At 72.0% G+C, this 55686-nt stretch carries 55 protein-coding genes and 1 tRNA gene (1 of these 56 cut by a window edge); 28 read left to right on the plus strand and 28 right to left on the minus strand.

The features are described from left to right. Positions 1-381, plus strand: the 3' portion of a protein-coding gene (locus LZ604_RS24010; RefSeq protein WP_234517516.1) for a TetR/AcrR family transcriptional regulator C-terminal domain-containing protein. Its footprint begins 339 nt before the window's first position; only the last 381 of its 720 coding nucleotides appear in the window; the start codon falls outside the window, past its left edge; the stop codon is at positions 379-381. On the opposite strand, the gene LZ604_RS24015 is transcribed toward LZ604_RS24010, so the two are convergent. Genes LZ604_RS24015 through hmgA form a run of 3 tightly spaced genes read right to left on the minus strand, consistent with a single transcriptional unit; the run spans position 378 to position 3676 of the window. Next, a complete protein-coding gene (locus tag LZ604_RS24015) occupies positions 378-1547 on the minus strand; it encodes a type ISP restriction/modification enzyme (RefSeq protein WP_234517517.1) in 1170 nt (389 codons plus the stop codon). The genes LZ604_RS24010 and LZ604_RS24015 overlap by 4 nt on opposite strands. Positions 1548-1559: 12 nt before the next feature. Next, entirely contained in the window at positions 1560-2309 is a 750-nt protein-coding gene (locus LZ604_RS24020; protein ID WP_234517518.1) for a GntR family transcriptional regulator, read from the minus strand. Positions 2310-2335: 26 nt separating this feature from the next. After that, positions 2336-3676: a homogentisate 1,2-dioxygenase gene (gene hmgA, locus LZ604_RS24025; RefSeq protein ID WP_234517519.1), complete on the minus strand. Its 1341-nt coding sequence runs from the start codon at positions 3674-3676 to the stop codon at positions 2336-2338. 340 nt (positions 3677-4016) lie between these two features. On the opposite strand from hmgA, the gene LZ604_RS24030 reads away from it, so the two are divergent. From LZ604_RS24030 to LZ604_RS24045, 4 genes are all read left to right on the plus strand, one after another. Beyond that, a complete protein-coding gene (locus LZ604_RS24030) occupies positions 4017-4637 on the plus strand; it encodes a TetR/AcrR family transcriptional regulator (RefSeq protein WP_234517520.1) in 621 nt (206 codons plus the stop codon). Between the two features lie 94 nt (positions 4638-4731). Then, positions 4732-6972, plus strand: coding sequence for a molybdopterin oxidoreductase family protein (locus tag LZ604_RS24035; protein WP_234517521.1), 2241 nt, complete (start codon positions 4732-4734; stop codon positions 6970-6972). 172 nt (positions 6973-7144) lie between these two features. Next, entirely contained in the window at positions 7145-8542 is a 1398-nt protein-coding gene (locus tag LZ604_RS24040) for an aldehyde dehydrogenase family protein (protein WP_234517522.1), read from the plus strand. A gap of 5 nt (positions 8543-8547) precedes the next feature. Then, on the plus strand, positions 8548-9630 hold the full coding sequence (locus tag LZ604_RS24045) for a Zn-dependent alcohol dehydrogenase (protein ID WP_234517523.1): 1083 nt from the start codon (positions 8548-8550) through the stop codon (positions 9628-9630). A 49-nt stretch (positions 9631-9679) separates the two neighbouring features. On the opposite strand, the gene LZ604_RS24050 is transcribed toward LZ604_RS24045, so the two are convergent. Then, on the minus strand, positions 9680-10330 hold the full coding sequence (locus tag LZ604_RS24050) for a TetR/AcrR family transcriptional regulator (protein ID WP_234517524.1): 651 nt from the start codon (positions 10328-10330) through the stop codon (positions 9680-9682). A 109-nt stretch (positions 10331-10439) separates the two neighbouring features. Between LZ604_RS24050 and LZ604_RS24055 the strand changes: the two genes are divergently transcribed. Both LZ604_RS24055 and LZ604_RS24060 read left to right on the plus strand, forming a co-directional pair. Further along, the gene (locus LZ604_RS24055) at positions 10440-11591 is read left to right on the plus strand and encodes an acyl-CoA dehydrogenase family protein (RefSeq protein ID WP_234517525.1); all 1152 of its coding nucleotides are present in this window, start codon (positions 10440-10442) and stop codon (positions 11589-11591) included. 88 nt (positions 11592-11679) lie between these two features. Further along, positions 11680-12303: a TetR/AcrR family transcriptional regulator gene (locus LZ604_RS24060; RefSeq protein ID WP_234517526.1), complete on the plus strand. Its 624-nt coding sequence runs from the start codon at positions 11680-11682 to the stop codon at positions 12301-12303. A gap of 40 nt (positions 12304-12343) precedes the next feature. On the opposite strand, the gene LZ604_RS24065 is transcribed toward LZ604_RS24060, so the two are convergent. After that, on the minus strand, positions 12344-12805 hold the full coding sequence (locus tag LZ604_RS24065) for a MaoC family dehydratase (protein WP_234517527.1): 462 nt from the start codon (positions 12803-12805) through the stop codon (positions 12344-12346). Positions 12806-12970: 165 nt separating this feature from the next. Continuing rightward, positions 12971-14038 carry an RNA ligase (ATP) gene (locus tag LZ604_RS24070; RefSeq protein WP_234517528.1) on the minus strand — a complete coding sequence of 356 codons (1068 nt, stop codon included), beginning with the start codon at positions 14036-14038 and terminating at the stop codon, positions 12971-12973. 318 nt (positions 14039-14356) lie between these two features. Between LZ604_RS24070 and LZ604_RS24075 the strand changes: the two genes are divergently transcribed. Next, entirely contained in the window at positions 14357-14707 is a 351-nt protein-coding gene (locus LZ604_RS24075; protein ID WP_234517529.1) for a hypothetical protein, read from the plus strand. Positions 14708-14845: 138 nt separating this feature from the next. Here LZ604_RS24075 and LZ604_RS24080 read toward each other — a convergent pair whose 3' ends face one another. Beyond that, on the minus strand, positions 14846-15448 hold the full coding sequence (locus LZ604_RS24080; protein WP_234517530.1) for a hypothetical protein: 603 nt from the start codon (positions 15446-15448) through the stop codon (positions 14846-14848). A gap of 256 nt (positions 15449-15704) precedes the next feature. On the opposite strand from LZ604_RS24080, the gene LZ604_RS24085 reads away from it, so the two are divergent. After that, a complete protein-coding gene (locus tag LZ604_RS24085) occupies positions 15705-18503 on the plus strand; it encodes a penicillin acylase family protein (protein WP_234517531.1) in 2799 nt (932 codons plus the stop codon). An 18-nt stretch (positions 18504-18521) separates the two neighbouring features. Here the strand turns inward: LZ604_RS24085 and LZ604_RS24090 are convergent, their stop codons facing one another. Continuing rightward, positions 18522-19868: a serine-threonine protein kinase gene (locus LZ604_RS24090; protein WP_234517532.1), complete on the minus strand. Its 1347-nt coding sequence runs from the start codon at positions 19866-19868 to the stop codon at positions 18522-18524. Between the two features lie 81 nt (positions 19869-19949). Then, entirely contained in the window at positions 19950-21239 is a 1290-nt protein-coding gene (locus LZ604_RS24095) for an exo-beta-N-acetylmuramidase NamZ family protein (RefSeq protein WP_234517533.1), read from the minus strand. A 151-nt stretch (positions 21240-21390) separates the two neighbouring features. Between LZ604_RS24095 and LZ604_RS24100 the strand changes: the two genes are divergently transcribed. Genes LZ604_RS24100 through LZ604_RS24110 form a run of 3 tightly spaced genes read left to right on the plus strand, consistent with a single transcriptional unit; the run spans position 21391 to position 24431 of the window. Continuing rightward, positions 21391-22155 carry an SDR family oxidoreductase gene (locus tag LZ604_RS24100; protein ID WP_234517534.1) on the plus strand — a complete coding sequence of 255 codons (765 nt, stop codon included), beginning with the start codon at positions 21391-21393 and terminating at the stop codon, positions 22153-22155. Then, positions 22152-23810, plus strand: coding sequence for a class I adenylate-forming enzyme family protein (locus LZ604_RS24105; RefSeq protein WP_234517535.1), 1659 nt, complete (start codon positions 22152-22154; stop codon positions 23808-23810). Before LZ604_RS24100 ends, LZ604_RS24105 begins: the two co-directional genes overlap by 4 nt. A 27-nt stretch (positions 23811-23837) precedes the next feature. Continuing rightward, a complete protein-coding gene (locus LZ604_RS24110) occupies positions 23838-24431 on the plus strand; it encodes a TetR/AcrR family transcriptional regulator (RefSeq protein ID WP_234517536.1) in 594 nt (197 codons plus the stop codon). A gap of 53 nt (positions 24432-24484) precedes the next feature. Here LZ604_RS24110 and LZ604_RS24115 read toward each other — a convergent pair whose 3' ends face one another. The 8 genes from LZ604_RS24115 to LZ604_RS24150 all read right to left on the minus strand — a co-directional run bounded on the left by LZ604_RS24115 (position 24485) and on the right by LZ604_RS24150 (position 30711). Continuing rightward, positions 24485-25699, minus strand: a complete 1215-nt coding sequence (locus tag LZ604_RS24115) for an acyl-CoA dehydrogenase family protein (RefSeq protein ID WP_234517537.1) — start codon at positions 25697-25699, stop codon at positions 24485-24487. A gap of 6 nt (positions 25700-25705) precedes the next feature. Continuing rightward, positions 25706-26728, minus strand: coding sequence for a phosphotransferase family protein (locus LZ604_RS24120; RefSeq protein ID WP_234517572.1), 1023 nt, complete (start codon positions 26726-26728; stop codon positions 25706-25708). A gap of 158 nt (positions 26729-26886) precedes the next feature. Then, complete coding sequence (locus tag LZ604_RS24125; RefSeq protein ID WP_234517538.1) at positions 26887-27798, minus strand: MBL fold metallo-hydrolase; 912 nt, start codon at positions 27796-27798, stop codon at positions 26887-26889. A 94-nt stretch (positions 27799-27892) separates the two neighbouring features. Further along, a complete protein-coding gene (locus LZ604_RS24130; protein WP_234517539.1) occupies positions 27893-28189 on the minus strand; it encodes a hypothetical protein in 297 nt (98 codons plus the stop codon). Positions 28190-28398: 209 nt separating this feature from the next. After that, a complete protein-coding gene (locus tag LZ604_RS24135) occupies positions 28399-28722 on the minus strand; it encodes a DUF202 domain-containing protein (RefSeq protein ID WP_234517540.1) in 324 nt (107 codons plus the stop codon). Then, complete coding sequence (locus tag LZ604_RS24140) at positions 28719-29111, minus strand: YidH family protein (RefSeq protein WP_234517541.1); 393 nt, start codon at positions 29109-29111, stop codon at positions 28719-28721. Before LZ604_RS24140 ends, LZ604_RS24135 begins: the two co-directional genes overlap by 4 nt. 69 nt (positions 29112-29180) lie before the next feature. After that, positions 29181-29699, minus strand: a complete 519-nt coding sequence (locus LZ604_RS24145) for an NUDIX hydrolase (protein ID WP_234517542.1) — start codon at positions 29697-29699, stop codon at positions 29181-29183. Between the two features lie 118 nt (positions 29700-29817). Next, on the minus strand, positions 29818-30711 hold the full coding sequence (locus LZ604_RS24150) for a DMT family transporter (RefSeq protein ID WP_234517543.1): 894 nt from the start codon (positions 30709-30711) through the stop codon (positions 29818-29820). Between the two features lie 247 nt (positions 30712-30958). Here LZ604_RS24150 and LZ604_RS24155 point away from each other — a divergent pair, with 247 nt between their 5' ends. The 3 genes from LZ604_RS24155 to LZ604_RS24165 all read left to right on the plus strand — a co-directional run bounded on the left by LZ604_RS24155 (position 30959) and on the right by LZ604_RS24165 (position 34108). Continuing rightward, complete coding sequence (locus LZ604_RS24155) at positions 30959-32614, plus strand: FAD-binding dehydrogenase (protein ID WP_234517544.1); 1656 nt, start codon at positions 30959-30961, stop codon at positions 32612-32614. Between the two features lie 104 nt (positions 32615-32718). Further along, positions 32719-33492, plus strand: a complete 774-nt coding sequence (locus tag LZ604_RS24160) for a molybdopterin-dependent oxidoreductase (RefSeq protein ID WP_234517545.1) — start codon at positions 32719-32721, stop codon at positions 33490-33492. Further along, a complete protein-coding gene (locus LZ604_RS24165) occupies positions 33476-34108 on the plus strand; it encodes a cytochrome b/b6 domain-containing protein (protein WP_234517546.1) in 633 nt (210 codons plus the stop codon). The genes LZ604_RS24160 and LZ604_RS24165 overlap by 17 nt, the downstream gene beginning before the upstream one ends. Positions 34109-34120: 12 nt before the next feature. On the opposite strand, the gene LZ604_RS24170 is transcribed toward LZ604_RS24165, so the two are convergent. Beyond that, positions 34121-34711 (minus strand): NAD(P)-binding domain-containing protein, encoded by a 591-nt coding sequence (locus LZ604_RS24170; protein WP_308283628.1) that lies wholly within the window; start codon positions 34709-34711, stop codon positions 34121-34123. On the opposite strand from LZ604_RS24170, the gene LZ604_RS24175 reads away from it, so the two are divergent. Together LZ604_RS24175 and LZ604_RS24180 are read left to right on the plus strand one after the other, a co-directional pair. Further along, positions 34710-34925 carry a MerR family DNA-binding transcriptional regulator gene (locus tag LZ604_RS24175; protein ID WP_234517547.1) on the plus strand — a complete coding sequence of 72 codons (216 nt, stop codon included), beginning with the start codon at positions 34710-34712 and terminating at the stop codon, positions 34923-34925. The genes LZ604_RS24170 and LZ604_RS24175 overlap by 2 nt on opposite strands. Further along, entirely contained in the window at positions 34834-35067 is a 234-nt protein-coding gene (locus LZ604_RS24180) for a hypothetical protein (RefSeq protein WP_234517548.1), read from the plus strand. Before LZ604_RS24175 ends, LZ604_RS24180 begins: the two co-directional genes overlap by 92 nt. A gap of 25 nt (positions 35068-35092) precedes the next feature. On the opposite strand, the gene LZ604_RS24185 is transcribed toward LZ604_RS24180, so the two are convergent. Further along, positions 35093-36490, minus strand: a complete 1398-nt coding sequence (locus tag LZ604_RS24185) for a GntP family permease (RefSeq protein WP_234517549.1) — start codon at positions 36488-36490, stop codon at positions 35093-35095. A 99-nt stretch (positions 36491-36589) separates the two neighbouring features. Beyond that, positions 36590-37129 carry a gluconokinase gene (locus tag LZ604_RS24190; RefSeq protein ID WP_234517550.1) on the minus strand — a complete coding sequence of 180 codons (540 nt, stop codon included), beginning with the start codon at positions 37127-37129 and terminating at the stop codon, positions 36590-36592. Between the two features lie 130 nt (positions 37130-37259). Here LZ604_RS24190 and LZ604_RS24195 point away from each other — a divergent pair, with 130 nt between their 5' ends. Further along, positions 37260-37961, plus strand: a complete 702-nt coding sequence (locus LZ604_RS24195; RefSeq protein ID WP_234517551.1) for a FadR/GntR family transcriptional regulator — start codon at positions 37260-37262, stop codon at positions 37959-37961. Between the two features lie 94 nt (positions 37962-38055). On the opposite strand, the gene LZ604_RS24200 is transcribed toward LZ604_RS24195, so the two are convergent. Next, positions 38056-38430: a YchJ family protein gene (locus LZ604_RS24200; protein ID WP_234517552.1), complete on the minus strand. Its 375-nt coding sequence runs from the start codon at positions 38428-38430 to the stop codon at positions 38056-38058. A 193-nt stretch (positions 38431-38623) separates the two neighbouring features. On the opposite strand from LZ604_RS24200, the gene LZ604_RS24205 reads away from it, so the two are divergent. The 3 genes from LZ604_RS24205 to LZ604_RS24215 all read left to right on the plus strand — a co-directional run bounded on the left by LZ604_RS24205 (position 38624) and on the right by LZ604_RS24215 (position 41464). Further along, entirely contained in the window at positions 38624-38935 is a 312-nt protein-coding gene (locus tag LZ604_RS24205; RefSeq protein ID WP_234517574.1) for a dsRBD fold-containing protein, read from the plus strand. 12 nt (positions 38936-38947) lie between these two features. After that, complete coding sequence (locus tag LZ604_RS24210; protein WP_234517553.1) at positions 38948-40255, plus strand: phosphoribosyltransferase family protein; 1308 nt, start codon at positions 38948-38950, stop codon at positions 40253-40255. A gap of 129 nt (positions 40256-40384) precedes the next feature. After that, entirely contained in the window at positions 40385-41464 is a 1080-nt protein-coding gene (locus LZ604_RS24215; RefSeq protein WP_372482192.1) for a CapA family protein, read from the plus strand. A 131-nt stretch (positions 41465-41595) separates the two neighbouring features. Here LZ604_RS24215 and LZ604_RS24220 read toward each other — a convergent pair whose 3' ends face one another. The 3 genes from LZ604_RS24220 to LZ604_RS24230 form a co-directional block, all read right to left on the minus strand. After that, positions 41596-42069: a DUF5709 domain-containing protein gene (locus LZ604_RS24220; protein ID WP_234517555.1), complete on the minus strand. Its 474-nt coding sequence runs from the start codon at positions 42067-42069 to the stop codon at positions 41596-41598. 86 nt (positions 42070-42155) lie between these two features. Then, complete coding sequence (gene polX, locus LZ604_RS24225; RefSeq protein WP_234517556.1) at positions 42156-43883, minus strand: DNA polymerase/3'-5' exonuclease PolX; 1728 nt, start codon at positions 43881-43883, stop codon at positions 42156-42158. A gap of 58 nt (positions 43884-43941) precedes the next feature. Further along, a tRNA-Leu gene (locus tag LZ604_RS24230) sits at positions 43942-44026 on the minus strand. Positions 44027-44213: 187 nt separating this feature from the next. On the opposite strand from LZ604_RS24230, the gene LZ604_RS24235 reads away from it, so the two are divergent. The 3 genes from LZ604_RS24235 to LZ604_RS24245 all read left to right on the plus strand — a co-directional run bounded on the left by LZ604_RS24235 (position 44214) and on the right by LZ604_RS24245 (position 46899). Further along, on the plus strand, positions 44214-45539 hold the full coding sequence (locus tag LZ604_RS24235) for a M20/M25/M40 family metallo-hydrolase (protein WP_234517557.1): 1326 nt from the start codon (positions 44214-44216) through the stop codon (positions 45537-45539). 189 nt (positions 45540-45728) lie between these two features. Beyond that, a complete protein-coding gene (chpH, locus tag LZ604_RS24240) occupies positions 45729-45962 on the plus strand; it encodes a chaplin ChpH (RefSeq protein WP_234517558.1) in 234 nt (77 codons plus the stop codon). A 166-nt stretch (positions 45963-46128) separates the two neighbouring features. Beyond that, the gene (locus tag LZ604_RS24245; RefSeq protein ID WP_234517559.1) at positions 46129-46899 is read left to right on the plus strand and encodes a chaplin; all 771 of its coding nucleotides are present in this window, start codon (positions 46129-46131) and stop codon (positions 46897-46899) included. Between the two features lie 184 nt (positions 46900-47083). On the opposite strand, the gene LZ604_RS24250 is transcribed toward LZ604_RS24245, so the two are convergent. Beyond that, positions 47084-47272 (minus strand): DUF5703 family protein, encoded by a 189-nt coding sequence (locus tag LZ604_RS24250; RefSeq protein ID WP_005485166.1) that lies wholly within the window; start codon positions 47270-47272, stop codon positions 47084-47086. 47 nt (positions 47273-47319) lie between these two features. Between LZ604_RS24250 and LZ604_RS24255 the strand changes: the two genes are divergently transcribed. Further along, positions 47320-48024, plus strand: a complete 705-nt coding sequence (locus LZ604_RS24255; RefSeq protein WP_234517560.1) for a hypothetical protein — start codon at positions 47320-47322, stop codon at positions 48022-48024. A 69-nt stretch (positions 48025-48093) separates the two neighbouring features. On the opposite strand, the gene LZ604_RS24260 is transcribed toward LZ604_RS24255, so the two are convergent. After that, positions 48094-50475, minus strand: coding sequence for a helix-hairpin-helix domain-containing protein (locus tag LZ604_RS24260; protein ID WP_234517561.1), 2382 nt, complete (start codon positions 50473-50475; stop codon positions 48094-48096). After that, on the minus strand, positions 50472-51455 hold the full coding sequence (locus LZ604_RS24265) for an aldo/keto reductase (protein ID WP_234517562.1): 984 nt from the start codon (positions 51453-51455) through the stop codon (positions 50472-50474). Before LZ604_RS24265 ends, LZ604_RS24260 begins: the two co-directional genes overlap by 4 nt. 263 nt (positions 51456-51718) lie before the next feature. Between LZ604_RS24265 and LZ604_RS24270 the strand changes: the two genes are divergently transcribed. Both LZ604_RS24270 and LZ604_RS24275 read left to right on the plus strand, forming a co-directional pair. After that, positions 51719-52774 (plus strand): LLM class F420-dependent oxidoreductase, encoded by a 1056-nt coding sequence (locus LZ604_RS24270; RefSeq protein ID WP_234517563.1) that lies wholly within the window; start codon positions 51719-51721, stop codon positions 52772-52774. 242 nt (positions 52775-53016) lie between these two features. Next, positions 53017-53808 carry a ferritin-like domain-containing protein gene (locus tag LZ604_RS24275; protein WP_234517564.1) on the plus strand — a complete coding sequence of 264 codons (792 nt, stop codon included), beginning with the start codon at positions 53017-53019 and terminating at the stop codon, positions 53806-53808. Here LZ604_RS24275 and corA read toward each other — a convergent pair. After that, entirely contained in the window at positions 53786-54784 is a 999-nt protein-coding gene (gene corA, locus LZ604_RS24280; RefSeq protein WP_234517565.1) for a magnesium/cobalt transporter CorA, read from the minus strand. The two genes, LZ604_RS24275 and corA, sit on opposite strands and share 23 nt — an antisense overlap. Positions 54785-54912: 128 nt before the next feature. On the opposite strand from corA, the gene LZ604_RS24285 reads away from it, so the two are divergent. Beyond that, complete coding sequence (locus LZ604_RS24285; RefSeq protein ID WP_234517566.1) at positions 54913-55599, plus strand: histidine phosphatase family protein; 687 nt, start codon at positions 54913-54915, stop codon at positions 55597-55599. Positions 55600-55686 lie beyond the last annotated feature (87 nt).

Below are 55686 nucleotides of genomic sequence, written 5' to 3' on the forward strand. Positions count from 1 at the left end.
TGGCTGCCGCGCATGATCTCCGGCCACTACGGCTTCAGCCCCCAGGCGCTGCGCTACCTCGAGCACTGCCTGGCCTGCCTGGACCCGCTGCCGGCGCCCGCCGCCGCCAAGCTGGAGCTCATCGCGATGGTGAACGGCGTGGTGACGACGGCCGTCTCCAATGAGCTGGCCACCGCCGAGCGGGCCCGCTCCCTGCCGTGGTCGGCGGAGCAGGAGCAGGCGGTCCGCATGGCCTACCTCGGCGGACAGCTCGCGAGCGGTGCCTACCCGCGCCTGGCCGCCGCCCTGACGGAGGGCGCCGGACCGGTCGATCTGGACGAGGTGTTCCAGCGGATCGTGGAACGCGTGCTCGACGCCTTCGAGCCCGGGGACCGGAACTAGAGCAACGCGAACTGCCCCTCGGGGCCCTCCTCGTGGTGATCGAGCACGGAGGCGGGACGGCGGGCCGTGCCCGGGACCGGCAGGACGCCCGCCGCGCGCAGGTCCTCGGCCGTGACGGGTGCACCCGGCGTCAACGCCTCACGCGACGGCCCTACCTCGGTGAGCAGGGCCAGGACCGTGATCAGTTCCAGCAGCTCCGACGTCCAGGCCTGCGGCCAGGTCGCGGGGCGGATCGCCGTGAGTGTGCCCGGCTGCCCCTGAGCGGTACGGGCCGCGAACCACTGCTCCAGGACCCGGGCCCCGCCCGCCTCGAACTCCCAGGCCTCAGGTGGCACCGGGGAGATGCGCCCCTCGTCGATGTGGAGGGTTTCCTCGTCGGGGTCGTAGAGCAGGGTGAGGGGCCGGGCGGGCAGCGGGGCGCGGACGTACGGGCGGCGGCCGCCCGGCAGTTTGGGGCGTTCGCCGTCGCGGCGCATCAGCCACAGCATGCGGCGGCCCAGTTCCACGCCGCGCGACCAGGCTTCGGGGCTCTCGGTGAGGGGGACGGCGAGTCCGCCGGGGCCGGGACATGCGACCGCCATGGTCCAGGCGAGCATGTCCGCCGGGGTCGGCTTCAGGCCCAGGCGAACGCTCAGGTGCTCCAGCAGACCGGGCGCCAGGTTGGGCTCGGCGCCGCCGGGCCGGCGGTACAACGGGCGGATGAGACCGGGACGGACGAGCGGCAGCAGGGACGTCGCGAGCAGGACGGGGCCGCCCGAGTCCGCGGCGCTCTCCACGACGAAGATCTGGTGGTCGTCGGCGACCCGCCACAGCTCGGGCCGGGCCGTGTCGATGAGGCGGTGGTCGGGGATCAGCCACTGCTCGTCGAAGGGCGCCACCAGGGCGCGTACCGGCTCCGGGCAGGGGCCGGCGGCCCGCGCCAGCTTCTCCGTGCCGCTGGACTGACCCGGCAGCTGTCCGACCGCCGAGTGCAGGGTGCGGGAGCGCGTCGGTTCGAACAGCGCCTCGCGAACGGGGCCTTCGGCCTTCACCAGGGCGTCCCAGCGCGCCTTCAGACAGGCCGCGTCGGGCGCCGACGGCCAGGCGCGGCCCGGCCGCAAAGGTGCGACGGACCACGGCATGAGGTCCGCGAGCAGCGGAGCGTCGTCGTGCGTCACGCCGGGCATCGTACGACGTGCTCAGGTGGCCTCGAGGGTGACCGTGAAGGAGAAGCGGTCCCCCCGGTAGTGGATCACCGCCACGTCGAGGGGCCGCCCGGAGGTGTCGTAGGTGACACCCGTGTAGTGCAGGATCGGGCTGAGCAGCGGGACGTTCAGCAACTGGGCCGTCTCCGGGTCCGCGAGCCGTGCCTGGACCGTGTCCGTGATGCGGCTGATGTCCGCGCCGACCACGTCCCGCAGCACCTTGGTCATCGGCCAGCGGACCAGGTCCTCGGCCTCGATGCGTTCCGCAAGCTCGGGACGGACGTAGTTGCGCGCGTGGTTGGTCGGCTCGCCCGTCTTCTCGTCGCTGCGCAGCCGGTGATAGGTCGCCACCTCGGTCAGATCCGGGAAGTGCTCGGCGACTTCGGCCGGGACCGGCGCCGTGCCCCGGTCCAGCAGTTCGGTCGTCATGCCGGACTGCTGGGCCACGATCGCGTCCACCGAGCCCAGCAGGCGCACGGGGGCGCCCCTCCTCGCGCTGGGCTCGATGAACGTGCCGCGCCGGCGGTGGCGGCTGATCAGCCCCTCGTCCTCCAGCTCCTTCAGCGCCTGGCGCATGGTCAGCACGCTCACCCCGTAGTGCCCCGCCAGCTGCTCCTCGGTGGGCAGGCGCAGCGGATCCCGGGGCGAGCGGCCGAGTATCGAGGCGCGCAGCGACTGCGACACCTGGTACCAGAGCGGCAGCTTGCGGTTCAGAACGATCGAGTCGGGGGCAAAGGAGGTCACGGGCTATCCGTACCGGTCGGCGGCGCTCAGTGCAACGGGCGGTAGTGGCGTTCGAGGCCCTGCCACACGTCGTCGTAGCCGTGCTGCAGGTGCTCGGCGCGGGCCGCGTGCGGGGTCAGGGTCACCGGCCAGCGGGTCTCGAACATGAACGCCAGCCCGTCGTCGACCTTGTGCGGCCGCAACTCGGCCGCGCTCGCCTTCTCGAACGTCTCCCGGTCGGGGCCGTGCGCCGACATCATGTTGTGCAGCGATCCCCCGCCCGGCACGAAGCCCTCCGCCTTCGCGTCGTAGGCGCCCTCGACGAGCCCCATGTACTCGCTCATCACGTTCCGGTGGAAGTACGGCGGCCGGAAGGTGTTCTCGCCCACCAGCCAGCGCGGCGCGAAGACCACGAAGTCGACGCCCGCCAGTCCGGGGGTGTCGCTCGGCGAGGTCAGCACCGTGAAGATCGAGGGGTCGGGGTGGTCGTAGCTGATGGAGCCGATCACATTGAACCGGCGGAGGTCATAGACGTAGGGCACATGGTTTCCGTGCCAGGCGACGACATCCAGCGGTGAGTGGTCGTAGACGGCCGTCCAGAGGTTGCCGCAGAACTTGTTCACCACCTCGACGGGCCCCTCGACGTCCTCGTACGCGGCGACCGGTGCCCGGAAGTCGCGAACGTTCGCCAGGCCGTTGGCGCCGATCGGGCCGAGGTCGGGCAGCCGGAAGGGGGCGCCGTAGTTCTCGCAGACGTAGCCGCGGGCGGCCGGGCTCTGCCCGTTGCCGGAGTCGGTGTCGAGCAGCTCCACGCGGAAGCGGACGCCGCGCGGGATCAGCGCCACCTCGGCGGGCTCCACGCGCAGCATTCCGAACTCGGTGCGCAGCAGCAGCCCGCCGCGCTCCGGCACGATCAGCAGTTCACCGTCGGCGTTGCTGAAGACACGGTCCATGGAGGCGTTGGCGTGATACAGGTGCACGGCCATACCGCTTCGCTGGGTGGCGTCGCCGTTGCCGCCGAGGGTCCACAGTCCCGCGAGGAAGTCCGTGCCCGCGGCCGGCTCGGGCAGCGGGCTCCAGCGCAGCCGGTTGGGGTCCGGCACCGTCTCCGTGAAGGGGGCCGAGCGGAGTGTGCCGTTGTCGGCTCGGGTGAACGCCGGGTGGGCCGCCGAGGGGCGGATGCGGTACAGCCACGAACGGCGGTTGTGCGCCCTGGGCTCGGTGAACGCCGTACCGCTCAGCTGCTCCGCATACAGCCCGAGCGGGGCGCGCTGCGGGGAGTTGCGGCCCTCGGGCAGCGCGCCCGGGACCGCCTCCGAGCTGTGCTCGTTGCCGAAACCGGAGAGATACGACAGCCCCTCCGCGATCTTCCTGATGTCCCCGTTCATCCACGCTCCCTTGCAACGGATTCCTATGTATCACCGTAGGATTCGAGGGTCGGGTGCGCAAGGGGGAAGGGGCGTGTGAGCGGAAGCGGGGCGCGTGAACGTAGCGGGGCCTGTGAGCGGAAGCGCGGCCGGTGAACGCAGTGGGGCCTGTGAGCGGAAGCGGGCCTGCGAGAGGGAGCGGGGCGCGTGAGGGCGGTCGGTTGCGCCGCGCCCCCCGGCCCGGCGTCCGGGCGTGGACCGCTCGCCGCGCTCGCGGTGGTGCCCCGGCGCGGATGAGCGCCGGGGCCACCGATGTCCGTACAGACGGGCGAGGTTCACCCGCTCCCGGCGGAGAGGCATCATGAAGCCCGTGCCCCACGCGACATCGCTGCGCCGCGCGCCCGTCCAGCGCCGTAGCGCGGAACGACTGACCAGGATCCTCGACGCCTGCGCCGACCTGCTCGACGAGGTCGGCTACGACGCCCTGAGCACCCGGGCCGTGGCCCTGCGCGCGGGTGTGCCGATCGGGTCCGTGTACCGCTTCTTCGGCAACAAGCGGGCGATGGCCGACGCCCTCGCCGAACGCAACCTGGAGCGCTACACCGAGCGCGTCACCCGCAGACTCGCCGACGCGGGCGGCGAGGGTGGCTGGCGCGCGGCCATGGACGCGGTGCTCGACGAGTACCTCGACATGAAGCGCACGGCACCCGGTTTCTCCCTCGTCGACTTCGGCAACCAGATCCCGGTCGGCGCCCGGTACGCCGAACCCAACCACCGCGTCGCGGACCGGCTCTCGGACCTCCTGTCGGCGTATCTCGACCGTGCGCCGGACGAGGATCTGCGGCGGGTGTTCCTGGTCGCGGTGGAGACGGCCGACACCCTGGTCCATCTGGCCTTCCGTGTGGACCCCGAGGGTGACGAGAGCATCATCACGGAGGCGCGCGCGCTCCTGCGGGCCTACCTGGAGCGGGTGCTGGACTGAGGCCGGCCCGTGTCCCGCCACCCCTCCCCACCGTCCATACCGGTCGGTATGCTCGGGCCGTTCGTGCGCCACCGCCGCCACCTCGGGAGGACCCGTGTCCCGCACCGCTCTGCGCATATGCCCCCTCTGCGAGGCCACCTGCGGGCTGACGCTCACCGTCGACGGCACCCGGGTCACCGGCGCCCGCGGCGACCGGGACGATGTGTTCAGCAAGGGCTTCATCTGCCCCAAGGGCGCCTCCTTCGGAGCCGCCGACGCCGACCCCGACCGGCTGCGCGCACCGCTCGTGCGCCGGGACGGTGAACTGCGCGAGGCCACCTGGGAGGAGGCGTTCGACGCCGTCGCCGCCGGGCTGCGGCCGATCGTCGAGCGGTACGGACCGCACGCCGTCGGCGTCGTCCTCGGCAACCCCAACGTGCACACCGTGGCCGGCGGCCTCTACCCGCCCGTCCTGCTGGCCGGCCTCGGCACCCACAGCCTGTTCACGGCGTCCACCCTCGACCAGATGCCCAAGCACGTCTCCAGCGGACTGCTGTACGGGGACGCGGGCGCCATCCCCGTGCCCGATCTCGACCGCACCGACCACCTGCTGCTCATCGGCGCCAACCCCCTGGAGTCCAACGGCAGTCTGTGCACCGCCCCCGACTTCCCCGGCAGGCTCAAGGCGCTCAAGGCCCGCGGCGGCACCCTCACCGTGATCGACCCGCGCCGCACCCGCACCGCCCGGCTCGCCGACCGCCACGTCGCCGTCCGGCCCGGCACCGACGCCCTGCTGCTCGCGGCGATGACATACGTCCTCTTCGAGGAGGGCCTCGTCGACCTGGGGCATCTCGCCCCGCATGTGCAGGGAGTCCAGGACGTGGCCGCCGCCGTCCGGGACTTCGCGCCCGAGGCCGTCGCCGCGGCCTGCGACGTCGACGCGGACACCGTCCGCGCCCTGGCCCGGGAGCTGGCCGCCGCGCCCACCGCCGCCGTCTACGGCCGCATCGGCAGCTGCACCGTGCCGCACGGCACCCTCGCCAGCTGGCTGGTCGACGTGCTCAACATCCTCACCGGCAACCTCGACCGGCCCGGCGGCGCGCTCTTCCCGCTGTCGGCCACCGACAAGACCCCCCGGCCCGCCGGGCCCGGCCACGGATTCCGGCTCGGCCGCTGGCACTCACGGGTACGGCGGCACCCCGAGGCCAAGGGCGAACTGCCGATGTCCGCGCTCGCGGAGGAGATCGACACCGCCACCGACGAGGGCAGCCCGGTACGCGCCGTCATCGCGATCGCCGCCAACCCCGTGCTCTCCGCGCCTGACGGCGACCGCCTCGACAAGGCGCTCGGCTCGCTCGACTTCATGGTCAGCGTCGACCCGTACCTCAACGAGACCTCGCGCCATGCGCATGTCGTGCTGCCGCCACCCCCGCCGTCCCAGGCACCGCACTTCGACTTCGCCTTCAACTCCCTCGCCGTGCGCAACCAGGTGCGCTACACCCGGGCCGTCGTTCCCCTGGAGCCCGGCCGCATGGCGGAGACCGAGATTCTCGCCCGGCTGGTCCTCGCCGCGACAGGCATGCACGGCGCCGAGCCGGCCGCTGTGGACGCCCTGGTCATCGACCAGACCCTGGGCAAGGCCGTCACCGAGGCCCACTCGCCCGTCCACGGACGCGACCCGCGTGAACTGGCCATGCAGCTCTCCGGGGACGGCGGAGCCGAGCGGCGGCTGGACATGATGCTGCGCCTCGGCCCGTACGGCGACGGATTCGGGGCCCGGCCCGACGGGCTCAGCCTCCGGAAGCTGCTCGCCCATCCGCACGGCATCGACCTCGGCCCGCTCCAGCCCCGTCTGCCGCAGCCGCTGAAGACCGTGAGCGGCAAGGTCGAGCTGCTGCCGGACCCGATCGCGGGCGATCTGCCGCGCCTCAGGCAGGCGCTGGGCGAGCGCGCCGCCGGGCTCGTGCTCGTCGGACGGCGCCATCTGCGGTCCAACAACAGCTGGCTGCACAACGTGCCCGCGCTCACCGGCGGTTCCAACCGCTGCACCCTGCACGTCCACCCCGAGGACGCGGAGCGGCTCGGGCTCGTCGAGGGCGCGCCCATACGGGTCAAGGGCGCCGGGGGAGCGGTGACCGCACCCGTCGAGATCACCGACAGCGTACGGCGCGGGGTCGTGAGCCTGCCGCACGGCTGGGGCCACGACCGGCCCGGCACCCGGATGAGCCACGCCGCCCTCGACCCCGGTGTCAACGTCAACCAGCTCCTCGACGGCAGCCTGCTCGACCCGCTGTCGGGCAACGCGGTGCTCAACGGGGTGCCCGTCGAGCTTCTGCCGCTCGGCGCACCACGCTGATGTCGGCGACATCCGGCCTTCCCGCGACGGCGCGTCACCCGGGGCCGCGCCTTGCGAGCGGCCGGAGATCCCGGCGCCGGCCCCGTCGGCGCCCCGGGGAGCCGCTGGCGCGGCAAAACTAACGACGCTAGTTTGGGGCTCGGACGACACGGCCCCGCCCGGGAGGACGACGATGAAGGCACATGACGGCATGTACATCGACGGCGCCTGGCGCCCCGCTTCGGGCCCGGACGCCATCGACGTCGTGAACCCGGCGGACGAGCAGGTCATCGCCCGGGTCCCGGCGGGCACCGCCGAGGACGTCGACGCCGCCGTCCGTGCCGCCCGAGCCGCCCTCCCCGCGTGGGCCGCCACCCCGCCCGCCGAGCGGGCCGCGCGCCTGACCGCCCTGAGGGACGTGCTCCTCGCCCGCCAGGAGGAGATCGCCGAGACCGTCACGGCGGAGCTGGGGTCGCCGCCGTCGTTCTCCCGGACCGTGCAGGTGGGCCTGCCGATCGCGGTGGCGGGCTCGTACGCCGAACTGGCCGCCACCCACGCCTTCGAGGAGAAGGTCGGCAACTCCATCGTGCACCACGAGCCGGTCGGAGTCGTGGGCGCCATCACCCCCTGGAACTACCCCCTCCATCAGATCGTCGCCAAGGTCGCCCCCGCGCTCGCGGCGGGCTGCACCGTCGTCCTCAAGCCCGCCGAGGACACCCCGCTGACGGCCCGGCTGTTCGCGGAGGCGGTGCACGAGGCGGGCGTACCGGCCGGGGTGTTCCAGCTCGTCACCGGCCTCGGACCGGTCGCGGGCCAGGCGCTCGCCGGGCACGAGGGCGTCGACCTGGTCTCGTTCACCGGATCCACGGCGGTGGGCCGGCTGATCGGAGCGACGGCCGGAGCGGCCGTGAAGAAGGTCGCCCTGGAACTGGGCGGCAAGTCGGCGAACGTCATCCTGCCGAGTGCCGACCTCGCCAGGGCGGTGAACGTCGGCGTCGCGAACGTGATGGCCAACTCCGGCCAGACATGCAGCGCCTGGACGCGGATGCTGGTGCACCGGGACCGGTACGAGGAGGCGGTCGGGCTGGCGGCCGCGGCCGCGGACAAGTACGGCGACCGCATCGGCCCGCTGGTGAGCGCCAAGCAGCAGGCTCGGGTGCGCGGTTACATCGACCAGGGCATGGCGGAGGGCGCACGCCTGGTCGCGGGCGGCGCGGACGCCCCGCGCGAACGCGGCTTCTATGTGAGGCCCACCGTCTTCGCCGACGTCACCCCGGAGATGACGATCGCGCAGGAGGAGATCTTCGGCCCGGTGCTGTCGATCCTGCGCTACGAGGACGAGGAGGACGCCCTGCGGATCGCCAACGGTACGGTCTACGGACTCGCCGGCGCCGTCTGGGCGGGCGACGACGCGGAGGCCGCCGCATTCGCGCGGAGGATGGAGACCGGTCAGGTCGACATCAACGGCGGACGCTTCAACCCCCTGGCCCCCTTCGGCGGCTACAAGCAGTCGGGGGTGGGCCGCGAGCTGGGTGCGCACGGGCTCGCCGAATACCTCCAGACCAAATCCCTGCAGTTCCAGGAAGGCTGAGCGAGATGGTCCGTGCCGCTGTGCTGCCCGCCGTCGGTGCCCCGCTGGAGATCACCGGCATCGAGCTGCCGCAACCGGGCCCCGGCCGGGTCCGCGTCCGGCTGGCCGCCGCCGGGGTGTGCCACTCCGACCTGTCGCTGACCAACGGAACCATGCGGGTGCCGGTGCCCGCGGTCCTCGGACATGAGGGCGCGGGGACGGTGGTGTCCGTAGGCGAGGGCGTCACCCATGTCGCGCCGGGCGACGGTGTCGTCCTCAACTGGGCGCCTTCCTGCGGCAGTTGCCCCGCCTGTGAGCGGGGTGAGGTGTGGCTGTGTGCGAACGCGCTGACCGGCTCCGGGGACGTCCACGCCCGTCGCACGGACGACGGGACCGATCTCCACCCCGGTCTCAACGTGGCCGCCTTCGCCGAGGAGACGGTGGTGGCGGCCTCCTGTGTGCTGCCGGCCCCGGAGGGAGTGCCGCTGACCGACGCGGCCCTGCTGGGCTGTGCCGTTCTCACCGGGTACGGGGCCGTGCACCATGCGGCCCGGGTGCGGCCGGGGGAGACGGTGGCGGTGTTCGGCGTCGGCGGGGTAGGCCTCGCGGCCCTTCAGGCGGCCCGGATCGCGGGCGCGGAGCGGATCGTCGCGGTGGACCTGTCCCCCGCCAAGGAGGAGCTGGCCCGGCGGGCGGGCGCCACCGACTACCTGCTCGCCTCCGACACCACCCCGCGCGAGATCCGCGCTCTCACGGACAAGCAGGGTGTCGACGTGGCGGTGGAGTGCGTGGGCCGCGCGGTCACCATCCGGGCGGCCTGGGACGCCACGCGCCGCGGCGGCCGTACGACGGTCGTCGGCATCGGCGGCAAGGACCAGCAGGTCACCTTCAACGCCCTGGAGATCTTCCACTGGGGCCGCACCCTGTCGGGCTGTGTCTACGGCAACACGAACCCGGCCGAGGACCTGCCGGTCCTGGCCGAGCACGTGCGCTCCGGCCGGCTGGACCTCGGGACGCTGGTGACGGAACGCATCGCCCTGGAGGGCATCCCGGCGGCGTTCGACACCATGCTCGCGGGCAGGGGAGGTCGGGCGCTGGTGGTGTTCTAGGAACTCCGCGGCGGGGCGGGGAGGGGTGCCGGGCCGGGGGGGCTCTGGGCTACGCGGTCGGCGCGATCTGCCGGTACTGGTGCTCCAGCCCGTCCAGCAGTGCGGTGAGCCCGGTCTCGAAGGCCCGTTCGTCGATCTTCTCCTGCCGCTCGGCGAGCCGGTGGGCCTGGCCGAGGTGCGGGTAGTCGGCGGGATCGTACGCCGCGGCGTCGTCCACGAAACCGCCCGCGAACGAGCCGAGCGCGGAGCCCATGACGAAGTAGCGCATCAGCGCGCCGATGGAGGTGGCCTGCGCGGGCGGCCAGCCCGCGTCGACCATCGCGCCGTAGACGGCGTCCGCAAGACGCAGCGCGGCCGGGCGGCGGCCGGGCCCGCGCGCCAGGACCGGCACGATGTTCGGATGGGCGCGCAGGGCGGTCCGGTAGGAGACCGCCCAGTCGTGCAGCGCCCTCCGCCAGGGCCGGCCGTCCTCGAACATCGACAGGTCGACCTGTGCGCTCACCGAGTCTGCCACCGCCTCCAGGATCTCGTCCTTGGTGCGGAAGTGGTTGTAGAGGGAGGGCCCGCTCACCCCGAGTTCGGCGGCGAGACGGCGCGTGGAGACGGCCGCGAGGCCCTCCGCGTCCACCAGTGCCCGCGCCGTGACGACGATGCGGTCGGTGCTCAGGAGGGGCTTGCGCGGTCGGGCCATGGCGCACATAGTAGGGCTGCACCTTGAAACTAGCAGTGCTAATTTAAGGGTGCGGACTTCGAAGACCCTCCGGGAGCCCCTCCCGCGCCTCCCGGACCTTCCCTTGGGGTGACGCGTCGTGAATCTGGAGCTCAGTGAGGAGCAGGCCGCCGTGCGGCGGCTGGCCGAGGACTTCGTGGCCCGTGAGGTCGCCCCGCACGTCGTCGCCTGGGACCGGGCCGAGGAGGTCGACCGGGCGATCGTCGAGAAGCTGGGCCGGCTCGGCTTTCTCGGACTCACCATCGACGAGGAGTACGGCGGTTCGGGCGGCGACCACCTCGCGTACTGCCTGGTGACCGAGGAACTGGGCCGCGGCGACTCGTCCGTGCGCGGCATCGTCTCGGTCTCCCTCGGTCTCGTCGCCAAGACCGTCGCCGCCTGGGGCAGCGAGGAGCAGAAGCGGCAGTGGCTGCCGGGGCTCACCTCGGGCGCGTACGTCGGCTGCTTCGGCCTCACCGAACCGGGCACCGGATCCGACGCCGGCAATCTCACCACAAGGGCGGTCCGGGACGGCGACGACTATGTCGTCAACGGCACCAAGATGTTCATCACCAACGGCACCTGGGCCGATGTCGTGCTCCTGTTCGCGCGCTCCACGGACGCCCCGGGCCATCGGGGCGTCTCCGCCTTCCTCGTGCCGGCCGACACTCCCGGCCTCACCCGCCGCCCGATCCACGGCAAGCTCGGTCTGCGCGGCCAGGCCACCGCCGAGCTGGTCCTCGAGGACGTGAGGGTGCCGGCCTCCGCGATGCTGGGTCCCGAGGGCAAGGGCTTCTCGATCGCCATGTCCGCGCTCGCGAAGGGACGGATGTCGGTCGCGGCGGGCTGTGTCGGCATCGCGAGGGCCGCCCTGGAGGCGGCCGTTCGCTACGCCGGCGAGCGCGAGCAGTTCGGCCGCTCCATCGCCCACCACCAGCTGGTCCAGGAACTCCTCAGCGACATCGCCGTCGACGTGGACGCGGCGCGGCTGCTGACCTGGCGGGTCGCCGATCTGATCGACCGCGGGCTGCCCTTCGCCGTCGAGTCCTCCAAGGCCAAGCTCTTCGCCTCCGAGGCGGCCGTCCGGGCCGCCAACAACGCCCTCCAGGTCTTCGGCGGCTACGGCTATATCGACGAGTACCCGGCGGGCAAGCTCCTGCGCGACGCCCGGGTGATGACCCTCTACGAAGGCACGAGCCAGATCCAGAAGCTCGTCATCGGGCGCGACCTGACGGGTGTTTCGGCCTTCTGACCGTGTCTTCATTCCGAGGGCGTGCTAAGCGCTCGCTCACCTTCGGCGGTATGGTGTTACTCCGGCCGGTGAGAGGGGCGAGAGAGCGATGACTACGGCGGAGGAGACGGGCGGCGGCGAGGCGCCGTGGGCCGAGGTCACCCCGGACGCGGCCAGGCGGCTGCTCCTGGCTGCCGTGGAGGCCTTCGCCGAGCGTGGCTACCACGCGACCACCACCCGCGACATCGCGGGCCGCGCGGGCATGAGCCCGGCCGCCCTCTACATCCACTACAAGACCAAGGAAGAGCTGCTCCACCGCATCAGCCGGATCGGGCACGAGAAGGCCCTGGAGATCCTGCGGACGGCGGCCCGGCGGGAGGGTTCCGCGACCGAGCGGCTCGCCGACGCCGTGAGCTCCTTCGTCCGCTGGCACGCCGGGGGGCGCACCACCGCCCGGGTCGTGCAGTACGAACTGGACTCGCTCGGCCCGGAGGCCCGCGCCGAGATCCTGGCCCTGCGGCACGAGGTCGACGCCGAGGTGCGGGGGATCATCGAGGACGGACTGGCGACCGGCGAGTTCGACGTGCTGGACGTGCGCGGCACGACGCTGGCCGTGCTCTCCCTGTGCATCGACGTGGCCCGCTGGTTCAATCTGGACGGCCCCCGCACCCCCGAGGAGGTCGGCACGCTCTACGCCGACCTCGTGCTGCGGATGGTCGGGGCGGGCAAGTAGCCGCCCGGCCCGCTCGGGGGGCGGTGACCGGCCGGCCCGCTCAGAGGTAGTAGCGCGCGACCGACTCGGCCACGCACACCGGCTTGTCGCCGCCCTCGCGCTCCAGGGTGAAGGCCATCACCAGCTGCACCCCGCCCGGCACATCCTCCACGGCGCTGATCGTCGCGGTGGCGCGCACCCGGGAGCCGACCGGTACGGGCGCGGGGAATCGGACCTTGTTGGTCCCGTAGTTGACACCCATCTTCACGCCCTCGACCGTGATCAGCTGCGGTCCGAAGAGCGGGATCAGCGACAGGGTGAGATAGCCGTGCGCGATGGTCGTGCCGAAGGGGCCCGAGGCCGCCTTCTCGGGGTCGACGTGGATCCACTGGTGGTCACCCGTGGCGTCCGCGAACAGGTCGATCCGCTTCTGGTCGATCTCCAGCCAGTCGGTGTACCCCAGCTGCTCGCCCACCGCCGCCTTCAGTTCGTCGGCGGACGTGAAGATCCTCGGCTCTGCCATGTTCCCGGCCTCTCGCGTGATGAAGTCAGCATGCCTAAGCAACTGCTTAGCATGGTCGCCCGCGGGATCCGTGTCAACGGACCGGGCCCGGACATGGCCGGGGAAAAGGGTCCCGGACCCGCGGAGGCCGCCGGGGCCCGCCGCTCGACGGCCCCCGGCCCGCGCTCACTCGTACTCCGTGCCGCCCTTCCGGGTCAGATACGCCGGACTGACCGCCTTGGCGATCGCCCTGCCCTCGGTCACCGGGCTGTACCGCTCGGTGACCGGCCGGATCACCACACCCTCACGCAGATGTATCCCCCGCCCCGACACCGTCTCCCGCCCCGTGGCGCACTCCAGCACCCGCGCGAGGTCATACGGCCCCTCGTACAGCCTCGGCACCAGCGGCAGTTCCCCGGCGAGCAAGGCCACGGCATCCAGCCAGCGGGGCGTGCCGTCGATCTCCGCGGACACGTCGAAGACGGCGTACCCCAGGGTGTCGCGCCGCCCGTCGGCGCCGTATGTCAGATCCTGGACGCCCGCGCCGTAGACCTCGCCGAAGATCCCCACCCGGCGCGCGCCGAGCCGCTCGGCGAGCCGGGCCGCGGCCTCGGGGACGCCGTGACCGCACACCGCCCGCCAGTACAGATTGCGCGGATCCTCCCTCAGCGCCAGGGACTTGGCGGCGAAGCCCTTCGAGGAGACGTACACCCGGTCCTCGTCCGCGACATACGTCAGCAGGCACGCCGAACCGTGCAGCTTCTCCGTCAGGACTACGGGCTCCCCCGGCGCGAAGATGTCCGGATAGCGCTGGAGATTACCGATGTCCACCCAGGGCATCAGACCGGGCGCGGACTCCACCTCGCCGCTCATGGTGGGCGGGATCGGCGGCACCCACTTGGTGATGCCGAGCACCTCCGCGAAGTCGGTGCCCTCCGCCGCGGCCCGCGCGAGGTCGACGTCCGCCAGCGCCCTGGGGCGGCAGACGATGCCCTGCGAGAGCTCGCCGCGCAGCCGGACCGCCTTGACCCGGTCGGACGTGCTGCCCGCGAGCCGTCCGGTCAGCCCCAGCTCCTCGATCAGGGCCGCCGGGAGCACGGACTGCTCGGGGATGTAGACGGCGGTGTCACCGGTGCGGTACTGGCCCTTGGCGATGACGGACCGGTACAGGCCCACCTGGGCCAGTTCGAGTGCGTCGGCGTTGGGATGCTCATGGACGGTCAGCACTTCGGCGGTGACGCGCAGCGTCGACATCGGGGCTCCTCAAGGTTCCTCGGCTGTGTTTCATCGCCCCCCACTGTCCCCAGGGGCAAAGGGATGGAGCCAGCGGATTTGCGGCTGGTAGCGTCTGCCTCTCCGTCCGGCGGCGACGCCGGGTATGTCCGTCTTCGAGGCTCCCGGACACTTCGACGACCACGCCGCCGCGATGCACCGATTGCTGCCGCGCGGCGCGCGCGATGGCGGACGGCAGTCTCGAGGGTGTCGGTTGGGGAGCGCACGGGCTGAGCCGGGTGGACTGGCGTTCCTGCCCGCCCAGCAGGCAGCCGCCATCGAGGCGTTCCTGTACGCCTGGTGGGAGGACGTCCTGCCACGCCGCGGCCGTCGTATCCGGTGGACGAGGTCTTCGAGACCTGTGCCGCCATCGCGGGGTCTGTGACGCCCTTCCCCGAGCGCCGGCTGCGGCTCCCCGTCGCCGAGGCGCACCTCGTGGGCTGCGCGGACAGCCGGCTCGACGATCTCCTCGCCGACGACTCGCCCTTCTCCTGGCTGCAGGCAGCGGAGAACACGGCGGTGGCGGAACTCCAGTCGTGGTTCGCCCCGCGGGCTTGCGATCGCCTGTGCGCCCCGGGCGAGGCCGACCTGACCGACCGGGCCGCGCTTCTCGCCCTGCCGCAGGAGCGGCGCTGGGACCGTTCGTCCTGAACCGGCCCCTCCGTCACCGGACGGGCGCTCGGCAGAGCCCCGGTGTCCGCACGGCACGCCGGCGTGCCGACGGCCGGCCCGGGTCTCGATTGGGGGTGCGGCATCCCCGGCGCACCCCCGCGCCCTCGGGCGCTTTGGTCAGGCCGACACCAGCAGCCGTGCGCGCCGGGCCTCCGCCAGCGCCCCGGGCGTCAGCACGGGCACCGGCACCACGATGCCGCAGTCCGTGCAGACCGGGCCCGAGGACGGCTCATGGGCCAGGTCGTACCTCCATACGAGGCGTTCGCCGGCGCACACCGGGCAGGCCGCGCCCGGTTCGCGCTCCAGTGCGGCGATGAGCCGGCGCAACACCTCGGCCAGCGGTTCACCGGGGTGCACCCGCGGGTCGTCGCACCAGGCGACACCGAAACCGCCCCAGGTCAGCCGGTGCCAGTCGTCGACACTGCCCGGCCTGCGCAGCCCGTCGTGCTTCTCCTTCCTGCGACGCTGCGTGAACTCGGCCTCATAGGCGAGCCACACGGACCGGGCCTCCTCCAACTCCTCCAGCGCGGCCACGAGCCGCGCCGGATCGGGGGAGCGGTCCTCGGGACCGAACCCGGCCCGGGAGCACAGATGGTCCCAGGTCGCCCGATGCCCGTAAGGGGCGAACTTCTCCAGGCACTTGCGCAGTGAGTAACGCCGTAGCGCCAGATCGCACCTGGGGTCTCGTACCTGTCTCGCCAGACTCCGGAAACCGGCCATCGCCCTGCACCTCCGTCACACCTGCACCTGTACTTCGGTTACCTCGGCGTCGTCGTTCGGACGTCGCCGAATAGACGTATCGACAACCGATTCGGCTCCATCCTTTTTCGATGACCTCCCCAAGTCGACTGCCGAACTATTGAAAGTTGACGCTTGTTCATCTTCAATCGCGGGGGATACCGGCGGTAACGGCCGCCCGCCCCCCAGCTCTCGTCTCCGCTCGAGCAGGGGGACCCCATCGTCGGGAGGAGCTGTCATGCCACAGCGCGCCCCACGCAACGTCCTCGACAGACTGAGAACTCCCCGCAGTTTTCCGAAGTTCCTCGGGGCCGCCGCGATATGCGTCCTCGTGGGCGGTCTTTTGTCGCCAATCTCCGCGGCGGCCGACGACGGCACGGCGGCCTTAGGTGCCGCGGCCGCCGGCGACTACTGCGGCGGCCGGTGTTCGGACATCCTTCCGCCCGGCGAGAACGGCAACGCCACCCTCGCCCAGATCCTGCTCAACCAGGCCTTCGGTACCCAGCCCGGCCACGCCGAGGACCAACTGGGTCCGTACGCCGACCTGGCCAAGGGCTACTCCGCGCTCACCGACGCCCAGATCAACACCTTCTTCAACGACGCGTCGTTCGGGGTTCCGTCCGGTCAGGTCGCGTCCACCGAGAAGCCCGCGGGCCGCAGCGACGTGACGATCGTCCGCGACAGGAAGACGGGCGTCCCGCACATCACCGGCATCACCCGCTACGGCACGGAGTTCGGTGCCGGGTATGCGGCGGCCGAGGACCGGCTGTGGCTGATGGACGTCTTCCGGCACGTCGGACGCGGCCGGCTGACCTCCTTCGCCGGCGGCGCGGCCGCCAACCAGGGGCTTGAACAGCAGTTCTGGCGCAACGCGCCCTACACCGAGGCCGATCTCCAGGCCCAGATCGACCACGCGGTGGCCGCCGCCGGCGACCGCGGCAGGCAGGCCCTCGACGACGTCAACGCCTATCTCGCAGGTGTCAACGCCTACATCGACGCCTCCGACAGCGGCCGCTACTTCCCCGGCGAGTACGTCCTGACCGGCCACAAGGACGCCATCACCAACGCCGGCACCATCGAGCACTTCAAGGTCACCGACATGGTCGCGCTCGCCTCCGTGATCGGCGCCCTGTTCGGCTCGGGCGGTGGCGGCGAGGTCGGCAACGCCATCTCCCTGCTCGCGGCCCAGTCCAGGTACGGCGTGGAGCAGGGCACCAAGGTCTGGGAGTCCTTCCGCGAGCGCAACGATCCCGAGGCCGTGCTCACCGTCCACAACGGGGAGAGCTTCCCTTACGCGTCGAAGCCCGGCAGCCCGCAGGGCGCGGCACTGCCCGACGCCGGTTCCGTGACCCAGGAGCCGCTCGTCTACGACCGCACCGGCAGCGGGGCCACCGCCGGCGCCGAGAGAGCCTCGAAGAGCGCGGCCACCACGGCCCTGTCCTCCGCCCGGCGCGGTATGTCCAACGCCCTCGTGGTCAGCGGCAAGTACACCCCGAGCGGCCACCCGATCGCCGTCTTCGGCCCGCAGACCGGCTACTTCGCGCCCCAGCTGCTGATGCTCCAGGAGATCCAGGGGCCGGGCATCAGCGCCCGCGGCGCCTCCTTCGCGGGCCTGAGCATGTACGTCGAACTGGGCCGCGGCCAGGACTACTCGTGGAGCGCCACGACCTCCGGCCAGGACATCATCGACACCTACGCCGTCGAGCTGTGCCAGGACGACTACCACTACCTGTACCACGGCACCTGCACCGCCATGGACAAGGTCGAGCAGAAGAACGCCTGGTCCCCGACCGTCGCCGACGGAACCGCGGCCGGCTCGTACACCATGCGGGTCTGGCGGACGAAGTACGGCCCCGTCGAGTACCGCGCGACCGCCGGCGGCAGGAAGGTCGCCTACACCACCCTGCGCTCCTCCTACCTGCACGAGGCCGACTCGATCATCGGCTTCCAGATGCTGAACGACCCCGGCTACGTCAAGGGCCCGCAGGACTTCCAGAGCGCGGTGCAGCACATCAACTACACATTCAACTGGTTCTACGCGGACTCCCAGCACACCGCGTACTACAACAGCGGCGACAACCCGGTGCGCGCGAACGGCGTCGACGCCGACTTCCCGGTGTGGGCGCAGGCACCGTACGAATGGCGCAACTGGGACCCGGCGACGAACACGGCGGACTACACCCCACCGTCCCAGCACCCGAACTCCGTCGACCAGGACTACTACATCTCCTGGAACAACAAGCAGGCCAGGGACTACGCGGCCGCTCCCTGGGGCGAGGGGCCGGTCCACCGCGGCAATCTGCTGGAGGACCGGGTGAAGAGGCTGGTGGCGGCGGGCGGGGTGACCCGCTCCGCGCTGGTCGAGGCGATGGCGGACGCGGCGCTCGCCGATCTGCGGGCCGAGGACGTGCTGCCCGGACTGCTGAGGGTCGTGAACAGCTCGGCGGTCACGGACCCCACGGCCGCGGCGGCGGTGGGCAAGCTGTCCGCGTGGGTGTCGGCGGGCGCGCGGCGCACCGAGACCTCGTCCGGCTCGAAGACCTACGCCGACGCCGACGCGATCCGCATTCTCGACGCCTGGTGGCCGCTGCTGGTCAAGGCCGAATTCGAACCGGGCCTCGGCAGCGACCTGTACACGGCCTTCGCCGGCAACCTGCCGGTCGACGAGTCCCCGTCGGCCGCGCACGGCCCGACCGGCTCACACGCCGGAAGCTCCTTCCAGTACGGCTGGTGGAGCTATGTCGACAAGGACATCCGGGCGGTGCTGGGGGAGCCGGTACAGGGCCCGTTGGCGCAGAAGTACTGCGGCGGCGGCAGCCTGAGCGCCTGCCGGGACATCCTGATCGGCACTCTCAAGCAGGCCGCCGGACTGACGGCGTCCCAGGTGTACCCCGGCGACGACCAGTGCTCGGCCGGTGATCAGTGGTGCGCCGACTCGATCGTCCAGCGCGCTCTCGGCGGCATCAAGCACGGCAGGATCAGCTGGCAGAACCGGCCGACGTTCCAGCAGGTGGTGGAGTACACCTCGCACCGCTAGGCCGAAAGCGGCGGCGGGTCAGACCACACGGCCCGCCGCCAGCACCAGCTGCGCCAGTTCCCGGTGCAGGATGTCGCTGTGCGCGCCGGAGGGCGGTCCGCCCCGGCAGACCACGGCGGACGCGTCGACGTTCACACAGCCCGTCGCCGGCAGCCCACGCAGCGCCTCGGTGAGCGCGAGACCCCGGGTACCGTCCACCGCCTGCACACCGTCGTGCCCCATGGCGCCCCACCTGGGCCCGAGGAACCGGCCGATGTCGAAGCCCTCCGTGGGACCGTCGGCCAGCGAGCGATCGTCCCCGGCCATCCGCGACGCCAGCGGATACAGGGTGCCGAGCGCCGAGTCGAAGTGGGAGTAGCAGCACACCAGGGGCCCGTCGACACGGTCGCGGTATTCGTGCAGGACGCCACCGGAGCGCGGGTCGTCGGGAAGGCGGGCCGCGAACGCGTAGTGGGAGAAGGCTCCTTGGAGCAGCGTCACGGACTTCACCGTGCGCGCGCCGTCCGGCAGCCCCCGCAGCGCGAACGACACCAGCCGCCCGCCGAAACTGTGGCCGACGAGATGGACGCGCACGCCCGGTGCCGTCTGTGCCAGCCGCCCGATCACCGGCCCGAGCCCGCGCTCCCCGACCGTGCCCGCGCGCCTCTTCATCGCGTAGTACGTGGCCTGCCGCAACACCTCACGGGCCCCGTCCCACAGATCCTTCGGCGTCCACGAGAACCCCTCCGCGCTCGCAGCCGCCGCCGACTCCACCTGCTCCAGCGCCCGTGCGAAGTACCGGCACACCCGCGTCATGTCCTCCGACAGCATCGCGGGACCGTTCCCGGACGGCCCGTCCCACCCCGTGTCCGCGGCACACCCGGCCTGCGGTCCCTGCGGATCCACCTCCACCAGCCGCCGTACGAGCCGGCCGAACTCCTGCAGCGAGGGGCCGTCGTCCGGGCGAAGGTCCAGCAGCCGGGCCAGCCCTTCCACCTCGTCGGTGCGGCCGGGGAAGGCCTTCACCAGCGCCTGCCGGCTGCTCTCGTCCAGCCCCGGCCGGGCGCCCGCGGGAACGCCCGCCACGGCCGAGTGCGGGAAATCGGGGACCGGTTCGTCGGCGAACATCATCGACGGCCAGATCACGCCGGCATAGCCCAGGCGGGCCTTCGGCGCGAGTGAGGGCATGGGCGCGAAGAAGCGGCCGTAGAGGCGGGTCGCGCCGGAGCGCTCGTTGTTCCAGCCGTGCGCGAAGACCAGCAGGTCCCGCACTCCGCGCCGGGTCACGTCCGCGAGCAGACGGTCCCGCTCGGGGCCGTCCACGTCTCCGTCCGCGTCGAAGGTCAGCTCCCAGTAGGGATTCACGCCGATCGCCGGTACCGCCATGAGGGACCCCCTTGCGCCGAGGCCGAGTGCGCTGTGTCCGCATAGTCCCGCTGCTGGGGGAACTTGGCCATACGTCACGACTCATGCGTACACAAGGTACCTCTCACGGACCCGCCGGAAAGCGTGCAGCTCGCCCTGCCAGGCGGCCACCACCTCGTCGGCGGTCGCGCCCGCGTCGATCATGGTGCGTACCCGGGCGGACCCCGTCAGTCTGTCGATCCAGGCGTCGGGGCGCCAGGCGAAGCCGCTCCACACCTTCCTGGCGGTCACGAGCAGCGCGATCCCGGTGCGGACGGGGTCGTACGCGTCCCGGTCGTGCACATGGATCTGCACGCCGCCGACGGTCTTCCCCTGGAACTTGGAGAAGGTGGGCGTGAAGTACGCCTCCCTGAAGTGCACCCCGGGCAGGCCAAGGCGCTCGGCCTCGGCCGCCCACCGCCCGTCGATCCCCTCCGCGCCCAGCAGTTCGAAGGGCCGGGTGGTGCCCCGCCCCTCCGAGAGACCGGTGCCCTCGAACAGACAGGTTCCGGAGTAGACCAGCGCGGTGTCGGGGGTCGGCATGTTGGGGCTCGGCGGCACCCAGGGCAGACCGGAGACATCGTAGAAGTCCGACCGCCTCCAGCCCGTCATCAGGACGGTGTCGAGCGGGACGGGCGCGCTCAGGAACTCCCCGTTGAACAGCAGCGCCAGCTCCGCCACCGTCATCCCGTGCGCCTGGGAGACCGGCTGCCGTCCCACGAAACTGGCGAACTCCCTGTGCAGGACCGGTCCCTGGGCGGACCGCCCGGTCACGGGATTGGGCCGGTCCAGGACCATGAACCGTTTACCCGCCAGCCGGGCGGCCTCCATGCAGTCGTAGAGGGTCCAGATGTAGGTGTAGAAGCGGGCGCCGACGTCCTGGACGTCGAAGACGACGCTGTCGACGCCGGACGCCGTGAAGACGTCCGCGAGCGCCTGCCCGCTCTTGCCGTAGGTGTCGTACACGGGAAGTCCGGTCGCCGGATCGTCGTAGCGCCCCTCGGAGCCGCCGGCCTGCGCGGTGCCCCGGAAGCCGTGCTCGGGGCCGAAGACCGCGACCAGGTTCACCCGCGGGTCGGCGTGCATCACGTCGACGATGTGGCGCAGGTCCCGGGTCACACCGGTCGGATTGGTGACCACCCCGACCCGTCGGCCGTCCAGGAGCGCATAGCCGTCCGCCGCCAGCCGCTCGAAACCGGTGCGCAGACGCCTGCCGCGCTCGTCGCCGGAGGCTGACGTGACCGATGAGACAGACGTGACCTGGGTGACTGAGGTGGCGGACGCTGTGGGCGCCGACAGCGAGACGGCCGTCGCCGTGGTCGCGGTGAGCAGCCCTCGTCGGGACAGCCTCATGCGGTGACCTCCGTGATCGACGGATCTGTCATGCGCACGCTCCATCGGAGAGGGCTCTTCCCTCGTTACATACCGACTGGTTAGTCTGGCGCTCGCAGCAGAGCCGACCGCGGCAGAGCCGAGTCGCGTGGCGTCGCGTCGAAGGAGACCGATGGTGGAAGCCGTGCAGGATGCGGGAGTGGTGGTCACCGGGGCGGGAGGCGGCATCGGGGCCGCGCTGGCCCGCCGCTTCGCCGCCGAGGGGGCGAGGGTCGTCGTCAACGACCTGGACGCCGAACGGGCCAAGGCCGTGGCCGACGAGATCGGCGGCATCGCGGTCCCCGGGGACGCCTCCGCGATCGTGACCGAGGCGCGGGACGCCCTCGGCGGCACGGTCGACGTCTACTGCGCCAACGCGGGCCTCGGCTCGGGCGGCACCGAGGCGGCCGACGAGGAGGTGTGGGAGCGGGCCTGGGACGTGAACGTCATGGCGCACGTCCGCGCCGCCCGCGCCCTGCTGCCCGCCTGGCTGGAGCGCGGCGAGGGCCGCTTCGTCTCCACGGTCTCGGCCGCCGGACTGCTCACCATGATCGGTGCCGCCCCGTACAGCGTCACCAAGCACGGGGCGTACGCCTTCGCCGAGTGGCTCTCGCTGACCTACCGCCACCGCGGCCTCAAGGTGCACGCGATCTGCCCCCAGGGCGTCCGCACCGACATGCTGACCGCGTCCGGAAGCGCCGGTGAACTGGTGCTCGCACCGACCGCGATCGACCCCTCCGACGTCGCCGACGCGCTCATCAAGGGCATCGAGGAGAACCGCTTCCTGATCCTGCCGCACCCGGACGTCGCCGCGTACTATCAGGCGCGCGCCACCGAGCCGGATCGCTGGCTGACGAACATGAACCATCTCCAGCAGAAGTGGGAGTCCGCCCGGTGAGCCCGTCCCGATACGCCGCGAAGCCCTGGCTCTCCCTGCTCAGCGAAGCCCAGCGCATGCCCGTCCACCCCGCCGACTCCCTGGTGCACGCCCTGCGCACGGTCCCGGGGGACCGTACGGCCCTCGCCTACTTCGACGGGCGCCTCGGCTACGCCGAACTGGACGACCTCACCGACTCGGTCGCCGGGCACCTGGCCGCCCGGGGCCTCGAGCGCGGGGACCGGGTCGCGATCCTGCTGCAGAACTCCCCGCACTTCGTGATCGCCCTGCTGGGGGCCTGGAAGGCGGGCGCGACCGTCGTGCCCGTCAACCCGATGTACAAGTCGGGCGAGGTCGCCCACATCCTCAAGGACGCCGAGGTGAGCGCCCTGGTGTGCGCCGACCGCGCGTGGGAGGCGTATCTGCGGGACACGGCAGCCGGCTCGCCGGTCCGTATCGTGCTCACCGCCTGCGAGCTGGATCTGCAGACCCGGGGCGACGCGCGGGTGATGAACTTCGAGCGTGCGGAACCGGCCGCCGATGCGGACGACCTCGTGGCCGTCGCCCGGCAGGGCCACCCGGCGCCGGAGGGCCGCGACCCGGCGCCCTCGGACATCGCACTGATCAGCTACACCTCGGGCACCAGCGGCACCCCCAAGGGCGCCGTCAACACCCACGGCAACGTCATGTACAACGCCGAGCGGCAGCGGACCGGACTGGGCCTGCCCGACTCACCGGTCTACTTCGCCCTGGCGCCCCTGTTCCACATCACCGGCATGGTGTGCGAACTGGTGGCCTGTCTCACCAGCGGAGGGACGCTCGTCCTCGCCTACCGCTTCGAGGCGGGCGTCGTCCTCGACGCCTTCGCCGAGCACCGGCCCCACTACACCGTCGGCCCGTCGACGGCCTTCATGGCACTGGCCGCGCACCCGTCCGTCACCCCGGGCCACTTCTCCTCCTTCAAGGTGATCTCCTCCGGTGGAGCCCCGCTGCCACCCGCCCTGGTGGAGAAGTTCCGGGACGGCTTCGGGCCGTACATCCGCAACGGCTACGGCCTCACCGAGTGCACCGCGCCCTGCGCCTCCGTGCCGCCCGGCCGGGAGGCGCCCGTGGACCCCGTCTCCGGGACGCTCGCCGTCGGCGTGCCGGGCCCCGACACGGTCGTCCGCATCGTCGACGACGAGGGGCAGGAGGTACCGTTCGGTGAGCAGGGCGAGATCGTCGTCCGGGGCCCGCAGGTGGTGCCCGGCTACTGGGGACGGCCCGACGCCACCGCCGAGACCTTCCCGGACGGCGAACTGCGCACCGGGGACATCGGATTCATGGACGCGCGCGGCTGGCTGTACGTCGTCGACCGGAAGAAGGACATGATCAACGCGTCCGGCTTCAAGGTGTGGCCGCGCGAGGTGGAGGACGTCCTCTACACCCATCCGGCGGTGCGCGAGGCGGCCGTCGTCGGGGTGCCCGACGGCTACCGCGGGGAGACCGTCAAGGCGTACATCAGCCTCCGCACGGGCACCGAGACGGACCCGGACGCGCTGGCCGCGTACTGCAAGGAGAGACTTGCAGCCTACAAGTACCCGCGCCAGGTGGAGATCCTCCCCGATCTGCCGAAAACGGCGAGTGGGAAGATTCTTCGTCGGGAACTGCGTTCCCGATCGCAGATCAGCCAGTAGAGCATCCAGGAAAGGCAGGTGGCGGCAGTGCCCAGAACGACGGACGGTGACGGTACACCCGTCCCGCAGCGGCTCCTGGCCGCCGCCACCCGGCTCTTCGCCGACCAGGGGTACGACCGCACGTCCGTGCAGGAGATCGTCGAGGCGGCCGGCGTCACCAAGGGTGCGCTCTACCACTACTTCGGTTCCAAGGACGATCTGCTGCACGAGGTGTACGCACGGGTGCTGCGCATCCAGCAGGAGCGCCTCGACGCCTTCGCGGACGCCGACGAGCCGGTCGAAAAGCGGCTGCGGGGTGCGGCCGCGGACGTCGTCGTCACCACGATCGAGAACCTCGACGACGCGATGATCTTCTTCCGGTCCATGCACCACCTGAGCCCGGAGAAGAACAAGCAGGTGCGCGCGGAGCGGCGCCGGTACCACGAACGCTTCCGTGCGCTGATCGAGGAGGGCCAGAGGGAGGGCGTGTTCTCCACCGCCACCCCCGCCGACCTGGTGGTCGACTACCACTTCGGCTCGGTGCACCACCTGTCGACGTGGTACCGCCCGGACGGGCCGCTCACCCCCCAGCAGGTCGCCGACCATCTCGCCGACCTGCTGCTGCGGGCGCTGCGGCCCTGAGCCCGAACGCATGCGGGGGCGGCCGTCTCGATGGCCGCCCCCGCACCCGCGTCTCAGAGGTACTTCTTCAGCTCCCGGCGGGCCAGGGACCGCTGGTGCACCTCGTCCGGCCCGTCCGCGAGCCGCAGGGTCCGGGCCGCCGCCCACAGTTCGGCCAGCGGGAAGTCCTGGCTCACCCCGCCCGCGCCGTGCAGCTGGACCGCCTTGTCGATGATGTCGACGACCGTGCGCGGGGTGGCGATCTTGATGGCCTGGATCTCGGTGTGGGCGCCCCTGTTGCCGACCGTGTCCATCATCCACGCCGTCTTCAGGACCAGCAGCCGCAGTTGCTCCACGGCCACACGCGCATCGGCGATCCACCCCTGCACCACGCCCTGCTGGGCCAGCGCCTTGCCGAAGGCGTTTCGGGAGACGGCCCTGACGCACATCAGCTCGATCGCCCGCTCGGCCATGCCGATCAGCCGCATGCAGTGGTGGATGCGGCCCGGACCGAGGCGGGCCTGGGCGATGGCGAAGCCTCCGCCCTCCTCACCGATCAGGTTCGACACCGGCACGCGCGCGTGGTCGAAGACGACCTCGGCGTGACCGCCGTGGTAGTGGTCCTCGTAGCCGTACACCTTCATCGCCCGCTTGACGTGCACGCCGGGCGTGTCGCGCGGCACGAGCACCATCGACTGCTGACGGCGGATGTCGGCCCCGTCCGGGTCCGTCTTGCCCATCACGATGAAGATCTTGCAGTCCGGGTTCATCGCCCCGGAGATGTACCACTTGCGGCCGGTGATGACGTACTCGTCGCCGTCGCGCTCGATGTGCGTGGTGATGTTGGTGGCGTCCGAGGAGGCCACCTCGGGCTCGGTCATCGCGAACGCCGACCGGATCTCCCCGGCGAGCAGCGGCTCCAGCCACTGCTTCTTCTGCCGCTCGTCACCGAACTGGGCGAGCACCTCCATATTGCCGGTGTCGGGCGCCGCGCAGTTCAGCGCGGTGGGCGCGAGCTGCGGGGAGCGGCCGGTGATCTCGGCGAGCGGCGCGTACTGGAGGTTGGTGAGCCCGGCGCCGTGCTCGGTGTCGGGCAGGAACAGGTTCCACAGGCCCTGGCGGCGGGCCTCGGCCTTCAGCTCCTCGACGATCGCGGGGGTGTCCCATGGGGAGGCCAGCCCCGCCCGCTGCTCCTCGGCGACGGCCTCCGCCGGATAGACGTGCTCGTCCATGAAGGCGAGCAGCTTGGCGCGCAGCTCCTCGGTGCGCGCGTCGAACGCGAAGTCCATGACGGTTCAGCCTTCCTGGAGGGTGGTCAGGCCGTGCTCGATGAACACGGGCACCAGTTCGCCGATGCGGTCGAAGCCCCGCCCGACCGTCTGGCCGAGGGTGTAGCGGTAGTGGATGCCCTCGAGGATCACGGCCAGCTTGAACCAGGCGAACGCCGTGTACCAGGAGACGGCGGTGAGGTCGCGTCCCGAGCGGGCGGCGTACCGCTCGATCAGCTCGGCCGGGTCCGGGTGTCCCTCGGCGATGGCGGTGGTGGAGATGGGGGAGTCCGGCAGCCGCAGGGGCACGCTGTACATCACCAGCAGGCCGACGTCGGTGAGCGGGTCGCCGAGCGTGGACATCTCCCAGTCCAGGATGGCGGCGATCCGGTCGTCCTCGCCGAGCAGCACGTTGTCCAGGCGGTAGTCGCCGTGGATCACGGTGGCCCGGGGCGAGACGGGCAGCGCGCGGCCGAGCGCGGCGTGCAGCTCGTCGATGCCGGGCAGCTCACGGTTGCGGGAGGCGTCCAGCTGCTTGCCCCAGCGGCGCAGCTGCCGGTCCAGGAAGCCCTCGGGCCGGCCGAAGTCGGCGAGCCCCACCTCGACGGGGTCCACCGCGTGCAGCTCGACCAGGGTGTCCACCAGCCCGAGGATCGCGTCCCGGGTCCGCTGCGGGCCGAGCGGGGCGAGTTGCTCGGCGGTGCGGTAGGGGGTGCCCTCGACGAAGTCCATCACGTAGAAGGGGGCGCCCAGGACGGAGTCGTCCTCGCACAGCAGCACCGGGCGCGGTACCGGCACGGCCGTCGGGTGCAGCGCACTGATCACCCGGTGCTCGCGCTTCATGTCGTGCGCGGTGGCCAGGACGTGCCCGAGCGGCGGACGTCGTACGACCCACCGGGCCGTGCCGTCCGAGACGGCGTAGGTGAGGTTGGACCGCCCGCCCTCGATCAGCCGGCCGGTCAGGGGACCGTTCACCAGGCCGGGCCGCTCGGTGTCGAGCAGGCCGTGCAGCCGGTCGAGATCGAGACCCGGCGGGTGGTCTGGGCTCATCATTGCTCCTACAAGCGCGGAAACGGGACCAGCATCATGATGCCGACCGGTCGGTATGTCGTCCAGTGGGTGGCGCCAACGTGATCGGCGCCACGGGCTCTCCGTGGCGCCGACGGGGCGGGGTGGGTGGCGTCATGGCGGCGACGCGCCGCCTGTCCTCATGCGTGACTGGCCACCATCTCCCCACCGTTCATGACCGCCATGTCATGGAAGGCGGGCAGCAGGTCCAGGGGTGCACCCTCCGGGCGGCCGTCCAGCTCGGCGTAGGCGCGGTGCAGATTGGCCACCAGCCGCTCGCTCTCGCGCCACTGTGCGAACTCCCCGAGGTCGGTCGCCTGTGCGGCCTGAAGCGGTGTACGCCCCGCCGCGTGGTTCTCCTGCGCCACCTCCGCGACGAACCGCAGATAGCGCTCGGTGCGGTCGAACTCCGACGGGTCGGTGATCGCGCCGTGGCCCGGCACCACCGTCTCGGCACCCAGGTCGCGCAGCACGTCGAGGGCGCGCAGTGAGCCGCTGAGCGAACCCATCAGAAGGAACGGCGTACCGCCCTGGAAGACCAGGTCACCGGCGAACAGCACCCGGCGGTGCGGCAGCCACACCACGGAGTCCCCGACGGTGTGTGCGACGCCGGGGTGGATGATCTCCGCGTCGATCCCGCCGACATGCATCGTCGTCCGGCCGGTGTACGTCAGGTCGGCGCCCTGGATGCGGATGTCCCCGTAGTCGATCCCGGGCCACACCAGCGGCAGGTTGTGCCCGCTGGCGAGCGCCTCCCGTCGGCAGTCGGTGTGCGAGACGATCGTCGCGGACGGTGCGAAGTGGCCGTTGCCGTAGGTGTGGTCGCCGTGGTGGTGGGTGTTGACGACGAACCGCGGCGCGGCCGCCCCCGTGGCCGCGACCGCGGCGGCCAGGGCGCGTGTGCGGCGCTCGGTCGCCGCGGTGTCGACGAGCAGGGTCGTGGTCCCGTCCACCACGAACCCGGCGTTGTTCAGACACCATCCGCCGTCCGGCTGTACATAGGCGTGTACGTCGTCGGCAAGTGCGACCGTGTACGGTTCCGCCGCGGCCATGGGACCCCCTGAGTCGTCGTCAACCGGTGACCAAGCCTGCCAGCCGGCGACGAGCCCGCGGAAGCAGGGGGTTCCCCGTGCGGCCTCGGAGTCCTCAGTGGTCGTCCCAGTGTCCCTCGTGCCCGGCGTGCCGGTGGCCGTCGTGCAGATAGTCGACGTGGTCGCCGTGCGGGACCGCCCGGTGACCGCAGCCGTTGCCGTGCTGGTGCTCGTGTCCCTCGTGGGTGACATGCACCCCGGCCTCGCACTCGTCCCAATGGCCGCCGTGCTCACGGTGCAGATGGCCGTCGTGGGCGTAGTCGACGTGATCCCCGTGCGGTACGGCGTCGTGTCCGCAGGCCGGGCCGTGGCTGTGAGGGTGTCCTGTGTGTTCCGCGTGCTGGATGCTCATGGCGCTCACCTTCGAAGGTGTCGTGCGAAGGGCGGTTCGGGCTGACGGGAGGGGCAATCGGCGGGGAGGAGATACCGGCCGGACGAACAGTACCAAAAGGGGCAATCTCGACTCGCTCGACAGGCATGCCGTGTAAGCGCCCCGAGCGGGCCCGGAACCCCGGCGCGCGCTCGGAGCCCGTCGTGCGCTCGAAATGCCCGTCCGTACCCTCAGAACACCAGTGCGACCGCGCACACGGCGAGGGCGGCCGTGCAGAGGGTCGCGGCGGCGGCGTGACGGGTCCGCAGCCGTGGGGCGAGGCCGGTCTGCGTGGTGGCCAGGGCACGGATGCGGAGGTGGGCGAGGGCCAGGAAGCCGAGCCAGAACAGGCCGCACAGGGTGACCGCGGTGAAGCCGGCCGCCGTCCTGTCGTGCAGCGCGGTCTTCGCGGCCAGAACGGCGGCCACGGTGATCGACAGGGTGGTGCGGCGCCAGGCGAGCCGGGTGCGCTCCGGCTGGAGGCCCGGGTCGCGCTCCGGGGCCGGGACCTTCATCCTTCCCAGCCGACGACGACGATCACGACCATCGCGACCGCCACCACGGCGACGGCGATGCTCAGCAGCGCCGGGAAACGCGACGCGGGAAGGTCGTCGCCGCGCCGCATGGCCCGCTCGCAGCGCACCCAGTGGTTGATGGCGCGCAACGAGCACAGGACCCCGGCGCCCAGCAGCCCCAGGGCGAGACCGGCCCGCCAGGCCCAGCGCAGGTCCGGCAGGAACTGGTCCACTGCGAAACCCCCGCCGATCAGCGCCAGCGCGGTGCGCAGCCAGGCCAGAAAGGTGCGCTCGTTGGCGAGCGAGAAGCGGTAGTCGGGCGTACGGCCCTCCTGCCGGATCTCCTGGGGCGCGAACCACAGCCGGAGGTTCCGTACGAATTCGCTCACGACAGGACCTTACCGGTCCGTCATCAGGGGGTTCGGCGGTGCGCCCGCGGTACGGCCCGGGCGGGGGTTTCAGGCCGTGGCCCGGCGGTACTCCTTGAGGCGCCGGTACGCGGCCAGACCGTCCGGGACCCATTCCCAGTCGGACAGCCGGCGGTCCACCTCCTCCTCCGGCAGGAAGGCGTACCAGGCGACCTCCTCGGCCTGCGGGCTGACGGGCAGGTCGCAGCGGACCTGGTAGACCGAGGACCACCAGCTCCGGCCGGCGTCGTCGTCGTACAGGAACGTGAACAGCGGTTCGGGCCGGGGCAGACCGCTGACGCCGAGTTCCTCCTCCGCCTCCCGCAGGGCGGCGTCGTCGTAGGACTCGCCCGCGCCGACGACCCCGCCGACGAACATGTCGTACAGGGACGGGAAGACCAGCTTGGTGGCAGTGCGGCGGTGCACGAACAGCCGGCCCTCGCCGTCCCGTGCCTGGATGAACACACACCGGTGGCGCAGCCCGCGCGCGTATGCCTCGCCGCGCGGCGACTGCCCGATGACCCTGTCGTTCTCGTCCACGATGTCGAGGAGCTCGTCGGCGGCACTCATGCACCCATCCAACCAGCCCCGCCCGGCACCGTGCGCCCCGCCCGCAGGCTTACGGGCCCGTCGCCCGCACGCTACGGCCCGTCGCCGCACGCCCCCTCCGCGCACGGGGCCGCGTGCCTCACCCCGCCTGGAGGTCCCGTTCCCGTTCCGGCTCCGCCGCCCCCCTGGGCATGGCCGGGTGCAGGCCCAGCAGAACGATGCCGAAGACGATTCCCGCCAGTCCCGCCGTCTCCCAGGCCAGCGCGCCGGTGTCGGTGCGCAGCCGGTCCCCGAGGAAGCCCACCCCGCACACGATCCCGGCCAGCGGCTGGGCGGCGGTCAGCGCCGGCAGGGACATCCGCAGCGGCGCCGTCTCGAACGCGCTCTGCACCAGGATCAGCCCCGTCACCCCGAGCACCAGCACACCGTAGGGCTGCCAGCCCGTGATGAACTCCGTCCAGCCGCCCGCCGTGAGCCGCTGCCCGCTCACCCGGGTGAGCGCGTCCTGCACCCCGTACAGCAGCCCCGCCGCCAGCCCCAGCAGCACCGGCCCGATGATCAGCCGCGACTTCTTCGCATATGTCGTCAGCAGCAGCGCCAGACCGACCATCACGCCGATGATCACCCAGTGCCGTACCGGATCCGTGACCGCGACGCCCGCCCTCGGCCGCCCCGCCACGATGAACGCCGTGACGCCGCCGGCGAGCAGCGCGAGCCCGGCCCATCCCTGACGGCCCAGCGGCTGTCTGGTCTGCCGGCGGGACTCGGCCAGCGCGAACAGCAGGTTCGTGGCGACCAGCGGCTCGACCAGGGAGATCTCCCCGTGGGCCAGCGCGACGGCGCTGAGTCCCATGCCGACCACCATCAGGCCGATGCCGCCGAGCCAGCGAGGCATCTTCACCAGGTCCAGCAGCAGCCGGGGGGAGAGGAAGTCGCTGAGCGGCGCGTGCTGTGCGGCGTTCTGCTGCAGCACGAATCCGGTGCCCAGGCAGAAGGCCGCGCTCACGGCGAGGGCCAGAACCAGTACCGACACGCTGTACCTCGATGATTCAACGGGGTCACGGGAGGCGTATCACGCCGACTGTAACGCCCCGGACTGTGCCCCGCCCGTGGTTGACCGGTTCCCGACAGGCCCCGCCCGCCCACGACGTCCGACGCTCGAACACAGGCACGGCGAGTACCCGGGAACAGGCGGTTGACGCCGTTACTCCTCCTGCCGAAGGATCTGACCCGTCGGTCACGGCATACCGACCGGTAGCCACGGCGAGAGGAACAGGCCCATGGCCTACGACGCTGATGTCATCGTGATCGGGGCAGGCCTCGCCGGGCTCACCGCGACCGCGGAACTGGTGGACGCCGGCCGGAAGGTGATCCTGCTGGACCAGGAGCCCGAACAGTCGATGGGCGGCCAGGCGTTCTGGTCCTTCGGCGGCCTCTTCTTCGTCGACTCGCCGGAGCAGCGCCGGCTGCGGATCAAGGACAGCCACGCCCTGGCCCTCCAGGACTGGATGGGCACCGCCGCCTTCGACCGCCCCGAGGACCACTGGCCGCGCAGATGGGCGGAGGCGTACGTCGACTTCGCGGCCGGCGAGAAGCGGGCCTGGCTGCACCGGCAGGGCGTCCGCTTCTTCCCGGTGGTCGGCTGGGCCGAGCGCGGCGGATACGACGCCACCGGCCACGGCAACTCCGTCCCCCGCTTCCACATCACCTGGGGGACCGGCCCCGGACTGATCGCACCGTTCGTACGCCGCGTCCGGGCCGGCGTCGCGCGCGGTGTCGTCCAGCTGAGGTTCCGTCACCGGGTCACCGGGCTCGCACGCAGCGCGGGCACCGTCGACACCGTCACCGGTGAGGTCCTGGAGCCCTCGGACGTGCAGCGGGGCGAAGCCAGCAGCCGCACCGTCGCCGGCGCCTTCGAGTTCAGGGCCCAGGCGGTGATCGTCACCAGCGGGGGCATCGGCGGCAATCACGACCTGGTGCGGGCCAACTGGCCCAAGCGTCTCGGCGCGCCGCCGCAGCGGATGGTCTCGGGCGTGCCCGCGCACGTCGACGGGAAGATGCTCGGCATCGTGGAGGAGAGCGGCGGCCGGCTGATCAACCGCGACCGTATGTGGCACTACACCGAGGGCCTCCACAACTGGAACCCCGTCTGGGAGAACCACGGCATCCGCATCCTGCCGGGCCCGTCCTCCCTCTGGTTCGACGCCCGTGGCCGGCGACTGCCCGTACCGCTCTTCCCCGGCTTCGACACCCTCGGCACCCTCGAGCACATCATGCGGACCGGGTACGACCACACATGGTTCGTGCTCGACCGGAAGATCATCGGCAAGGAGTTCGCTCTCTCCGGCTCCGAGCAGAACCCCGACCTCACCGGCAAGTCGGTCCGGGACGTGATCGGACGGGCCCGCGCGGACGTGCCCGGGCCGGTCAGGGCGTTCATGGACCACGGTGTCGACTTCGTCGTGGAGAAGGACCTGGGAGCGCTGGTGCGCGGTATGAACGCGCTCACCGAGGAGCCGCTCATCGACGAGGCCGAGCTGCGCCGCGAGATCGTCGCCCGGGACCGGGAGATCCTGAACCCGTTCACCAAGGACCTCCAGGTGACCGCGATCCGCGGGGCCCGCCGCTTCCTCGGCGACCGGCTGATCCGCACGGCCGCCCCGCACCGCATCCTGGACCCCGGCGCGGGTCCCCTCATCGCGGTGCGCCTGAACATCCTCACCCGCAAGACGCTCGGCGGCCTGGAGACCGATCTCTCCTCGCGGGTGCTGACCGAGGGCGGCGACCCGCTCGCGGGGGTCTACGCGGCCGGGGAGGCGGCGGGCTTCGGCGGGGGCGGGGTGCACGGCTACCGCTCCCTGGAGGGCACGTTCCTCGGCGGCTGCCTGTTCTCGGGGCGCACGGCCGGACGCGCGGCGGCGAAGGCGCTCGGGTAGCGGGAGGCCGGGCTCCCGAGAACCCGGTGAGAAGTGGTTACGGAATCCTGACGGGCACCCGTTGCCCCTGGCCCCGAGGGGCCGGAGGGTGTTCGAATCACTCTGTGAACCCTGAACGACCCGAAGAGCGGGACGCACCGGAGCCCGCGGACCGGGGAGCACCGGAGCCCACCGCGACCGGCGCCCCGATCGGCCGCCGGGTCCTGCTGGGGACCCTGGGTCTCGGCGCGCTCGGCGTCGTCGCCGCGCCCACGCTCCAGCGCGGCCTGGAAGCCTTTCTCGGCAGCGTTTCCGGCAAGGACCCGACGGGCCTGACCGGTCTGCTGCCCAACGGTGGCGGTTTTCGCTACTACTCCGTGACGGCGTCCGTTCCGCACCGGGACGAGACCGACTACCGCCTCACCGTCGACGGCCTGGTCGACCACCCGAAGACCTATACGCTCGCCGACCTGCGGGCCCTGCCTCAGACCCGGCTCGTGCACGACGTCCAGTGCGTCACGGGCTGGCGGGTGCCGAAGACACCCTTCGAAGGGGTACGGCTCGCCACGCTGCTGGAGGCCGCGGGCGTCCGCTCCTCCGCCGGCGCCGTCCGCTTCAGCTGCTTCGACGGGGCGTACACCGAGAGCCTCACCCTCGACCAGGCGCGCCGCAGCGACGTCCTGGTGGCGCTGAAGATGCAGGACAAGCCGGTGAGCCACGAGCACGGCGGCCCGGTCCGCCTCTATGTCGCCCCCATGTACTTCTACAAGTCCGCGAAGTGGCTCTCCGGCATCACCGTCACCCGGGACGTGCGCCCCGGGTTCTGGGAGGAGCGCGGCTACGACGTGGACGCGTGGGTCGGCCGGTCGAACGGACGGGACGATGCCCCCACGAGTTGACGCAGGGCATCCCGTCGCCGCTCCGGCCCGGGTACACCGCTTCACGCGCGCGGAGCGCTGGGTCCACCGCACGACGGCCGCGCTGATGGGCGTCTGCGTGGTCACCGCGGCCTGCCTCTACATCCCGGCCTTCGCGGAACTGGTCGGCCGCCGCGAACTGGTGGTCAGGATCCACGAGGTGGCGGGCGTGCTGCTCCCGGTCCCCGTCCTGATGGGCCTGGCCTCCCGGGCCTTTCGCGCGGATCTCGGCCACCTCAACCGCTGGGGGCCGCACGACCGGATCTGGCTGCGCGCGGCCCTGCGCCGCGACCACCGTCGGAAGTCCCGCCCCGCGGCGAAGTTCAACGCGGGCCAGAAGACGTACGCGGCCTGGATCGCGGGCGCCACGCTGGTGATGCTGGGCACGGGACTGCTGATGTGGTTCACCCACCTCACCCCGCTGAAGTGGCGGACATCGGCGACCTTCGTCCACGACTGGCTCGCCCTGACCATCGGCGTGGTCCTGGCCGGCCACATCGGCATGGCCCTGGGCGACCCGGAGTCCCGCAGGGGCCTGCGCACGGGCCTGGTCAGCCGCGAATGGGCGGACCGGGAACACCCGCTGTGGCGCCCGTAGCCGCGACGGCCGTCACGAGCCGGGCGAGCCCGTCCGAACCGTGCCCCTCGGCCACGGCCCGGTCGGCGGTCCCGACGAGCCGGGCCAGTGTGGCCGCGGCCGAGGCGACCGTGGAGCGCTCCCCCGGGGAGGCGGCCGGTCCGCAGCTGCTCGGCCCACCGGGGGATCATCTCGGACAGGAAGCCGCTGATCCCGGCGGCGAACGGTGCCGGCTCCCCGGGGGCGACGCCCTCCGCGGAGGCGGGGCGAAGGCGTGCGCGGCGCCGCGCCCCGCGCACCGCTGTAGAGAACCGCGGCCAAGCACGGCCCGTACGGCGTCGTAGTCCATGGGGCATACGAACGATCAGGCTCCCCGGTGCGTACGGCGTCCTCGGCCGAGGAGGCGACGGTGGCGCCCCAGCCGGGGAGGTCGCCGGCCCGGCCGGGGGTGCGGTTCCACACCGTCAGCGGGTGGCCGTCCGTCAGGAAGGCGGAGGCGAGGGCACGGCCCATGGGGCCCATGCCGAGGACGGAAACGGATGGCCGAGTCGTCGATGTCGTCATGCCGCGACGCCAGGCATTGACATCGACGTGAGAGTCAAGTCCCTGCTGCACTCGGCCCATGAGGATCGGTGAACTCTCGCGCCACACCGGCGCGAGCCCCCGCGCCCTGCGCTACCACGAGGAACAGGGGCAAGTCCGTCATCCCGGAGATCGTGCCGTGCGCCGACGACGAGAGCGTCGTCGTGGCCGGCACGTGCCCCGAACTCCTCGACGGGCTCGCCGGGGAGCGGGCGCGGATCACGGCGGCGATCGACGACCTGATCGCCGCCCGTGACATCGTGGACTCGCTGGTGGGGCACCCGCTGCAGTCAGTCCCGGAAGGCTGCACGGCGGTGCCGGTACCGGCGGCGGAGCCGGTGTTCGCCTGGGCCGTGGACCGGAGCCGGTCCACGCTGCCGCCCGGCTTCGGGGACTAGGCGGGCCGCCGTCATCGCCGTACTCCTAGATCACGAGGGACAGCAGGAGCACCAGGGAGCCGGCCACCACCGAGATGATCGTCTCCATGACGGACCAGGTCTTGACGGTCTGTCCGACGCTCAGTCCGAAGTACTCCTTCACCAGCCAGAAGCCGGCGTCGTTGACATGGCTGAAGAACAGCGAGCCGGCACCGATGGCCAGGACCAGCAGGGCCGCGTGGGTGGTCGACATGTCGGCCGCGAGCGGCGCGACCAGACCCGCCGCCGAGACGGTCGCCACGGTCGCGGAACCCGTCGCGAGCCGGATCGCCACCGCGATCAGCCAGGCCAGCAGCAGGGCGGGGATCGACCAGTCCCTGGATATGTCCAGGATCATCCGGCCCACACCGCAGTCGATCAGCGTCTGCTTGAACCCGCCGCCGGCCCCCACGATGAGCAGGATGCCCGCGATGGGGGCGAGCCCCTTCTCGACGGTCCGCGTGATCCGCTCCTTGCTGAACCCGGCCGGGCGGCCCAGCGTGAAGATGCCGACGATCACGGCGGCGAGCAGGGCGATCAGCGGAGAGCCGATCACGTCGAAGACCCGCTGCACCATCTTCGCCGGGTCGTCCACGACGATGTCGACCAGGGCCTTGGACAGCATCAGGACGACCGGGAGCAGCACGGTGGCCAGCGTGGCGCCGAAGCCGGGACGCCTCTCCAACTCCTCCGAGGCGCGCGGTGGGAGCATCCGCTCCGGAACCGGGGCGTCCACCCAGCGGGCCGCGACCTTCGAGAACAGCGGGCCGGCGATGATCACCGTCGGGACGGCGACCAGCACACCGAGCGCCAACGTCACGCCGAGGTTGGCCTTGACGGCGTCGATGGCGACCAACGGCCCCGGGTGCGGCGGAATCAGACCGTGCATCACGGACAGGCCCGCGAGCGCCGGGACACCGATCCGCATCAGCGAGTAACTGCCGCGCCTGGCGACCATCAGCACGACCGGGATCAGCAGCACGATGCCGACCTCGAAGAACAGCGGCAGACCGATCACCGAGGCGATCAGCACCATCGCCCACGGCATCGCACGGCCCTTGGCCCGGGCGAGGATCGTGTCGACGATCTGGTCCGCGCCCCCGGAGTCGGCGAGCAGTTTGCCGAGGATCGCGCCGAGCGCGATCAGGACGCCCACACCGGCGACGGTCGAGCCGAGCCCGGTGGTGAAGCTGGTGATGGCCTTGTCGAGCGGTGCCCCGGCGAACGCTCCGAGCGCGAGCGAGCCGATGGTCAGGGCCAGGAAGGCGTGGAGCTTGAACTTGGTGATGAGCAGCACGATGACGGCGATGCTCGCCGCCGCCGCAATGCCCAGTTGAGCGTGGCCCGCCGAGGTGATCGGCTCGACGGTGTCCGCTGCCAGCATCTCGACGCTGAGTCTGGTCACGGGTGTCCCTTGGGTGAGGAGAGGAACTCTCGGTTTCTGGTGGGGAGGGCCCTCGGGCCGCGTGCCTAGGGGAAGCGGCGGCGGCGCGAGGGCCGGGGGTTACTGCGAGGGCTGGGCGGAGGACCGCTCGAGATCGCGCAGGGCGTCCATGGCGCGGGCGGTGATCTTCTCGGGGCTGCCCGAGACGTCCACCGCCACTCCCGCCTCGTCCGGCTCCAGCGGCTGGAGCGTGGCGAACTGGGAGTCCAGCAGCGCGGTGGGCATGAAGTGCCCCTGCCGGTGCGCCATCCGGTCCTCGATGAGCTTGCGGTCGCCCGTGAGGTGCACGAAGACGATGCCGGGAGCCGAGGCCCGCAGCCGGTCGCGGTACGCACGCTTCAGCGCCGAGCTGCTGACCACCCCGCCGAGTCCCGCCCGCCCCTGCGCCCAGGCGCCGATGGCGTCCAGCCAGGGCCACCGGTCCTCGTCCGTGAGCGGGACGCCCGCCGACATCTTGGCGATGTTGGCCGGGGGGTGGAAGTCGTCGCCCTCGGCGTACGGAACGCCGAGCCGGGCCGCGAGCAGGGGACCGACCGTGGTCTTGCCGGTGCCCGCGACGCCCATGACCACGACGACGTGGGGGGTACGCACTTGCTGCATCGTGCTCTCGCTGTCTTCGTCGACATCTGATGTCGACGTCACTGAAACCGATTAGGTACGACGAATTCAAGACTCTGTGACGAATAAGTCTGACTTTTTCTTCGTGTGACCCACCTCGTACGCTGAGTGCATGACCACTCCGGGCCGGGGACTGCACGGCCGTGTACTGGACACCCTCGGCCCAGCGATCACTGCGGGCGAGTACCCGCCGGGCAGCGTCCTGCGCACCGACGAACTCGCCCAGCACTTCGAGGTCTCCAGATCCGTGATGCGCGAGGCGGTCCGGGTCCTGGAGTCGATGCACCTGGTGGAATCCCGCCGCCGGGTGGGGGTGACGGTCCGCCCCAAGGCCGAGTGGAACGTCTACGACCCCCAGGTCATCCGGTGGCGCCTGGCCGGCGCCGACCGCCCGCACCAGCTGCGCTCACTGACCGTGCTGCGCTCGGCGATCGAACCCGTGGCCGCCGGCCTGGCCGCCCGCAACGCCACGCCCGAGCAGTGCGCCCGCCTCACCGAGTGCGCACTGGGCATGGTCGCCAACTCACGCGGCCACCAGCTCGAGGGCTACCTGATCCACGACATGGCCTTCCACCGGACGATCCTGGACGCGTCCGGCAACGAGATGTTCGCCCGCCTGGGCGACGTGGTCGCGGAGGTCCTCTCGGGCCGCACCCACCACGACGTGATGTTCGAGGACCCCGACCCGGCCGCGGTCACCCTGCACGTCCAGGTTGCGGAGGCGGTAAGGGAAGGGGACGCGGCCCGCGCGGAACATCTGACCCGCGAGATCACCGTCGGCGCGCTGCACGAGCTGGACATCCTCGCGCCGTAGCGGCCGTCCGCCGCCCTGTCGGCCGTCCGCCCCCCCGTCGGCCGTCCGCCCCCGTCGGCCGTCCGCCCCCGTCGGCCGTCCGCCGCCGCGCGCGTCAGTCGAGGAAGTCCCCGTCGACGTACACCCATGCCCCGTCCACCCGTTCGAACCGGCTGCGTTCGTGCAGCGTGCCGCCGCGGTAGGAGGCGCGGAAGGTCACCGTTCCCGTCGAGTGGAACGCGGACCCGCCCGTCGTCTCCAGGACCTCCAGCCCCGTCCAGCGCATCCCGGGATCGAGGTCGAGCCGCGCGGGACGGGTGCGCGGATGCCAGGTCCGCAGCAGATACCCCGTGTCCCTCTGCACGAACGCGCTGTACCGGGACCGCATGAGCGCCTCGGCGGTCGGCGCGGCCACGGCACCCGAGTGGAAAGGGCCGCAGCACTTCTCGTACGCCTCGGACAGCCCGCACGGGCAGGAACGCGTGGTCATGACCGCCATTCTGCCGGGTCCGGCGCGGCACCCCGCGCGGCGGGCGGACGGACCGGCGTGACGGCCTGCCGGGCAGCCGGAGTTTCGGCCTCCCTTGCGTGCGCACCCGCTCCATCGGAGTCACAGTGGAAGAAGGCCGTGCGCCGTGTGCGGCGCCGCGGCGCACCGGTGTGAGGAGGGACGGAAGATGACGATGACCCGAGCCGCCCGCAGCCGGCCTCCCACCGCCAAGGAGTGGAGCCTGCGCCTCTACCTCTCCGAGCACGACCCCGCCACCACGGCCAGGGTCGTCCTGGACACCGGTGACAACCTGATGGAGAGCTGCGCCGCGGCACACCGCAACCCCTACGACCCGGAGGTGCCCGAGATCGGCGACGAACTGGCGGCCGGGCGGGCGCTGGTCGCGCTGGGCCGGAAGCTGCTGCGCGCCGCCGCCGGCGACATCGAGGAGGCCGGAGCGCCGGAGGAGGCTCCACCCGCCCCACTGTGGCTGCCCCGGGAGTGAGGAGGCCGAGCCGTGATCTTCATGGATCGCCAGGACGCGGGCCGGCAACTGGGCGCCCGCCTGGAGCACCTCAGGCACCGGGACGCGGTCGTGCTGGGCCTCCCCAGGGGAGGGGTCCCGGTGGCGTTCGAGGTCGCCCAGGCGATCGGCGCGCCGCTCGATGTCTGCCTGGTCCGCAAGCTCGGCGTGCCCTTCCAGCCGGAACTGGGGATGGGGGCGATCGGCGAGGACGGCGTACGTGTCATCAACGACGCGGTGGTGCGTGAGGCACGCGTCCCCCCGGAGGATCTCGCCCGGGTCGAGGAGCACGAACGGATCGTCCTCGAGCAGCGCGCCCGGCGCTACCGCGGTGAGTGCGAGCCCGTCACCCTCCAGGGCCGGACCGTGGTCGTGGTCGACGACGGTGTGGCCACCGGGTCGACCGCACGGGCGGCCTGCCGGATCGCCCGGGCCCGCGGTGCCGAGCGGATCGTGCTGGCGGTCCCCGTCGCCCCGAGCGACTGGACCGAGCGGCTGGGCGGGGAGGCCGACGAACTGGTGTCCGTGGCGACGCCGCGGGACTTCTTCGCGATCGGCCAGTTCTACGCGGACTTCGCCCAGACCGACGACGAGGAGGTCGCCGACTGCCTGAGGCAGGCCGCGGGACGCTCCGCCGGGGGCAGCACCGAAACCGGGTCCTCCGAGACGGAGCTGGAGGTGACCGCCGGCGCCGTACGCCTCAGAGGGCAGCTCACCGCGCCGGAGGACGCGCCCGGGGTCGTGCTGTTCGCGCACGGCAGCGGCAGCAGCCGGCACAGTCCGCGCAACCAGTTCGTGGCCACGGGCCTGAATCGGGCCGGCCTCGGCACCCTGCTGTTCGACCTGCTCACCGAGGAGGAGGAGCAGGACCGGGCCAATGTCTTCGACACCGGCCTGCTGGCCCGACGGCTGGCCGACGCCACCAGCTGGCTGCGCGCACAGCCCGGATTCGAAACGCTCGCCATCGGGTACTTCGGCGCCAGCACCGGCGCCGCCGCCGCCCTGTGGGCCGCGGCGGAGCCCGAGGCCCGCATCGCCGCGGTGGTCTCCCGGGGCGGCCGCCCCGACCTCGCCGGGCCCCGGTTGCCCGCGGTGTCCGCGCCCACGCTGCTCATCGTCGGCGGCGCCGACCCGACCGTACTCGACCTCAACCGGCAGGCACAGGCCCGGCTGCGCTGCGAGAACCACCTCGCCATCGTCCCCGGCGCCACTCACCTGTTCGAGGAGCCCGGCACCCTGGAGGTGGTGACCGACCTGGCCCGCGACTGGTTCACCGACCACATGGCCCCCGCTCACGTGTAGCACCCCGGCGACCCCGGCAAGCACTCTAGGCACCGGGGCCCCACGGGGCCTCTCGCACCGGGCGTACGACGGCTTTAGCGTGGGAGGGTGGACGAGGGCGTGGTCACGCTGTTCCTCGGCGGTGACGTCATGCTCGGCCGGGGCGTCGATCAGATCCTTCCGCACCCCGGTGACCCGGAGCTGCGGGAGGGTTACGTCCGTGACGCCCGGGACTACGTGGCCCTGGCCGAGGCGGTGAACGGGCCGGTTCCCCGGGCGGGCTTCCGCAGGCCCTGGGGCGAGGCCCTGGCGGTCCTGGAGGCCGCCGCACCCGAGGTCCGGGTGATCAATCTGGAGACCTCGGTCACCCGCCACGACGACTTCGCGCCCGGCAAGGGCGTCCACTACCGGATGACCCCCGCCAACCTGCCCTGTCTGGCGGCGGCCCGCCCCGATGTCTGCGTCCTGGCCAACAACCATGTGCTCGACTTCGGCCGCCGCGGCCTGGCCGAGACCCTCGACGCCCTGGCGGGCGCGGGGCTGCGCACGGCGGGGGCGGGTCCCGACGCGGCTTCGGCCCGCCGGCCGGCGGTCGTGCCGCTGCGCGGCGGCGGCCGGGTGCTGGTCTTCTCCTTCGGCATGCCCTCCAGCGGGATCCCCGAGCACTGGGCCGCCACCGAGGACCGGTCAGGTGTCGACCTCCTTCCGGGGCCCACGATGACCTCCGCTGCCGCGTTCGCCGAGCGGCTGCGGCGCGTGAAACGCCCCGGTGACCTCGCCGTCGCCTCCGTCCACTGGGGCTCCAACTGGGGCTACGACATCTCGCGCGCCCAGATCCGCTTCGCGCACGCACTCGTCGACGCGGGCGTGGACATCGTGCACGGTCACTCCTCGCACCACCCGCGCCCCCTGGAGGCGTACCGGGACAGGCTCGTCCTCTACGGCTGCGGCGACCTCGTCGACGACTACGAGGGCATAGGCGGCTACGAGCGGTACCGGGACGACCTGCGGCTGCTGTACCTGGTCTCGGTCGAGCCGGACACCGGCGGCCTGACCGGTGTCCGGATGGTGCCCCTGCAGTCGCGCAGAATGCGGCTGGAACACGCCTCGGCCCAGGACGCCGCATGGCTGCGAGCCGCCCTCGACACCTGCAGCCGCCCTCTCGGCACCCACATCGACCTCGACCCCGACAACACGCTGAGATTCCGCTCCCCGCCCGCGCGGAAGTAACCGCTCCCCACCGCCCCGACAGCGAAGCAGCCCCGTAGGGCACGGGACGTTCCGGCCACCGGAACCGGTCCACGCATGCTGACGATCCGGTCTCGTGGCCATGCGGCCCCGTGCGCCGGAGGCGTCGGCGGCTATCCGCTCTCTTCCTCCTCGTCCTCCGAGATCACGTGCACGGCGGCCTCCTCGGCTCCGCGGGCGCCTCCGTCGATGCCGGCGTCGTCCGCGACGAGTGCGGCCTCCGTGTCGGGATGGGCGCCCTCGTCCGGGGCGACGAGCCGCCCCGCATCGGGGCCGCCGACCTCCTCGTCGACGGGTTCGCCCTCGCCGCCCGGCACGTCCCCGATCCCGTCGCCCTCCGGCCCTGTCGCCTCGGGTACCTCCCGGGCCAGCCGCTGGTCCAGCGTCTCGCCCTCGCGCTGCTCGGCCGCGGTGGTGCCCGGCTCGTCCACCGCAAGCGGCCTCTCCGGCGGGGAGTACCCCTCGTCCAACGGCTCCGTCCCGCGGTCGTCGAGGGTGTCCTCCGATTCGAGCGGGCCGATGTCCTCGACCACGTCCTCCTCGCCCTGGGGCTGGTAGACCTCGTCCCCCATGCCGTTCTCCGTCACTTCCGCACCGCCTTACCTGCCGCGTCCCACGGGTACCCGCCCTCTCCCGGGTCTCCGGTCCGCCGTACGGCAAACGCGGCCCAGCCTCATGCCGTCCTGCCCTTCGCGAGGAACCGGCGCAGCCGGCGCAGCGGCCAGGTGTTGATGACGTCGTCCGGGGTGAGCCAGCCCCGTTGCGCGGTGCCGACGCCGTAGCGCAGTTGGGCGAGGTGCGGGACGGAGTGGGCGTCGGTGTTCACGGCGAACTTCGCGCCCTGTTCCCGGGCCCGCAGAATGTCCTCGTCGCACAGGTCGAGCCGGTCGGGCTGGGCGTTGACCTCCAGCGCGGTACCGGTGCGGGCGCAGACCGCGAAGACCTCGTCCCAGTCGGCGTCGACCCCCGGCCGCTTGCCGATCAGACGGGTCGTCGGATGGCCGAGCACATTGACGTACGGGTTCTCGCACGCCCGCACCAGCCGCCTGGTCATCGCCTTCCGGTCCAGGTCGAAGTGGGAGTGCAGGGAGGCCACACAGAGGTCGAAGCCCGCGAGGAAGTCGTCGGGCCAGTCCACCTCCCCCTCGGGGCCGATGTTCAGCTCGGTGCCGTGCAGCAGCCGCATCCCGTGGTGGGCGCCGTCCAGCGCCCGCACCCGCTCCCGCTGGGCGAGCATCTTCTCGTCCGTCATGCGCTGCATGTACAGGTTGGGCGCGTGGTCGGTGACCGCGTAGTACGCATAGCCGCGCGCGGCGGCGGCCTCCACCATCGTCTCCAGTGACGCGAGGCCGTCGGTGAGGTCGGTGTGGGTGTGCAGATCGCCGCGTACGCTCCGCTCGGTCACCACCTCGGGCAACTCGCCGCGCAGCGCCGCCTCGATCTCCCCGCGGTCCTCCCGCAGCGTCGGGGGGATCCACGGCAGGCCGAGCCGCGCGTAGACCTCCTCCTCCGAACGGGAGGCGAGCGACTGGCCGCTGTCCGCGTCGAACAGGCCGTATTCGGACAGTTTCAGCCCCTGCCGCACCGCGATGGTGCGGGTGCGGATGTTGTGCGCCTTCGCCCCGGTGAAGTACTGCAGTCCGGCCCCCCACGAGTCCGGCGGCAGGACCCGCAGATCGACCTGGACGCCCTTGGTGGTGCGGATCGACGTCTTCTTCGCGCCGTGCGCGATCACCTCGGCGGTGGACGGCAGCGCACGGAGGGCGTCCATGAAGGGGGCGGACCGTTTCGCCGCGACCAGGACGTCGATGTCCCCGACGGTCTCCTTCATACGGCGCAGGGACCCGGCGTAGGTGCAGCGCTTGCACCCGGTCACGTCCGAGAGCTCGGCGACGATCTCCTCGGCGGTGTCGGCGGCCAGGTGCAGCGGGATGCGGGAGCCCGCCTGCTGGAGCAGGGCGATGCCGTGCAGGATGTTCTCCTGCGTCTTCGCGCCGAAGCCCTTCAGATCGTGCAGGGCGTCCGCCTCGATCGCGGCGGTCAGTTCGCTCACCGACGCGATGTGCAGGTCCTCGTAGAGCCGCATGGCCTTCTTCGGGCCGAGGGTGGGGATGGTGATCAGCTCCCGCACCCCGGCGGGGATCCGGGCCCGGCGCTCCTCGACCGCGGAGACGGTGCCGGTGCGCAGATACTCGAGCACCTTCTCGGCGATCGACCGGCCCACGTTCGGTATCTCGCGCAGCCCGTCGGCGTCCAGCCGGGAGATGTCGTCGGGGTATCCGCCGATGGCACGCGCGGCCTTCTCGTAGGCGCGCGCCTTGAACGCGTCGCCTCCCGTGATCGCGATGAGGTCCGCGTACTCCTGAAGGAGCGCCTCGACCTCGTCGTTTGGCCGGGCCACATCTCAGAGTCTAGGCACGCACAAGCGGACGGCGCCCATCGGCACCGTCCGCTCCAAGTGTCCGAGGGGGGACTTGAACCCCCACGCCCGATAAAGGGCACTAGCACCTCAAGCTAGCGCGTCTGCCATTCCGCCACCCGGACAAGGTGTCTGCCGTGCGGGGTCTCCCGCGGCGACGAAGGAAACATTACCAGGCTTTCGGGGGCGTTCGATCACACCCCGTCCGGCCGTGAACGGTGCGTGACGGACCGGGCAGCGCCTTGGGGCGGGGCGGGGGTCGGAGAGAGGATGAGGGGCACCAGCGGCAGCGTGACAGTGGGAGGAGACAGCGTGACCGACACCGGCACGGCCAGGAGCGTCACCGGCGAGGACGAGGTTGTGGACCTCTGCCGTGAGTTGATCCAGATCGACACCAGCAACTACGGCGACCACTCCGGCCCCGGCGAGCGCAGGGCCGCCGAGTACGTCGCCGAGAAGCTGGCCGAGGTGGGGCTCGAACCGCAGATCTTCGAGTCGCACAAGGGCCGTGCCTCCACGGTGGCCCGTATCGAGGGCGAGGACCCCTCGCGGCCCGCGCTGCTGATCCACGGCCACACCGACGTGGTCCCGGCCAACGCGCAGGACTGGACGCACCATCCCTTCTCCGGAGAGATCGCCGACGGGTGCGTGTGGGGGCGCGGCGCGGTCGACATGAAGGACATGGACGCCATGACGCTGGCCGTCGTCCGGGACCGGCTGCGCAGCGGGCGCAGGCCGCCGCGCGACCTCGTCCTCGCGTTCCTCGCGGACGAGGAGGCCGGCGGCACCTACGGCGCCCGGTACCTCGTCGACCACCATCCCGGCCTCTTCGAGGGCGTCACCGAGGCGATCAGCGAGGTGGGCGGCTTCTCGTTCACCGTGAACGAGCAGCGGCGGCTGTACCTGATCCAGACGGCCGAGAAGGGCATGCACTGGATGAAGCTCACCGTGGCCGGCACGGCGGGGCACGGGTCGATGATCCACCGGGACCACGCGATCACCGAGCTCTCCGAGGCCGTCGCGCGGCTCGGGCGGCACACGTTTCCCGTGCGGGTCACCAAGACCACCAGGGCCTTCCTCGACGAACTCGGCGACGCGCTCGGCACCGAACTCGACCCCGAGGACATGCAGTCGACCCTCGCCAAGCTCGGGGGCCTCGCGAAGCTCATCGGCGCGAGCCTGAGCAACACGGCCAATCCCACGATGCTGAACGCCGGTTACAAGGTGAACGTCATCCCGGGTGAGGCCACGGCCCATGTCGACGGGCGCTTCCTGCCCGGCTTCGAGGAGGAGTTCCTCGCCGACCTCGACCGGATCCTCGGGCCCCGTGTGCGGCGGGAGGACGTGCACTCCGACAAGGCCGTCGAGACGACCTTCGACGGGGCGCTCGTGGAGGCGATGCAGTCCGCGCTGCAGGCCGAGGACCCGGCGGCGAAGGCGATCCCGTACATGCTCTCCGCCGGCACGGACGCCAAGTCCTTCGACGAACTGGGCATTCGCGGCTTCGGGTTCGTGCCCCTGAAGCTGCCCCCGGAGCTGGACTTCGCGGGCATGTTCCACGGCGTCGACGAGCGGGTCCCGGTGGACGCCCTGAAGTTCGGCGTGCGTGTCCTGGACCGGTTCATCGACGCGTCCTGAGCGCCCTCCCAACGCCCTTGATTCCGTCCCGGTTTGCGTGCTGAAACGAGACTGCAGTAATCGCCAGCGCGTACGGGCGCCGACCGGGACGGGTGAATGCGACCATAAGCTCGTAGCTCCATTACTCCCTCCTCGTTACATGGAGTGCGGTCCGAGGCTTGGATCGCTTTTGCCAAGCAAGGAGGAAGAATGATCAAGAAGGTCGTCGCTGCTGCGGCCGCCACCGGTGGTCTGGTTCTCGCGAGCGCGGGTCTGGCTGCCGCCGATGCCGGTGCCCAGGGTGCCGCCGTGCACTCCCCGGGCGTTGTGTCCGGCAACGTCATCCAGGTTCCGGTGCACGTCCCGGTGAACGTCTGCGGTAACACGATCTCCGTGATCGGGCTGCTGAACCCCGCCTTCGGCAACACCTGCATCAACAAGTGACGTTGTGCCCCACCCCGTGAGGGGCCTCACCCCGCGAGGGCCGGGGCCCGTCGGCCCCGGAGTGCGTGCCATGCGCTCCGGGGCCGACCGGTTCCTGCGCGTCCCCGCTCGCCCGCGGGCGAGCTCAAGAAGGTTCACGACAAGGTCGAAGGCAGGGAAATCAGCAATGCGACAGGTCACCCGCAAGGGCCTGATGACCGTGGCGGCGGCGGCCGGCGTCCTCGCTGTCACCGGCGGCTATGCGCACGCCGACTCGGGTGCGAACGGATCGGCCGCGGGCTCGCCCGGTGTGCTGTCCGGCAACACCGTCCAGGTTCCCGTGCACGTCCCGGTGAACGTCTGCGGAAACACCGTTAACGTGATCGGGCTGCTCAACCCGGCGGCGGGCAACGCGTGCGCCAACACCGGCGGCGCGCACACCGGCGGCGGCTCCCACGCGGGCGGTCACACCGGTGGCTCGCCCGGCGTCGGCTCCGGCAACACCGTCCAGGTGCCGGTGGACGTGCCGGTCAACGTCTGCGGCAACAGCGTGAACGTGGTCGGAATCGGCAACGGCGCGCTGGGCGACCACTGCGCCAACACCGGCGGCGGTCACCCGACGACCCCGCCCGGCGGCGGTCACCAGCCCCCTCCGGGCGGCGGTGGCACCACGCCTCCCGGCGGTGGCGGTACGACGCCCCCCGGCGGGGGCGGCAGCACGCCCGGCACGCCGGGACACCCCGGTCAGCCGGGGCACCCCGGCACGTCCCATCACCCGGGCGGCGGTGGCTCCCAGCACGTCAGCCACCCCGGCGGGGTCTCCCTCACCCGGCCCGCGGGCAGCGCCCAGCTCGCCCACACCGGCAGTGACCTGCCGCTCGGCCTGCTGGCACCGGCGAGCGCAGGTGCCCTGCTCGGCGGCGCGCTGCTCTACCGCAGGGCACGCGCGAGGGCGTAAGGCGCCGGACACAAGGGGGAGAGCGCCGACCGTCGCAGGGCATGCGCAGGCGGCGACAGGCGTCGCCCGCGGTGGACGAGGCGCGGCACAGCGCATCGAAACACGGCGCTCTTCCCCCATGGCGCACCTGAAACGGACCGGGCCCCGCAGACGCGGGGCCCGGTCCGTTTCAGCCGCCTTCACTTCACCACGTGGCACGCACCTGGCGGATGATCCGCCGGCGCAACCGCACCCTGCGGCTGCCGTCCCGCAGCAGGCTAAGTCGGTCCAGCTCCCAGTGTCCGTACTCGGCATGGTCCGTCAGCAGACGTGTTGCGTCCTTGCGGGAGACCCCGCGCGGCACGTACACGTCGACAAATTCGTATTCCGGCATCGCATCTATTGTGCGGGCTGGGGCCCGGTACGGATAGCGTCTGCACTATGTCTGATGCTGCGCAGCCCACCGCTGCCGAGGTACGTGCCGCCGCCGAGGCGGTCAAGACCGCGCTCGACCGCCACCTGGCCGCGGTCGAGCGCCGGACGGGTGAGGACGACCCGGCCGTCTACGAGGCGTTCAACGAGCTGGCCGCGGCGGCCGAGGAGTACGACGAACTGCTTTACGACCGCTACGACGAGGTCACGCCTTTCGAGATCCCCGGCGCGGAGGACGCACTTCCGCCGTACACGGGCCCCGAGGAACCGAACGCGCTGAGCGTGCTGATCCGCCGGGACTACGCGGTGGCCGAGCCGCAGCGGCTGCTGGCGCAGGCGCGGCGCGTGGAGGACGCGGACGAGGAAGGCACGCCGGAGTCGTCTGCCGGCACCGTCCACGGCGCGCTCGGTGTGCTCTTCGGCGAATTCGAACCGGATGAGATCGCCTCCCGGCACAAGGACTTCGGCCTGGAGGAGGGGGACTCCACCCTGTGGGTGACGGCCGCCGACGAACCGGCGGAGCCGGGGGAATGGCTGGAGACGCCCTTCGAGCAGGTCGATCCGCAGCGGGTCGTCTGCCGCTTCGACGTCAGCTCGGTCTTCGACGACGAGCCGGACGACGACGATGTGGAGGAGGACCTCGGCCTCGGTCCGGAGCTGCGCGGCGGGCTGGACGACGACGAGGACCTGGAGCCGCTGGACGCCGAACGCTAGGTCATACCAGGCGGGGAAGGGTGGCGGTGCCGTACGGCCGAAGGCCCTACGGCACCGCCACCCGGCCCCTCATTCCTCGGCCGCCGGCACCTGAGGCCGGAGCAGTACGGCCAGGCGGGTGGTCCGTGGCCTGGCCGGGACCTCGGCCACGGCCCGCGGCAGGGCCTGCTCCACTCCGTGCACCACGGACAGATGGCGGACCGCCCGGCCGAAGGCCGTGTACACCCAGGGCCGGCTCAGGGACTGAGCGGCGTCGCCGGGCAGCACCACCACGGCCGCGGGCCAGCGCAGCCCCACCGCCTGGTGCGCGGTCAGCGCCCAGCCGTGACGCACGGACTGCTCCACCCGCTCCCTGGGTACGACCACGGCGGTGCCGGCGCACTCCAGATGCAGGCCCTCCGCGTCCGCCGTCACCACGCGGCCCGGGAGCGCACGACCCGGCACGGGGGAGTAGACGATCCTGTCCCCCGGGTCGAAGCCGCCGAAGCGGCCGGGACCAGGGTTCAGCCGCTCCTTGAGGGCCGCGTTCAGCGCCCGCGTGCCGGCCGCGCCACCGTGCCCCGGTGTGATCACCTGCGTCTCCTCGGAGGGAACGCCGATCGCGCGCGGCACCGAGTCCGCGACCAGCTGAACGGTCCGGTGCACGGCCTCGCCGGCGTCCCGGACCGGCACGATCACCACCTCCTTGCCGGGCGCGTCGACCTGCGGAAGCTCACCGAAACCGATCGCGGAGACCAACTCGCCGAGCGGCCCGGGATCGGGGGTCCGGGAGACGATCTGCGGGCACACACGGGCGGCGAGCAGATCGGCGAACACCCGTCCGGGCCCGGCCGACCACAGCACGTTCGGGTCACCGCTGAGCACCAGGCGGGCCCCGTCCGGCAGCGACTCGACGAGCAGCGCCGCCGCCTCGACGTCCAGCTGGGGCGCGTCCAGCACGATGAGCAGGTCCAGGTCCAGCGCACCGTCGGCGTCCCGCCCGGGGCCTTCGGCTCCGGACAGCAGACCCGCCACCGTGGCGAGCGGCGCGTGCGCCTGTTGCTCCGGGGCGTCCGTCGGGCCGAGCCGTGCGAGCAGCGCGGCGAACGCCTCCCGTCCGGCCGGGCCGTGCGTGGCGGCCCAGGCGCGCGCACCGAGCCGGTGCGCCTCGCGCAGCAGCGTGGCCGGCTCGACGCGGGAGGCTTCCCCGCCGGTGTGCAGCACCAGTCCGTGACCCGCGGCCGCGCGGATCAGCTCCGCCGCCGAGCCCTGCGCCGAGCCGGCCGCCCGCTCCCAGTCCTCGGCTGAGCCGCCCTCCTTCGGCGCGGAGCCGACCAGCCGGGCCAGTCCGTCGGCGAGGCTCTCCTCCGCGAGCGCATACCGCTCCAGGCCGATCAGCGCGCGGACCGGCCGGTCCTCGCCGTCCTCGTCACCGCCCCGGGTGTCGGTCTCCAGCGCGTCCTGGAACACGAGAGCCTCACCCTCGGCGATCGTGCTGCGCACCGCCGTCTCCGGGTCCGGCACCGAGCGCTGCGCCAGCGCGGCGTGAAGAGCGGGGAGCTCCAGCGCCGTGTGTCCGGCCACGGCCGCCTGCTCCAGCAGCCAGACCGTCACCGCGCGCGCCCGCCGCTCGTCGTCCGGCCGGCACTCGGCGCCGAGCAGGGCCCGGGCGAACCCGTCCGCCTGCTCGGGCCGCACCCCGGGGACCCGCAGCAGCAGCCAGGGGTCCGCCCGCAGACGCGCGTCCACGCCTTCGCCGAGGGCCGCGGCGGCCTGGGGCGCCAGGGCTTCGGGCGCACCGCCCTCGGCCAGCACGGCCCGAACGGCCGAGACGGCCTCCGCGTCGGGGGCCGCCGGGGCCGCCGGGGGTGCCTCGGGCCGGGTGCGCCGCACGGGCTCGGGGGTGGGACGGCGCGGGGCGGGAGCCGGCTCGCTGAAGGCACTGGGCACCGGCTTCGCGCCGCTCTCCACGGCCCGCACGGCCGCGAGCAGGTCGGCGGCCTTCCCGCTGAGCTTCCCGCCGGCCTCGATCGGCCCCTTCTTCTCCGCCTTGCGCCGCTCGATCCGTTCCCGCTCCAACCGCTGGGCGGCCAGCTCGGCCTCGGCCTCCGACCTCTGGGACGAGCCACCGTCGCCGTCGTCCGCGCCGGCCGCACCACTGCCGCCGTCGTCCGCGTCGGCCGCATCACTGTCACGGTCACCTGCGTCGGCCGCTTCACTGTTACGGTCACCCGCGTCGGCCGCACCACTGCCGCCGTCGTCCGCGTCGGCCGTATCACCGTCACGGTCACCCGCGTCGGCCCTGTCACCGTCACGGTCGTCCACCCCGGCCGCCCCACTGGCGCCGTCGTCCGCGCCCACCGCCGAACCGCCCGCGCCGGCGGCCGTGGCTTCGCCCGCCCCGGTCCCGGCCTCGTCGGCCGGTTCCCCCGGAGGGGAGGCCGTCTCCGTGGTTTCCGGGTCCGTGCTCACAGCGTGCTCCAGTCGTGATCGGGATAGCGGTGCACCGGGGCCGACACATCGTCCAGCGCCCGGCAGATCTCGTCAGGAAGACTAAGCGTCTCCACTGACAACGCCGCCGTGAGCTGCTGTGCGTTGCGCGCACCGACGATCGGCGCGACGACCCCCGGCCGGTCGCGGACCCAGGCGAGCGCCACCTGGAGCGGTGTCGCGGAGAGCCCGTCGGCGGCCGTCTGCACCGCGTCCACGATGCTGCTCGCCGTGTCGTCGAGGTAGGGCGCGACGAAGGGGGCCATGTGCTCCGACGCCCCGCGCGAGTCGGGCGGCGTCGCATGACGGTACTTGCCGGTGAGCACCCCCCGGCCCAGGGGAGAGGACGGCAGCAGCCCGACGCCCAGGTCCAGGGCGGCCGGCAGCACCTCGCGCTCCACGCCCCGCTGGAGCAGCGAGTACTCCATCTGCGTGCTGGCGATCCGGGTCCGGACCCCCGGCGCCGTCAGCTGCCATGTCGCCGCCTTCGCGAGCTGCCAGCCGCAGAAGTTGGACAGGCCCGCATACCGTGCCCGGCCACTGGAGACGGCCAGGTCGAGCGCCCCCAGGGTCTCCTCCAGGGGGGTGTACGGGTCGAAGGCATGGAGGTGCCACACGTCGACATGGTCCGTGCCGAGGCGGGCGAGCGAGGCGTCCAGCGCGGCGAGCAGATGGCCGCGTGAGCCGTCGAAACGACGGTCGGGGTCGGGCACGCTCCCCGCCTTCGTCGAGACGACCAGGTCCCGGCGCGGGACGAGACCGTCCATCAGCCGTCCGAGCAGATACTCGGCCTCCCCGTCCCCGTACACGTCCGCCGTGTCGACGAGGGTTCCGCCCGCCTCCCAGAACACCTTCAACTGCTCCGCGGCGTCGTGCTCGTCCGTGTCCCGCCCCCATGTCAGGGTGCCGAGTCCGATGCGGGACACACGAAGGCCGGTACGGCCGAGATGCCTCTGCTCCATGGACGCCGACATTACTGGCCGGAACTGGCCGCGTGGGGGCCTGTGGACAACCGATTTCCCCAGTCCCCGCGGTGATTCCGCTTGCCCCGCCCTCCACGCGCTCCACGAGGAGGACCGGCGCCCCGTGCCCGGAAGCGTCGCCGCGCGCACCCCGGCTCCCGCCACGACGCGCCCCACCGCCGGGCGCCGCTCTGCCCTCCGGGCGCACTCCGCGCTAAGGTCTGCGCACAAGGGACGTTACTGATCGGTAAGGGGAATCGGCCATGCAGCTCGGGATCAACCTCGGCTACTGGGGCGCCGGAATGGACGCGGACAACCTCGCCGTGGCCCAGGAGGCCGACCGGCTCGGCTACGCGGTGTGCTGGGCCGCCGAGGCCTACGGCTCCGACGCGGCCACCGTGCTCTCCTGGGTCGCCGCCCAGACCGAGCGCATCGACGTCGGCTCCGCGATCTTCCAGATCCCGGCCCGCCAGCCCGCGATGACCGCGATGACGGCCGCCACCCTCGACTCGCTCTCCGGCGGCCGCTTCCGCCTCGGCCTCGGCGTGTCCGGGCCGCAGGTCTCCGAGGGCTGGTACGGCGTCAAGTTCGACAAGCCGCTGTCCCGCACCCGGGAGTACGTGGAGATCGTACGCAGGGCGATGACGCGGGAGCGGCTGTCGTACGAGGGCGAGCACTGGACCCTCCCGCTGCCCGGCGGCCCCGGTAAGCCGATCAAGCTCACCGTGCACCCGCAGCGCGAGCACATCCCGCTCTACATCGCCGCGATCGGCCCCAAGAACCTGGAGCAGACCGGTGAGATCGCCGACGGGGCCCTGCTCATCTTCCCCTCGGCCGACCACCTCGAGGAGACCGCGATCCGGTATCTGCGCGCCGGACGCGAGAAGGCGGGCAAGACCCTCGACGGCTTCGACGTCTGCCCCACGCTCCCGCTCTCGGTCGGTGACGACAAGGACGTGACGGCCCTCGCCGACACCTTCCGCCCCTACACCGCCCTCTACGTCGGCGGCATGGGCAGCCGCCAGCAGAACTTCTACAACCAGCTCGCCCAGCGCATGGGGTACGAGAAGGCCGCCGCCGAGATCCAGGACAAGTACCTGTCCGGCGACAAGGAGGGCGCCGCGGCCGCCGTCCCGCACGAGCTGATCGACCGGACCACCCTCCTGGGTTCCGTGGACCGCATCGCCGACCGGATGAAGGCCTACGCCGAGGCCGGCGTCACCACGCTCACGCTGGCTCCCGCGGGCTTCACCCTGGAGGAGCGGATCGCCTCCCTCCGGGCGGGATCCGACGCCATGGAGCGAGCCGGGCTCGCGTAACCGGCCAAGGGATCTCCCCGGAGGGGGCTTCACACAGAGGTCTCCACGGCCGTGGTGGGGGCTCGGGGGTCCTCCCCGCCACGGCCGTCACGGGGAACAACGCTTCGGCGGGCCCCCGGTTACGCCCGGGCCCGGGCCCGGGCGTCCTTCGTTCGGCCGAGTCCTCCCCCCATACGTGTTGCCGCACCTCTGGCGCCCCACTTGACTCGTTCTTTGCGGACCCCTGCAGAGAGGCGTCAGTGATGCTTTCGGTCAAGAGCCTGTTCCAGGAGATCTTCGACAACGACGAGTCGTTCCGGCTCTTCTGCTCCATAGCCGCCGGCGGTGAGTCCCAGGGCGGCTGGGAGAACGGCCGCATCGCCGCACTCGTGCCGGCCGAAGAGCGCCGGCTCGCGCCCAGGATCAGCAGGCACGGCGCCGACGAGGACAAACACGGGCGTATCTTCCGCGCGCTGCTGAGCAAGCGCGGACTCGAGCCCGTCCGGGTACCTCCCGAGACGGACTACACGATGCTCCTGGAGAAGCACGGCATCGGGCTAGCCCACGAGAGGCTGAAAGGCGACCGGACGCTGACCGTGGAGGACATCGTCACCTATCTGGCCCACAGCAGGGTCACCGAGCAGCGTGCCTCCGAGCAGATGGAGCTGCTGTGCAGGCACTTCGGCGACCACCCCGAGGTGGGCCGCGCGATCCGGATGATCTCCAGGGACGAGGACAGCCACCTCGCCTACTGCCACGAGGAGCTGCTGCGTCTCGTGCGCGCCGGACACGGCCACGCCGTCCGGCGGACGCTGCGCGAGTGCGCGCTGGCCGAGATCCGTGTCCACCGGGACGTCAGCCTCGCCGTGATGGCCCGCATGGGGCGGATCCTGCGCTGGCCGAAGGCCAAGTCCGCCCTGCTCGCGGCCGCCATCCACGCGACGTACTGCTACGAGCGCGCCAGCGGGTGGCGCCGCATGGTGTCGCTGAGGACGCCGGAACTCCGCGACGCCCTGGGCGGCGCCGCGGGCGCTACATCCAGCCCCGCCGCTTGAACAACCGGTACAGCAGAACCTCCAGGGCCGCCATCACCAGGATCACCGCCGGGTACGCCGCCACCCAGTGCAGCTCCGGCATGTGGTCGAAGTTCATGCCGTAGATCCCCGCGATCATCGTCGGAACCGCGGCCATCGCCGCCCACGCCGAGATCTTCCGCATGTCGTCGTTCTGCCGGACGCTCATCTGGGCCAGATGCGCCGACAGCACGTCGGACACCAGCCGGTCCAGGGCCTCCACGGACTCGTTCACCCGGGTCAGATGGTCGAGGACGTCCCGGAAGAAGGGCCGCGACTTCTCCTGAACGAACGGCACCGCCGCACCGACCATCCCCTGCCCCGCCAGCCGGGCCAGCGGCGGCGCCAGCGGGAGCGTCGCCCGCCGGAACTCCAGGACCTGCCGCTTGAAGGTGTAGATCCGCGACGCCGTGTGCCGGGAACCCCCGGACGACGGCGAGAAGACCTCCGCCTCCAGCTCCTCCAGGTCGGTCCCCAGTTCGGTCGCCACTTCCAGGTAGTGATCGACGACGGAGTCCGCGATGGAGTACAGCACCCCCGTCGGCCCGTGCCGCAGCATCTCCGGCTGCTCCTCCAGATGACGGCGGATGGAACCGAGCGGCATGTCCTCGCCGTGGCGCACGGTGACCACGAAGGAGTCGCCGAGGAAGACCATCAACTCGCCGGTACTGACGGTGTCGCTGTGAGGCTCGTACGACACCGGCTTGAACACCATGAACAGCGCGTCCTCGTACACCTCCAGCTTGGGCCGCTGGTGCGCCTTCAAGGCGTCCTCCACGGCCAGCGGATGAAGCCCGAACTCCTCCGTCACCAGGTCGAACTCTTTCTCCGTCGGCTCGTACAGGCCGATCCACAAGAAGGTGTCCCCCGCGGCGCGTGCCTCCTGAAGCGCGTCGGAGAGGTCCTCGGGCCCCTCCGTCCGGCGCCCGTCGCGATATATGGCGCAGTCGACGATCACGGGGAGCATTCTCCCGTTCGCCGGTCCCACCCGCATACGGGGGCCTGTCTGCCCCTTCCGCCCGCGTGCGCCCGGCCGTCACCGTTGCCCCGGCCCGGGCCGGGAGGCGTCCCCGTACGCTGGACGGCATGCCCACGTTGATCCTCGTCCGGCACGGACGCTCCACCGCCAACACCGCGGGACTCCTCGCCGGCTGGACGCCCGGCGTCGCCCTCGACGAGCGCGGCACCGCGCAGGCCGCGGCCCTGCCGGGCCGGCTCGCCGAGGTGCCGATCGCCGAGGTCGTCGCGAGCCCCCTTCAGCGCTGCCAGGAGACCGTCCAGCCGCTGCTCGACGCCCGTCCGGGGCTGCGCGCCCACACCGACGAGCGCATCGGCGAGTGCCATTACGGCGACTGGTCCGGCCGCAAGCTCGCCGAGCTGAAGGACGAGCCGTTGATGGAGGTGGTCCAGGCCCACCCGTCGGCGGCGGCCTTCCCGGGCGGCGAGTCGATGCGGGCCATGCAGACCCGGGCCGCGGAAGCGGTGCGGGAGTGGAACGCGCGCGTGGAGCGGGACCACGGCGCCGACGCGGTGTACCTCATGTGTTCTCACGGTGACATCATCAAATCGCTTGTCGCGGACGCACTCGGACTTCATCTGGACCTCTTCCAACGGATCTCCGTGGAACCGTGTTCCATCACCGCGATCCGTTACACCCGGCTGCGGCCATTTCTCGTTCGCCTCGGGGACACCGGGGATTTCGCCTCCCTCGTACCCCGTGCGGAACCCTCCGGTCCGGACGCCACGGTCGGGGGCGGTGCGGGCGCACCGTGATCGTCGGCCGCAGTAGGGTGAAGCGGTCGCACCAGCGCAGTAGTTGTCAGCAACCGGAACGGGCCGGCGCGGTCAGCCGGTCCGGTC

Source organism: Streptomyces glomeratus, assembly GCF_021462825.1.
Classification (GTDB): domain Bacteria; phylum Actinomycetota; class Actinomycetes; order Streptomycetales; family Streptomycetaceae; genus Streptomyces; species Streptomyces glomeratus.

Coding starts and splice junctions, on each gene's coding strand:
- LZ604_RS24215 (WP_372482192.1), top strand. CDS start 40,385: ATGCTCGGCCGGGGCGTCGATCAGATCCTTCCGCACCCCGGTGACCCG.
- LZ604_RS24265 (WP_234517562.1), bottom strand. CDS start 51,455: ATGGAGCAGAGGCATCTCGGCCGTACCGGCCTTCGTGTGTCCCGCATC.
- LZ604_RS24190 (WP_234517550.1), bottom strand. CDS start 37,129: ATGCAGCAAGTGCGTACCCCCCACGTCGTCGTGGTCATGGGCGTCGCG.
- LZ604_RS24015 (WP_234517517.1), bottom strand. CDS start 1,547: ATGCCCGGCGTGACGCACGACGACGCTCCGCTGCTCGCGGACCTCATG.
- LZ604_RS24045 (WP_234517523.1), top strand. CDS start 8,548: ATGGTCCGTGCCGCTGTGCTGCCCGCCGTCGGTGCCCCGCTGGAGATC.
- chpH (WP_234517558.1), top strand. CDS start 45,729: ATGATCAAGAAGGTCGTCGCTGCTGCGGCCGCCACCGGTGGTCTGGTT.
- LZ604_RS24095 (WP_234517533.1), bottom strand. CDS start 21,239: ATGAGGCTGTCCCGACGAGGGCTGCTCACCGCGACCACGGCGACGGCC.
- LZ604_RS24085 (WP_234517531.1), top strand. CDS start 15,705: ATGCCACAGCGCGCCCCACGCAACGTCCTCGACAGACTGAGAACTCCC.
- LZ604_RS24120 (WP_234517572.1), bottom strand. CDS start 26,728: ATGAGCCCAGACCACCCGCCGGGTCTCGATCTCGACCGGCTGCACGGC.
- LZ604_RS24195 (WP_234517551.1), top strand. CDS start 37,260: ATGACCACTCCGGGCCGGGGACTGCACGGCCGTGTACTGGACACCCTC.
- LZ604_RS24270 (WP_234517563.1), top strand. CDS start 51,719: ATGCAGCTCGGGATCAACCTCGGCTACTGGGGCGCCGGAATGGACGCG.
- LZ604_RS24165 (WP_234517546.1), top strand. CDS start 33,476: ATGCCCCCACGAGTTGACGCAGGGCATCCCGTCGCCGCTCCGGCCCGG.
- LZ604_RS24065 (WP_234517527.1), bottom strand. CDS start 12,805: ATGGCAGAGCCGAGGATCTTCACGTCCGCCGACGAACTGAAGGCGGCG.
- LZ604_RS24245 (WP_234517559.1), top strand. CDS start 46,129: ATGCGACAGGTCACCCGCAAGGGCCTGATGACCGTGGCGGCGGCGGCC.
- LZ604_RS24205 (WP_234517574.1), top strand. CDS start 38,624: ATGACCCGAGCCGCCCGCAGCCGGCCTCCCACCGCCAAGGAGTGGAGC.
- LZ604_RS24285 (WP_234517566.1), top strand. CDS start 54,913: ATGCCCACGTTGATCCTCGTCCGGCACGGACGCTCCACCGCCAACACC.
- LZ604_RS24115 (WP_234517537.1), bottom strand. CDS start 25,699: ATGGACTTCGCGTTCGACGCGCGCACCGAGGAGCTGCGCGCCAAGCTG.
- LZ604_RS24250 (WP_005485166.1), bottom strand. CDS start 47,272: ATGCCGGAATACGAATTTGTCGACGTGTACGTGCCGCGCGGGGTCTCC.
- LZ604_RS24175 (WP_234517547.1), top strand. CDS start 34,710: ATGAGGATCGGTGAACTCTCGCGCCACACCGGCGCGAGCCCCCGCGCC.
- LZ604_RS24090 (WP_234517532.1), bottom strand. CDS start 19,868: ATGGCGGTACCGGCGATCGGCGTGAATCCCTACTGGGAGCTGACCTTC.
- LZ604_RS24155 (WP_234517544.1), top strand. CDS start 30,959: ATGGCCTACGACGCTGATGTCATCGTGATCGGGGCAGGCCTCGCCGGG.
- LZ604_RS24070 (WP_234517528.1), bottom strand. CDS start 14,038: ATGTCGACGCTGCGCGTCACCGCCGAAGTGCTGACCGTCCATGAGCAT.
- LZ604_RS24060 (WP_234517526.1), top strand. CDS start 11,680: ATGACTACGGCGGAGGAGACGGGCGGCGGCGAGGCGCCGTGGGCCGAG.
- LZ604_RS24130 (WP_234517539.1), bottom strand. CDS start 28,189: ATGAGCATCCAGCACGCGGAACACACAGGACACCCTCACAGCCACGGC.
- LZ604_RS24080 (WP_234517530.1), bottom strand. CDS start 15,448: ATGGCCGGTTTCCGGAGTCTGGCGAGACAGGTACGAGACCCCAGGTGC.
- LZ604_RS24040 (WP_234517522.1), top strand. CDS start 7,145: ATGAAGGCACATGACGGCATGTACATCGACGGCGCCTGGCGCCCCGCT.
- LZ604_RS24030 (WP_234517520.1), top strand. CDS start 4,017: ATGAAGCCCGTGCCCCACGCGACATCGCTGCGCCGCGCGCCCGTCCAG.
- LZ604_RS24255 (WP_234517560.1), top strand. CDS start 47,320: ATGTCTGATGCTGCGCAGCCCACCGCTGCCGAGGTACGTGCCGCCGCC.
- LZ604_RS24170 (WP_308283628.1), bottom strand. CDS start 34,711: ATGGGCCGAGTGCAGCAGGGACTTGACTCTCACGTCGATGTCAATGCC.
- LZ604_RS24125 (WP_234517538.1), bottom strand. CDS start 27,798: ATGGCCGCGGCGGAACCGTACACGGTCGCACTTGCCGACGACGTACAC.
- LZ604_RS24200 (WP_234517552.1), bottom strand. CDS start 38,430: ATGACCACGCGTTCCTGCCCGTGCGGGCTGTCCGAGGCGTACGAGAAG.
- LZ604_RS24135 (WP_234517540.1), bottom strand. CDS start 28,722: ATGAAGGTCCCGGCCCCGGAGCGCGACCCGGGCCTCCAGCCGGAGCGC.
- LZ604_RS24100 (WP_234517534.1), top strand. CDS start 21,391: ATGGTGGAAGCCGTGCAGGATGCGGGAGTGGTGGTCACCGGGGCGGGA.
- LZ604_RS24275 (WP_234517564.1), top strand. CDS start 53,017: ATGCTTTCGGTCAAGAGCCTGTTCCAGGAGATCTTCGACAACGACGAG.
- LZ604_RS24145 (WP_234517542.1), bottom strand. CDS start 29,699: ATGAGTGCCGCCGACGAGCTCCTCGACATCGTGGACGAGAACGACAGG.
- LZ604_RS24050 (WP_234517524.1), bottom strand. CDS start 10,330: ATGTGCGCCATGGCCCGACCGCGCAAGCCCCTCCTGAGCACCGACCGC.
- hmgA (WP_234517519.1), bottom strand. CDS start 3,676: ATGAACGGGGACATCAGGAAGATCGCGGAGGGGCTGTCGTATCTCTCC.